General features: G+C 66.7%; 56 protein-coding genes and 2 pseudogenes (2 of these 58 running past the window's edge). 34 read left to right on the top strand and 24 right to left on the bottom strand.

All coding sequences use genetic code 11. From position 1 onward, the window contains the following. On the bottom strand, nt 1-121 hold the 5' portion of the coding sequence (locus JWS14_RS04375) for a 5'-3' exonuclease (RefSeq protein ID WP_072941702.1). It extends 836 nt beyond the left edge of the window; only the first 121 of its 957 coding nucleotides appear in the window; it begins with the start codon at nt 119-121; its stop codon lies off the left edge, out of view. A gap of 36 nt (nt 122-157) precedes the next feature. Here JWS14_RS04375 and JWS14_RS04370 point away from each other — a divergent pair, with 36 nt between their 5' ends. Together JWS14_RS04370 and JWS14_RS04365 are read left to right on the top strand one after the other, a co-directional pair. Continuing rightward, entirely contained in the window at nt 158-1297 is a 1140-nt protein-coding gene (locus tag JWS14_RS04370; protein WP_206012598.1) for a M24 family metallopeptidase, read from the top strand. 128 nt (nt 1298-1425) lie between these two features. Further along, nucleotides 1426-2184: a polyprenol monophosphomannose synthase gene (locus JWS14_RS04365; RefSeq protein ID WP_072941699.1), complete on the top strand. Its 759-nt coding sequence runs from the start codon at nt 1426-1428 to the stop codon at nt 2182-2184. Here the strand turns inward: JWS14_RS04365 and JWS14_RS04360 are convergent. Then, nucleotides 2144-2557, bottom strand: a complete 414-nt coding sequence (locus tag JWS14_RS04360; protein WP_206012597.1) for a TIGR03618 family F420-dependent PPOX class oxidoreductase — start codon at nt 2555-2557, stop codon at nt 2144-2146. The two genes, JWS14_RS04365 and JWS14_RS04360, sit on opposite strands and share 41 nt — an antisense overlap. Nucleotides 2558-2587: 30 nt before the next feature. Between JWS14_RS04360 and JWS14_RS04355 the strand changes: the two genes are divergently transcribed. From JWS14_RS04355 to JWS14_RS04340, 4 genes are read left to right on the top strand one after another with little or no spacing between them, the layout of a single operon-like run. Beyond that, the gene (locus tag JWS14_RS04355; protein WP_206012596.1) at nt 2588-3361 is read left to right on the top strand and encodes a decaprenylphospho-beta-D-erythro-pentofuranosid-2-ulose 2-reductase; all 774 of its coding nucleotides are present in this window, start codon (nt 2588-2590) and stop codon (nt 3359-3361) included. Continuing rightward, nucleotides 3358-4593 (top strand): precorrin-6y C5,15-methyltransferase (decarboxylating) subunit CbiE, encoded by a 1236-nt coding sequence (gene cbiE, locus JWS14_RS04350; RefSeq protein WP_206012595.1) that lies wholly within the window; start codon nt 3358-3360, stop codon nt 4591-4593. The genes JWS14_RS04355 and cbiE overlap by 4 nt, the downstream gene beginning before the upstream one ends. Beyond that, entirely contained in the window at nt 4590-5339 is a 750-nt protein-coding gene (cobM, locus tag JWS14_RS04345; protein ID WP_206012594.1) for a precorrin-4 C(11)-methyltransferase, read from the top strand. The genes cbiE and cobM overlap by 4 nt, the downstream gene beginning before the upstream one ends. 2 nt (nt 5340-5341) lie before the next feature. Beyond that, nucleotides 5342-6088: a cobalt-precorrin-6A reductase gene (locus tag JWS14_RS04340; RefSeq protein WP_206012593.1), complete on the top strand. Its 747-nt coding sequence runs from the start codon at nt 5342-5344 to the stop codon at nt 6086-6088. 14 nt (nt 6089-6102) lie between these two features. On the opposite strand, the gene JWS14_RS04335 is transcribed toward JWS14_RS04340, so the two are convergent. The 9 genes from JWS14_RS04335 to JWS14_RS04295 all read right to left on the bottom strand — a co-directional run bounded on the left by JWS14_RS04335 (nt 6103) and on the right by JWS14_RS04295 (nt 16379). Further along, entirely contained in the window at nt 6103-6540 is a 438-nt protein-coding gene (locus JWS14_RS04335; RefSeq protein ID WP_095863693.1) for a cupin domain-containing protein, read from the bottom strand. Between the two features lie 228 nt (nt 6541-6768). Beyond that, nucleotides 6769-8511 carry a flavin-containing monooxygenase gene (locus tag JWS14_RS04330; RefSeq protein ID WP_072941685.1) on the bottom strand — a complete coding sequence of 581 codons (1743 nt, stop codon included), beginning with the start codon at nt 8509-8511 and terminating at the stop codon, nt 6769-6771. A 30-nt stretch (nt 8512-8541) separates the two neighbouring features. Continuing rightward, the gene (locus JWS14_RS04325; RefSeq protein ID WP_072941682.1) at nt 8542-9603 is read right to left on the bottom strand and encodes an SDR family oxidoreductase; all 1062 of its coding nucleotides are present in this window, start codon (nt 9601-9603) and stop codon (nt 8542-8544) included. Next, a complete protein-coding gene (locus tag JWS14_RS04320) occupies nt 9600-11102 on the bottom strand; it encodes an NAD-dependent succinate-semialdehyde dehydrogenase (protein ID WP_083395836.1) in 1503 nt (500 codons plus the stop codon). The genes JWS14_RS04325 and JWS14_RS04320 overlap by 4 nt, the downstream gene beginning before the upstream one ends. Nucleotides 11103-11121: 19 nt before the next feature. Further along, nucleotides 11122-12141, bottom strand: coding sequence for an ABC transporter permease (locus JWS14_RS04315; protein ID WP_206012592.1), 1020 nt, complete (start codon nt 12139-12141; stop codon nt 11122-11124). Then, nucleotides 12138-13673: a sugar ABC transporter ATP-binding protein gene (locus tag JWS14_RS04310; RefSeq protein ID WP_072941678.1), complete on the bottom strand. Its 1536-nt coding sequence runs from the start codon at nt 13671-13673 to the stop codon at nt 12138-12140. The genes JWS14_RS04315 and JWS14_RS04310 overlap by 4 nt, the downstream gene beginning before the upstream one ends. A 3-nt stretch (nt 13674-13676) precedes the next feature. Further along, entirely contained in the window at nt 13677-14555 is an 879-nt protein-coding gene (locus JWS14_RS04305) for a substrate-binding domain-containing protein (protein ID WP_241031268.1), read from the bottom strand. Nucleotides 14556-14676: 121 nt separating this feature from the next. Continuing rightward, nucleotides 14677-15465 carry an SDR family NAD(P)-dependent oxidoreductase gene (locus JWS14_RS04300; RefSeq protein WP_206012590.1) on the bottom strand — a complete coding sequence of 263 codons (789 nt, stop codon included), beginning with the start codon at nt 15463-15465 and terminating at the stop codon, nt 14677-14679. A gap of 122 nt (nt 15466-15587) precedes the next feature. After that, entirely contained in the window at nt 15588-16379 is a 792-nt protein-coding gene (locus JWS14_RS04295; protein ID WP_072941672.1) for an IclR family transcriptional regulator, read from the bottom strand. A gap of 91 nt (nt 16380-16470) precedes the next feature. On the opposite strand from JWS14_RS04295, the gene JWS14_RS04290 reads away from it, so the two are divergent. From JWS14_RS04290 to JWS14_RS04265, 6 genes are all read left to right on the top strand, one after another. Continuing rightward, a complete protein-coding gene (locus tag JWS14_RS04290) occupies nt 16471-17334 on the top strand; it encodes a transketolase (RefSeq protein WP_072941669.1) in 864 nt (287 codons plus the stop codon). Further along, the gene (locus JWS14_RS04285) at nt 17331-18320 is read left to right on the top strand and encodes a transketolase family protein (protein WP_072941666.1); all 990 of its coding nucleotides are present in this window, start codon (nt 17331-17333) and stop codon (nt 18318-18320) included. Before JWS14_RS04290 ends, JWS14_RS04285 begins: the two co-directional genes overlap by 4 nt. 207 nt (nt 18321-18527) lie before the next feature. Further along, nucleotides 18528-19268, top strand: a complete 741-nt coding sequence (locus tag JWS14_RS04280) for a lipoate--protein ligase family protein (protein ID WP_206012588.1) — start codon at nt 18528-18530, stop codon at nt 19266-19268. A gap of 246 nt (nt 19269-19514) precedes the next feature. Further along, entirely contained in the window at nt 19515-20504 is a 990-nt protein-coding gene (locus JWS14_RS04275; protein WP_206012587.1) for an NAD(P)H-dependent flavin oxidoreductase, read from the top strand. A 59-nt stretch (nt 20505-20563) separates the two neighbouring features. Then, on the top strand, nt 20564-21937 hold the full coding sequence (locus tag JWS14_RS04270) for an MFS transporter (RefSeq protein WP_206012586.1): 1374 nt from the start codon (nt 20564-20566) through the stop codon (nt 21935-21937). Next, nucleotides 21934-22620, top strand: coding sequence for a pyridoxamine 5'-phosphate oxidase family protein (locus JWS14_RS04265; RefSeq protein WP_095864004.1), 687 nt, complete (start codon nt 21934-21936; stop codon nt 22618-22620). The genes JWS14_RS04270 and JWS14_RS04265 overlap by 4 nt, the downstream gene beginning before the upstream one ends. Here JWS14_RS04265 and JWS14_RS04260 read toward each other — a convergent pair. After that, nucleotides 22608-23474: a LysR family transcriptional regulator gene (locus tag JWS14_RS04260; protein ID WP_095863749.1), complete on the bottom strand. Its 867-nt coding sequence runs from the start codon at nt 23472-23474 to the stop codon at nt 22608-22610. The two genes, JWS14_RS04265 and JWS14_RS04260, sit on opposite strands and share 13 nt — an antisense overlap. Before the next feature lie 129 nt (nt 23475-23603). Between JWS14_RS04260 and JWS14_RS04255 the strand changes: the two are divergent. From JWS14_RS04255 to JWS14_RS04245, 3 genes and pseudogenes are all read left to right on the top strand, one after another. Continuing rightward, a pseudogene (locus JWS14_RS04255) lies at nt 23604-24636 on the top strand (NAD(P)H-dependent flavin oxidoreductase). Further along, complete coding sequence (locus tag JWS14_RS04250) at nt 24636-25535, top strand: LysR substrate-binding domain-containing protein (protein ID WP_206012585.1); 900 nt, start codon at nt 24636-24638, stop codon at nt 25533-25535. The pseudogene JWS14_RS04255 and the gene JWS14_RS04250 overlap by 1 nt, the downstream one beginning before the upstream one ends. Before the next feature lie 28 nt (nt 25536-25563). Continuing rightward, a complete protein-coding gene (locus JWS14_RS04245) occupies nt 25564-26799 on the top strand; it encodes a YbfB/YjiJ family MFS transporter (protein ID WP_206012584.1) in 1236 nt (411 codons plus the stop codon). Here the strand turns inward: JWS14_RS04245 and JWS14_RS04240 are convergent. Beyond that, a complete protein-coding gene (locus JWS14_RS04240) occupies nt 26727-28376 on the bottom strand; it encodes a PucR family transcriptional regulator (RefSeq protein ID WP_206012583.1) in 1650 nt (549 codons plus the stop codon). The two genes, JWS14_RS04245 and JWS14_RS04240, sit on opposite strands and share 73 nt — an antisense overlap. Nucleotides 28377-28499: 123 nt before the next feature. On the opposite strand from JWS14_RS04240, the gene JWS14_RS04235 reads away from it, so the two are divergent. The 6 genes from JWS14_RS04235 to JWS14_RS04210 all read left to right on the top strand — a co-directional run bounded on the left by JWS14_RS04235 (nt 28500) and on the right by JWS14_RS04210 (nt 34385). Next, nucleotides 28500-29798, top strand: coding sequence for an alpha-hydroxy acid oxidase (locus JWS14_RS04235; protein ID WP_241031267.1), 1299 nt, complete (start codon nt 28500-28502; stop codon nt 29796-29798). Next, nucleotides 29795-30718, top strand: coding sequence for a transporter substrate-binding domain-containing protein (locus tag JWS14_RS04230; protein ID WP_206012582.1), 924 nt, complete (start codon nt 29795-29797; stop codon nt 30716-30718). The genes JWS14_RS04235 and JWS14_RS04230 overlap by 4 nt, the downstream gene beginning before the upstream one ends. Before the next feature lie 11 nt (nt 30719-30729). Further along, nucleotides 30730-31665, top strand: coding sequence for an amino acid ABC transporter permease (locus tag JWS14_RS04225; RefSeq protein ID WP_206012581.1), 936 nt, complete (start codon nt 30730-30732; stop codon nt 31663-31665). Then, on the top strand, nt 31662-32426 hold the full coding sequence (locus tag JWS14_RS04220) for an amino acid ABC transporter ATP-binding protein (protein ID WP_275957893.1): 765 nt from the start codon (nt 31662-31664) through the stop codon (nt 32424-32426). Before JWS14_RS04225 ends, JWS14_RS04220 begins: the two co-directional genes overlap by 4 nt. A gap of 57 nt (nt 32427-32483) precedes the next feature. Continuing rightward, entirely contained in the window at nt 32484-32867 is a 384-nt protein-coding gene (locus JWS14_RS04215) for a RidA family protein (RefSeq protein WP_072941942.1), read from the top strand. Nucleotides 32868-33140: 273 nt separating this feature from the next. Beyond that, nucleotides 33141-34385, top strand: coding sequence for a reverse transcriptase family protein (locus JWS14_RS04210; RefSeq protein ID WP_206012579.1), 1245 nt, complete (start codon nt 33141-33143; stop codon nt 34383-34385). A 28-nt stretch (nt 34386-34413) separates the two neighbouring features. Here JWS14_RS04210 and JWS14_RS04205 read toward each other — a convergent pair whose 3' ends face one another. Further along, nucleotides 34414-35160 carry an SDR family oxidoreductase gene (locus JWS14_RS04205; protein WP_206012578.1) on the bottom strand — a complete coding sequence of 249 codons (747 nt, stop codon included), beginning with the start codon at nt 35158-35160 and terminating at the stop codon, nt 34414-34416. Nucleotides 35161-35332: 172 nt separating this feature from the next. On the opposite strand from JWS14_RS04205, the gene JWS14_RS04200 reads away from it, so the two are divergent. Next, the gene (locus JWS14_RS04200; RefSeq protein WP_095864007.1) at nt 35333-36160 is read left to right on the top strand and encodes an NADPH-dependent oxidoreductase; all 828 of its coding nucleotides are present in this window, start codon (nt 35333-35335) and stop codon (nt 36158-36160) included. Nucleotides 36161-36172: 12 nt separating this feature from the next. Here the strand turns inward: JWS14_RS04200 and JWS14_RS04195 are convergent, their stop codons facing one another. Further along, nucleotides 36173-37681: an FAD-dependent monooxygenase gene (locus JWS14_RS04195; RefSeq protein ID WP_206012577.1), complete on the bottom strand. Its 1509-nt coding sequence runs from the start codon at nt 37679-37681 to the stop codon at nt 36173-36175. 148 nt (nt 37682-37829) lie between these two features. On the opposite strand from JWS14_RS04195, the gene JWS14_RS04190 reads away from it, so the two are divergent. Further along, a complete protein-coding gene (locus JWS14_RS04190; protein WP_206012576.1) occupies nt 37830-38447 on the top strand; it encodes a TetR/AcrR family transcriptional regulator in 618 nt (205 codons plus the stop codon). A gap of 58 nt (nt 38448-38505) precedes the next feature. On the opposite strand, the gene JWS14_RS04185 is transcribed toward JWS14_RS04190, so the two are convergent. The 5 genes from JWS14_RS04185 to JWS14_RS04165 all read right to left on the bottom strand — a co-directional run bounded on the left by JWS14_RS04185 (nt 38506) and on the right by JWS14_RS04165 (nt 43437). Next, nucleotides 38506-38859 carry a hypothetical protein gene (locus tag JWS14_RS04185; protein ID WP_306454253.1) on the bottom strand — a complete coding sequence of 118 codons (354 nt, stop codon included), beginning with the start codon at nt 38857-38859 and terminating at the stop codon, nt 38506-38508. A 139-nt stretch (nt 38860-38998) separates the two neighbouring features. Further along, a complete protein-coding gene (locus JWS14_RS04180; RefSeq protein ID WP_206012575.1) occupies nt 38999-40021 on the bottom strand; it encodes a glutamate ABC transporter substrate-binding protein in 1023 nt (340 codons plus the stop codon). Beyond that, entirely contained in the window at nt 40021-41358 is a 1338-nt protein-coding gene (locus JWS14_RS04175) for a hypothetical protein (RefSeq protein ID WP_072941632.1), read from the bottom strand. The genes JWS14_RS04180 and JWS14_RS04175 overlap by 1 nt, the downstream gene beginning before the upstream one ends. Before the next feature lie 142 nt (nt 41359-41500). After that, a complete protein-coding gene (locus tag JWS14_RS04170; protein ID WP_241031266.1) occupies nt 41501-42541 on the bottom strand; it encodes an aldehyde dehydrogenase family protein in 1041 nt (346 codons plus the stop codon). Beyond that, on the bottom strand, nt 42538-43437 hold the full coding sequence (locus JWS14_RS04165) for an NAD(P)-dependent oxidoreductase (RefSeq protein WP_072941629.1): 900 nt from the start codon (nt 43435-43437) through the stop codon (nt 42538-42540). The genes JWS14_RS04170 and JWS14_RS04165 overlap by 4 nt, the downstream gene beginning before the upstream one ends. A 180-nt stretch (nt 43438-43617) precedes the next feature. Here JWS14_RS04165 and JWS14_RS51700 point away from each other — a divergent pair, with 180 nt between their 5' ends. Next, the gene (locus JWS14_RS51700; RefSeq protein ID WP_072941627.1) at nt 43618-43803 is read left to right on the top strand and encodes a YbaK/EbsC family protein; all 186 of its coding nucleotides are present in this window, start codon (nt 43618-43620) and stop codon (nt 43801-43803) included. A gap of 83 nt (nt 43804-43886) precedes the next feature. Further along, nucleotides 43887-44435: a hypothetical protein gene (locus JWS14_RS04155; protein ID WP_206012574.1), complete on the top strand. Its 549-nt coding sequence runs from the start codon at nt 43887-43889 to the stop codon at nt 44433-44435. A 317-nt stretch (nt 44436-44752) separates the two neighbouring features. On the opposite strand, the gene JWS14_RS04150 is transcribed toward JWS14_RS04155, so the two are convergent. Next, entirely contained in the window at nt 44753-45448 is a 696-nt protein-coding gene (locus tag JWS14_RS04150) for a chymotrypsin family serine protease (protein ID WP_072941622.1), read from the bottom strand. A 330-nt stretch (nt 45449-45778) separates the two neighbouring features. Between JWS14_RS04150 and JWS14_RS04145 the strand changes: the two genes are divergently transcribed. From JWS14_RS04145 to JWS14_RS04125, 5 genes are all read left to right on the top strand, one after another. After that, entirely contained in the window at nt 45779-45994 is a 216-nt protein-coding gene (locus JWS14_RS04145; protein WP_206012573.1) for a hypothetical protein, read from the top strand. 1044 nt (nt 45995-47038) lie between these two features. Next, entirely contained in the window at nt 47039-47179 is a 141-nt protein-coding gene (locus JWS14_RS04140; RefSeq protein WP_179377668.1) for a hypothetical protein, read from the top strand. 99 nt (nt 47180-47278) lie between these two features. After that, entirely contained in the window at nt 47279-47551 is a 273-nt protein-coding gene (locus JWS14_RS04135) for a hypothetical protein (protein WP_206012572.1), read from the top strand. 1526 nt (nt 47552-49077) lie between these two features. After that, on the top strand, nt 49078-49419 hold the full coding sequence (locus JWS14_RS04130; RefSeq protein ID WP_206012571.1) for a hypothetical protein: 342 nt from the start codon (nt 49078-49080) through the stop codon (nt 49417-49419). Then, complete coding sequence (locus JWS14_RS04125; protein ID WP_206015920.1) at nt 49412-51442, top strand: ArnT family glycosyltransferase; 2031 nt, start codon at nt 49412-49414, stop codon at nt 51440-51442. The genes JWS14_RS04130 and JWS14_RS04125 overlap by 8 nt, the downstream gene beginning before the upstream one ends. A gap of 154 nt (nt 51443-51596) precedes the next feature. Here the strand turns inward: JWS14_RS04125 and JWS14_RS04120 are convergent, their stop codons facing one another. Together JWS14_RS04120 and JWS14_RS49975 are read right to left on the bottom strand one after the other, a co-directional pair. Then, entirely contained in the window at nt 51597-51836 is a 240-nt protein-coding gene (locus tag JWS14_RS04120) for an MbtH family protein (RefSeq protein WP_206015918.1), read from the bottom strand. Between the two features lie 57 nt (nt 51837-51893). Continuing rightward, nucleotides 51894-52433, bottom strand: a pseudogene (locus JWS14_RS49975) (SidA/IucD/PvdA family monooxygenase); the annotation flags it as partial. Here JWS14_RS49975 and JWS14_RS49970 point away from each other — a divergent pair. Continuing rightward, nucleotides 52374-52766, top strand: coding sequence for a TetR/AcrR family transcriptional regulator C-terminal domain-containing protein (locus tag JWS14_RS49970; protein ID WP_241031648.1), 393 nt, complete (start codon nt 52374-52376; stop codon nt 52764-52766). The pseudogene JWS14_RS49975 and the gene JWS14_RS49970 sit on opposite strands and share 60 nt — an antisense overlap. Nucleotides 52767-52812: 46 nt before the next feature. On the opposite strand, the gene JWS14_RS04110 is transcribed toward JWS14_RS49970, so the two are convergent. Then, nucleotides 52813-53034 (bottom strand): hypothetical protein, encoded by a 222-nt coding sequence (locus tag JWS14_RS04110; protein WP_241031265.1) that lies wholly within the window; start codon nt 53032-53034, stop codon nt 52813-52815. A 319-nt stretch (nt 53035-53353) separates the two neighbouring features. Here JWS14_RS04110 and JWS14_RS04105 point away from each other — a divergent pair, with 319 nt between their 5' ends. The 3 genes in view from JWS14_RS04105 to JWS14_RS04095 are tightly spaced (at most 45 nt apart) and all read left to right on the top strand, a layout consistent with a single transcriptional unit that may run on beyond the window. After that, a complete protein-coding gene (locus JWS14_RS04105; protein ID WP_095863766.1) occupies nt 53354-54748 on the top strand; it encodes a protoporphyrinogen/coproporphyrinogen oxidase in 1395 nt (464 codons plus the stop codon). A gap of 45 nt (nt 54749-54793) precedes the next feature. Beyond that, nucleotides 54794-55687, top strand: coding sequence for a 4-hydroxy-tetrahydrodipicolinate synthase (gene dapA / locus JWS14_RS04100; RefSeq protein WP_095863767.1), 894 nt, complete (start codon nt 54794-54796; stop codon nt 55685-55687). A gap of 3 nt (nt 55688-55690) precedes the next feature. Further along, nucleotides 55691-55910: the start of an alanine/glycine:cation symporter family protein gene (locus JWS14_RS04095; protein ID WP_095863768.1), read on the top strand. It continues 1274 nt past the right edge of the window; 220 of the gene's 1494 nt are visible here — the first part of the coding sequence; it begins with the start codon at nt 55691-55693; its stop codon lies off the right edge, out of view.

Raw genomic sequence — 55910 nt, 5'->3', positions numbered from 1 at the left:
CGGTGAATCCGCGCACTGCGTTGACGGATCGACCGTCAGGTGAGGTGATCGAGTCGGGTAGCGCGTAGTACGCGCGAAACCACAGGCTGGCACCGTCGAGGAGAAGCAGAGGCCCTGTCATGACCCTCATCCTGCCAAACCGGTTTAGCCTGAAGCCATGAGTTCCCTCGGCGCATCGACTTCACGCTTCCCGACGACCATCTATGCCGACCGGATCGCGCGCGCAGGCGCCCTGGCCCGCGATGCCGGACTCGACGGCCTCCTCATCACGCCCGGACCCGATCTGCGGTATCTGCTGGGTTCGCGCGCGGAGTCGTTCGAACGGCTCACCTGCCTGGTGATTCCGGCGACCGGCGACACCGCGTCCGTGGTCGTGCCGCGGCTCGAACTGGCCGCGCTGACCGAATCCGCCACGTCCGAACTGGGTCTGACGGTCCGCGACTGGGTGGACGGGGTCGACCCGTACGCGCTGGTGTCGGGTCTGCTGCCGTCTCCTGCGCGGACCGCCGTCACGGATGCGATGCCGGCGCTGCACCTGATTCCGCTGTCCGAGGCGCTCGGGGCGCTGCCGGTCCTGGCCACCGAGGTGCTGCGGGAGCTGCGGATGGTCAAGGACGACGCGGAGATCGACGCGTTGCGCCGGGCCGGTCAGGCCATCGACCGGGTCCACGCCCGGATGGGAGAGTTCCTGAAGGTCGGCCGCACCGAGGCCGCGGTGGCGGCGGACATCACGGCGGCGATCCTCGACGAGGGGCACACCGAGGCGGCGTTCGTCATCGTCGGCTCGGGACCGCACGGCGCCGACCCGCACCACGAGGTGTCCGAGCGGGTCGTCGAGTCGGGTGACGTCGTGGTCATCGACATCGGCGGACCCGTCGAACCCGGTTACAACTCCGACTCCACCCGCACCTACAGCATGGGTGAACCCGATCCGGGTGTGGCCGAGAAGTTCGCGGTGCTCGAGCAGGCGCAGGCGGCGGCGGTCGCCCTGGTGCGGCCCGGCGTCACCGCCGAGGCGGTCGACGCGGCCGCCAGGGACCTGCTGGCCGCGCAGGGGCTCGCCGAGGTGTTCGTGCACCGGACCGGGCACGGAATCGGTCTGTCGGTGCACGAGGAGCCGTACATCGTCTCGGGTAACGCGATCGAACTGACCGAGGGGATGGCCTTCAGTGTGGAACCGGGAATCTACTTCCGCGGGGAGTGGGGTGCCCGCATCGAGGACATCGTCATCGTGACCGCCGACGGCTGTGAGCCGGTTAACACCCGGCCGCACGGGTTGACGGTTCTCCCGGGCTGAGTACGCCGCGGGAACCGGGAGTGTGCGGGGCGGTGCGGCGCGGGTAGTAACATCTCCCATTTGTTCACGACCGCACTCGCCGCTGCACGTCCGCGGAGAGTCGGGATCACAGATCAACCGAAGGTGTCATGGAAAGCGTCGCCCCGAAGGTAACCGTCGTCGTCCCGACCTACAACGAACGCGACAACCTGCCCAAGATCGTCGAGCTTCTCGCGGCGTTGGCCATCCCGAACCTGCACGTGCTGGTCGTCGACGACAACTCGCCGGACGGCACCGGTGAGGTCGCCGACACGCTCGCGCAGAGCGGTCCGATCCCGGTCGGTGTGCTGCACCGGACCGTGAAGGACGGCCTCGGGCGGGCCTACGTTGCCGGCATGACGCGGGCGCTGTCCGAGGGCGCGGACATCGTGATCCAGATGGACGCCGACCTGTCGCACCCCACCGAGGCCATCCCGCGGATGGTGGAGACGCTGACGACGACGGATGCGGCCGTCGTGCTCGGCTCCCGCTACGTGGCGGGCGGCGCGGTCGCCAGCGACTGGCCCTGGCACCGCAAGGCGCTGTCGGCGTGGGCGAACTTCTACGTCAACGCGATCCTGCGGTTGCGGGTCAAGGACGCCACCGCCGGGTTCAAGGCGTGGCACGCGGACACGCTGCGGGCCATCGACGTCGAGGGTGTGCAGAGCAACGGGTACGCGTTCCAGGTGGAGATGAACTACCGGGTGGTGCAACGCGGCATGACGATCGCCGAGGTCCCGATCCGGTTCGAGGAACGCACCGACGGCGTGTCCAAGATGAGTCTCGCGGTGCAGCTCGAGTCGGCGCGGGTCCCGTGGAAGCTGCGGTTCAGTCGTGACGCAGCGCAGCCGAGCCGAGTACGCGGCTGACGGCGATCTCCACGACCACCCGTGTCGGGTTCACCCGGGGCTGGCGGTACCTCGCGGCGTAGCGGGCCACGGCGTCGGCGACGGATTCGGGGTCGGTGAGGACCCGGGCGGGACCTTCGAGCGTCATCCAGCGCGGTCCGTCCACCTGGCTGACCGCGCCGTACCCTCCGCGTTCGGCGTTGAGGGCCTTCTGCGAGGAGCCGTTGGTGATGACCCGTGCCAGCCCGTGCTCCTGATCCCAGGTGAAGCCGACGGCGACGACGTGCGGGGTGCCGTTCTTGCGGAGCGTGGTGAGCGTACCGAGGTGGTATTCGCCGAGGAAGGCGAGCGCCGCGTCGGGCAGGCGGATCGGGGTGTAGGGGGTGCGGTCCATCCCCCGACGGTAATCCAGGACACTGGACGGGTGAGCCTGGGATCGAAGAAGAACAGCGGAAAGCCCGACGACGGGGTGGTACTCCTGCTCGGTGGTCGCAGCGAGATCGGCCTCGAGATCGCCTCCCGGCTCGCGCCCGGCCGCACGATCGTCCTCGCCGCCCGCCGCAGCACCGAACTCGCCGCCGAGCGGCAGGCGCTGCTCGATGCGGGAGCGTCCGCGGTGGACTGCGTGGAATTCGACGCCGACGACCTCGACAGCCACGAGAAGCTGCTGAGATCCGTCGTCGACGCCCACGGCCCGCTGTCGGTGGCGGTGCTGGCGTTCGGCATTCTGGGCGACCAGGCGCGCGCCGAGCGGGACGCACGGCACGCCGTCGCCGTGGTCCACACCGACTACGTGGCGCAGGTCTCTGTGCTCACCCATCTCGCCACCCTGCTCCGGGAGCAGCGGTCGGGACGGATCGTGGTGTTCTCGTCCGTCGCGGGTGTGCGGGTGCGCCGCGCCAACTACGTCTACGGGTCGGCGAAGGCCGGACTGGACGGGTTCGCCTCCGGTCTGGGCGACGCCCTCCACGGCAGCGGTGTGTCCCTGCTGCTCGTGCGGCCCGGCTTCGTGATCGGCCGGATGACCGAGGGAATGTCGCCCGCGCCGATGTCGAGCACGCCGGCGCAGGTCGCGGACGCGACCGTGCGGGGCCTGCGCCGCGGCGCGAGCCGAGTGTGGGTGCCGGGACGGTTGCGACCGGTGTTCTTCGTCATGCGACTGCTGCCGCAGGCGATCTGGCGCCGGATGCCGCGATGACCGACCCGATCGTCGTCGTCGGTATCGGTGCCGACGGGTGGGACGGTCTGTCGCCGTCTGCACGGCGCGAGATCGAGGCCGCCGACGTCGTGATGGGTTCGGGGCGCCAACTCGCCCTGATTCCCGAGTCGCCTGCGCTGCGGGTGACCTGGCCGTCGCCGCTGGTCCCGGCGCTGCCCGGCCTGTTCGAGCAGCACCACAGCCGGCGGATTTGTGTGCTGGCCAGCGGAGACCCGATGTTCCACGGCATCGGCGTCACCCTCGTCGGACTCCTCGGCGCGGACCGCGTGCGGGTGATCCCGCACCCGTCCTCCGCCACCCTGGCCTGCGCCCGGCTGGGCTGGGCGGCGCACGAGACACCGGTGGTCAGTCTCGTGAACCGGCCCGTGGACACGCTCCTGCCGGCACTCGGCGATCGGACGCGACTGCTGGTGCTGAGCCGCGACGAGCACACCCCCGCGGCCGTCGCCGAACTCCTGACGGGACGGGGGTTCGGACCGTCCCGGCTCACCGTGCTCGGCGAACTGGGCGGACCCGGCGAGTCGAGACTCGACGGAACGGCGTCGGCGTGGTCATCCGTGCCGGGACCCCGGCTGAACGTGATCGCGATCGACTGCCGCGCCGAGGTAGGCGCCGTCCGGCTGACCCGGCTGCCGGGACTGCCCGACGCCGCGTTCACCGGTGACGGGCAGATGACCAAACACGAGATCCGCGCCCTGACACTGTGCGCCCTCGCACCCGCGGCGGGGGAGTCGCTGTGGGACGTAGGAGGCGGATCGGGCACCGTCGCGATCGAATGGATGCGTACTCACCCCCTCTGCCGGGCAGTGACTTTCGAGCGCAGTGCGGCACGCGTCGACCAGATCGCGTCGAACGCCGAAGCGCTCGGAGTGCCGTCCCTCGCCGTGTTCGGCGACGCACCCGCGGCATTCGACGACGTGCCCGCCGAACTGTCCGCGCCGGACGCGATCTTCATCGGCGGTGGCGTCACCCAGGACGGTCTGCTGGACGAGTGCTGGTCCCGGCTCCGGGTCGGCGGCCGGATGGTGGCCAATGCGGTGACGGCGGAATCGGAAGCGCTCCTGCTGCAGTGGTTCTCACACTGCGGTGGGCAGCTCCGCAAATTTCAGGTGTACCGAGGGGAGCCGCTCGGTGGGTTCACCGCGTGGCGGCCGCAACTGCCGGTGGCGCAGTGGTCGGTGACGAAGCAGTCGAAAGGTGTTGTGGCATGACGGTGTACTTCATCGGAGCCGGTCCCGGTGCGGCCGACCTGATCACGGTTCGCGCGCAGCGGATCATCGCCGCCAGCCCCGTCTGTCTGTACGCGGGCAGCCTCGTCCCGCAGGAACTCCTGGCGGAATGCCCCGAGGGGGCGCGGGTGATCGACACGGCGCGTCTGAGTCTCGACGAGATCGTCGCCCTGCTGATCGACGCCGACGCGGCCGGTCAGGACGTCGCGCGACTGCATTCGGGTGACCCGTCGATCTTCAGTGCCGTCGCCGAACAGGTCCGCCGGCTCGAATCCGCCGGGGTCGCATACCAGGTGGTGCCTGGGGTGCCCGCGTTCACCGCGGCGGCGGCGTCGCTGGGTCGGGAACTGACCGTTCCCGGTGTCTCGCAGTCGATTGTGCTGACCCGCGTGTCCACCCTGTCGACCGCGATGCCGGAGGGTGAGGACCTGCGTTCCCTCGGCCGTAGCGGCGCCACGATGGTGGTGCACCTGGGTGCGCACCGGATCGATCAGATCGCCGAAGAACTCACCGAGAACTACGGCCGCGACTGTCCGGCCGCTGTCGTCGCGTTCGCGTCGCGTCCCGACGAGATCGTTCTGCGCGGCACCCTGGCCACCATCGCCGAACAGGTGAAGGCGGCGGGCGTCACGAAGACCGCGGTGGTGATCGTCGGTAGAGTACTTGCTGCCGAAGGGTTTCCGGACAGCTACCTGTATTCCGCCACCCGCGAGCGCACCACCCACTGAGCGTGACGCGGATCCTGATCCTCGGCGGCACCGGGGAGGCCCGCGCGCTGGCCGCGGCACTCGCGGACGTTCCGGGTGTCGAGGCCGTGTCGTCCCTCGCCGGCCGGGTCCGTGACCCGCGCCTGCCCGTCGGTGACGTGCGGATCGGCGGGTTCGGGGGAGCCGACGGCCTCGCGGAGTGGTTGCACGCGCATCCCGTCGACGCGATCGTCGATGCGACGCACCCGTTCGCGGCGCAGATCACGAGCAACGCCGCCGACGCCGCGCACCGTCGCGGCATCCCGCTGATGGTTCTCCGTCGCCCCGAGTGGTCGCCGCGTCCGGGTGAACATTGGCACGGCGCCTCGGACCTTGCCGACGCCGCCGAACTGCTGCCCGATCTGGGAACGAGAGTCTTCCTCACCATCGGCAGGCAGGGCGTCGACGCGTTCGCGGACCTGCAGGCACTGTGGTTCCTGATCCGCGCGATCGATCCGCCCGACGTGGCGATGCCGCCGCACTCGACGCTGCTCCTGGCCCGCGGGCCGTTCGCTGTCGCCGACGAGACCGCACTGATGCGGGAGCACCGCATCGACGTCCTCGTCACCAAGAACAGCGGCGGCGGTCAGACCGACGCGAAACTGGACGCCGCACGCGCGCTGGGCGTCCCGGTACTGATGATTCGCCGTCCGCCGTTGCCGCCGGCGACGGCAACGGTGGACGACGTCGCGGGAGCCATCGCCTGGATCGGCGCTCTCACGCGACGATGACCCGGCCGGTCCGGTCAGCAGGCCGGTGCCGGCGCATCCTCGGACAGGGGCTTGCCCTCCGGTTCGGTGTAGAACGCGAGCAGGACCAGCGGTTCCGTACCCAGATTGGAACCCTCGTGGACGTGATCGCTGCCGTGGTCCTCGGTGATCGCCTGACCGGCGGTCGTCACCGCGGTCGTGCAGTCCTGCAGCGTGCGCGTCAGCACACCCGATTCGACGAAGGCGTACACCGGGCCGTCGTGGTAATGCCACCCCGTCGTGCCGCCGGGGGCGATCTCGATGCGCCGCAGCGTCAGATCCGTGCCCGCCGAACTTCCGGCGACCGCCGGAACCGTCGTCTCGAACAGAATCTGTGCGGTCACCCCCGAAGACGGCGTGGCCTGGGCGGGGGAAGCGGACAGCACCGCCGCGACGGCACAGGACAAGACGACCACACTCGATCTGAGGAGCATCGTGACGACCTCTCGGCGCGCTGGCCCTGCGCACTGCGCGCAGGCGTCCAGGGGGAGTGCATTACGGCGTGTCCAGGGTAGGGCCACGAACCGTGCGGCCGAGGGGATATCCGCGAACCGGACATCTCGAAGGCACCGGTGCTGTCGGGGAGAGTCCGCTGAGCCCGAGCAGGCGCATCGGACCCTCCCCGTCGTCGGCGCACCGATGACGTGCCCGGCCGGTCGGATTCAGCCGTTGTCGAGTTCGGTGCGGATCTGCATGGCCAGGACCTTGGAGTAGATCCGGCAGAGCTGGAAGTTGCCGGAGGAGAACCACAGTCCGGGTTGTGCCGTCCGCCTCCACGTGTTGCGGACCTCGCCCTCGTCGTCGTATCCCCAGATGGGGCCGACCGCGTCGGCGATCTCGTCGCCGAGCAGGGCGCGTACACCCTCCTGCTGGGTCTGGTATCCGGTCGCCAGGATGACGGCGTCGGCCTCGACGACGTCACCATTGGTCAAACTCAAACCGGCGGCGACGAACCCGGCCGTGTCGGCGTACTGGACCAGCCCGACCTGCCCGGAGATCAGCAGATCCGAACAGCCGACGTTGAGGTAGTAGCCGCCGCCACGGCGCATGAACTTCATCTGCTGGCCGGTGTCCTCTTCGCCGTAGTCGGTTCGGAAACCGATGCGATTGAGGGCGGCGATGAGGTCCTTGTCGAGTTCCTTCATCGTTGCCGTGATCATCTGGCTGCCGGTGTAGAGGTCGGGATAGACCGTCGCCATCGACAGGAGGTCGCAGTCCTCGAGGGTCGGTGCGGTCAGGTACGACGCATCTGCCGCCGCGGCCGAGGGGTCGACGCTCACGATGGTGGTCGAGCTGCGCTGCACCATCGTCACGTCGATACCGTGAGCATGCAGGTCCTGGGCGACATCGTGGGCGCTGTTCCCAGTTCCGATGATGACGACTCGCTGACCGGCGAAGTCGTTCGCGTCGTCGTATTCGCTCGAGTGCAGTGTGCGACCGGTGAACTGAGCAAGTCCGGGTAGCTCCGGAACGTACGGGATGCCGCTGACACCGGTCGCGATCACGACGTGCTTGGGGCGCAGGGTGCGAACGGTGCCGTCGCCGCGACGAACCCGCGCAACCCAGGACTGCGACTGTTCGTCGTAGTCTCCGCCGATGAAGGCGGTGGTACCCCAGAAGTTGATTTCCATGGCCTCGACGTACGCCTCGAACCATCCGGCGAGCTTGTCCTTGGGAACGAACTGCGGCCAGGTTGCGGGGAAAGGCATGTACGGAAGGTCGTTGAGCCACACCGCGTTGTGCAAGGTGAGGGCGTGGTATCGGGTGCGCCAGTTGTCGCCGGGACGCGCATGTGTGTCCACGACGAGCGCGTCGATGTCGAGCTGGCCGAGCCGGGCTGCGAGGGTCAGTCCCGACTGGCCACCGCCGACGATCAGTACGTCGGGGTCGCGGTTCTCGAAGGCTTGCGCGGCGACACGGCGGTCCAGCCAGTTGGGGCCACCGAACTTGGACGAGTCCGCCTGCCCGACGGGCCGGTGCTCGCCGGTGCGTTCGGGGTGGTCGGCGAGCTGGTCGAGGGTTGTGAACAGGGAGCGCACGAGCAGACCGTGTTCCGGCACGTCGACCAGCCGCGCGACCCCGACGGCGGACCCGGCGAGGGTGTCGAACTCGAAGATGACCTCCAGGCAGGGGATACCCGCCCGCTCCACGAGACGGGGAGGCGTCCGCTCTTCGGCGATGCGGATGTTCGTCGCCTTCGTGAGCTCCTGGCGGCGGAGCAACTCCGCGGGAATCTCGTCGCTGAACGTGCGCAGATCCCCGGTGAACGCGAGTACGTCGCGCCAGTAGGCCTGCGGGGCGAACACAGCGGTGGGTGCAAGTTCGGAGGCGAGGAACCGGGAGAATCCGTCGAGCCACGCCTGGGCGTCGGTTCGAAGATCGGTGTCACTGAAAGTGGTGGTCATGTTGTAGTCCTGTCGAAAAGTGTAAAGGGATTACGGAATCAGGCGAAGCGACCGGAGCTGCTCGAGGTTGGCAACGAAGCTCTCGTGGGTGTCGATGCACGCGGTGAAGCCGGCCCGGCGGATCTTGATCGTGCTCTGCACCATGTCGGACTCCATCGCGAACCATCCGTCGACGAACGGCCAGGCGGCCACCGCGGACAGCGGAAGGGGACGTAGCCGGTGCCGGGCGACTACGTCGTCCCACAGTGCGGATTTGTCCGCCATCTGCTCGGCCAGCGTCATCGGCTGCATCGGTGCGACGTCCATGCCGAAGAAGCCGGCGATGTCCGACCACAGATGCTCCCAGCGGAAGTTGTCACCGTTGGTGACGTTGAAGATCTCTCCACGTGCCGTCTCGGCCTCGAGCGCCCAGTGCACCGAAGCGCCCACGACGGCGCTGTCCGTCGCCTGGTGCAGCGCCGTCCAAGCCTTCGGGGTGCCGGGGAAGCGGAGTGGCAGACCTTGGTCTCGGCACAGGGTCGCGTAGACGCCGACACCGGTCAGCATGTTCATCGGTGATCCGATGCTCACACCCAGCACTGCATCCGGTCGGAGGACGGTCCAGGTGTACCCGTGCTGCTGGGCGTCGGCGAAGAGCAGGTCCTCCTGGTCGTTGTAGAAGATAGGTCCGAGGTGGCGGGGGTCGGTCTCCTTGGCGGGAGTCTTGTAGAAGCCGAGGTGCTCGCCATACGACTTTCCACCGCCGATCAGAACGACGTGCCGAAGTGTGGAGGATGACCCTCCGACCGCCTCGAGCACATGCCGAAGCATTGCGAGGTTCGGAGCCACGGTGGCCGCCATCGACTCACGTTCGGTGTACGCGGTGTAGACGATCGTGTCGATGTCGGAACACCCGGCGAACGCCGCCGAGGTGGCCGCGCCGTCGAGGAGATCGACCTGGATGTGGTCGGTGACTGCCGCCCCGCCCGGCAACTCGACCGGGCCGCGGCGTGCCACCGTGACCACGTCCCTGCCCTCGTCGGTCAGCGTGCGTACCACCGCGCTGCCGATCACCCCGTGGGCGCCGACGACCAGAGTCTTTCCGCCGCTCATGCGATGCCTCCGGCGCTCGTGGGTGCGGTGCCCGCGCCCAATGCGATGTACTTCGTCTCGAGGTATTCGGCGAGGCCTTCCGGGCCGCCTTCCCGCCCGTAGCCGGAATGTTTGACACCACCGAAGGGCGCCGCGGGGTTGGAGACCGTTCCCTGGTTGATGGCGACCATTCCGCTGTCGAGTTGTTCGGCGACGCGGATCGCGCGGTCCAGGTCGCGGGTGAACACGTAGGAGGCGAGCCCGTACCGGCTCGAGTTCGCGGATTCGAGGACCGCGGTTTCGTCGTCGAAGGAGATGATGGGCGCGACCGGACCGAAGATCTCGTCCTGGATGAGGAGCGCGTCGCCGGGCACATCGGTGAGGACGGTGGGCGCGAAGAAGCAGCCAGGACGGTCGAGGGCGTGCCCGCCCGTCACAACGCGTGCGCCCTTGGCGACGGCGTCGTCGACCAGCCTCTGCACCTGGCGTCGCTGCTTGTCGTCGATGAGCGGGCCGATGTCGGTGCCGGGGTCCATGCCCGGACCGATGGTCAGCGCGGAGAAGCGCTCGGCGAGTTCGGCAGCGAACTCGCCGGCGATCGAGGAATGGACGTACAGGCGGTTGGCGCTGGTGCAGGCTTCTCCGTTGTTACGCAGTTTCGCCTGTACCGCGGCGTCCACTGCCGAGCCGACGTCCGCGTCGTCGAAGACGATGAACGGGGCGTTGCCACCGAGTTCGAGCGACACGCGCAGCAACTGGTCGGCCGATTGCCGCACGAGTGACTGTCCCACCTCGGTCGAGCCGGTGAACGAGATCTTCCGCAGCCGTGGATCATTCATTGCCGCGGCCACGATTCGGTTCGAATCGGTGCTGGGCACGACGTTGACCACGCCGGCGGGAACACCGGCCTCCTCGAGGATCGACGCTGTCGCCAGCATGCTCAGCGGAGTCTGTTTCGCGGGTTTGACGATGCAGGTGCAGCCCGCCGCCAGCGCAGGGCCGATCTTGCGGGTGCCCATCGCCAGAGGAAAGTTCCACGGTGTGACGAACAGGCACGGACCGACGGGCTGGGCCATTGTGACGATCCGGCCGACTCCCGATTCGGTGACGGTATAGCGGCCGCCGATGCGCACGGCCTCCTCGGAGTACCAGCGGAGGTATTCGGCTGCGTACGTCACCTCGGCCTGCGCCTGGGCGTAGGGTTTGCCCATCTCGAGGGTGGTCAGGATGGCGAGGTAGTCGGATCGCTCGAGCATGAGCGTGTAGGCGCGGCGCAGGATGTCCGAGCGCACCCGGGGTGCGGTGCGCGCCCAGTCGCGTTGGGCGGCCGCGGCGGCGTCGACAGCGGCAGCCATGTCCGCGAGCCCGCCGTCGGCGATCTCGGCGATCACGTCGCCGGTCGCGGGATTCTCCACCGCGATGGTCTGCCCCGTGCCGGGTGATACCCACCGGCCTCCGATGAACAGTTCGGTGGGCACCTTTGCCAGTGCGGCATCGGGGTTCATGGGTTCGTAGGTCATGGTTTCCTTTGATCGTGTGTCAAGCATGCTGCGTCCCCGAGGACTTGATGCGCAGCCGGTCCAGCGCCACCGCGAGCACGATGACCGCGCCCTGAATGATCTGCTGGTAGAACGTCGAGACGTCGAGCAGCGTCATACCGTTGACGAGAACCCCGATGATCGCCGCACCCACCAAGGTGCCGATCAACGATCCTCGCCCACCCATCAGTGACGTCCCGCCGAGGACCACGGCAGCGATCGCGGACAGTTCGTATCCGGCGCCGAGGTCCGGTACGGCGCTCTGCAGACGGGCCGACGCGATGATTCCGCCCACGGCCGCGCAGATGCCGGAGATCACGTACACGGTGGTGAGCACTCGCCGGACCGGGATGCCGGCCAGCCGGGCGGCTTCGGCGTTGCCGCCGACTGCGCGAACCCAGTGTCCGAAGACGGTGCGATTGAGCAGATACCACCCGCCCGCGAAGACCGCGGCCATGACGAGCACCGGAATCGGCACTCCGAGAAGGGCGCCGTGGCCGAGGACGGCGTAGCCGAGGTCCGTCGAGAACAGGGTCTTGCCGTCGGTACCGACGTAGGTCACTCCGCGGAGATACGTCAGCGCGGCGAGGGTGACGATGAAGGACGCCAACCCGAGCCCGGCCACCAGCACACCGTTGATCAATCCGATGACCAGGCCGGCGGCCAGTGCACCGAGCAGGGCGACCGGGGCCGGAGCGCCGTTGACGGAGAGGGCGACGGCCACGAACGCGGTCACGCCCACCGCCGACCCGACGGACAGGTCGATGCCTCCGGTCATGATGACGAAGGTCAGTCCCGCACCGAGTATGGCGGTCACGGAGATCTGCCGGGCGACGTCGAAAAGGTTGTCCACCGACAGGAAATACGGTGCGACCGCCGAGAACACGGCGATCAGCACGATGAGTGCGAGCGCCACGCCGAGCCGGTCGGCGAGTGCGGTGACGTGGTGCCGGATGCCGTTCGTTCGCGGGGGCCGGTGCGGCGCCGCCGGCAGGGTGGGGGAGGGAAGTGGGGTGGTCATGAGATTACCTCGGTGAGCGATGGAGGGGCAGTAACGCTTCCGGTTGCGTGCCGGATGATGTCTTCCTCGGTCATGGAGTCGCCGGAGACCTCGGCGACGATCGCGCCTTCGCGCATGACGAGGATCCGATCGGAGAGTCCGATGACCTCCGGAAGCTCGGAGGAGATCAACAGTATTGCAACTCCTTTCGACGCGACCTCGTTGATGAGTGCGTAGATGTCGGCCTTGGCTCCGATGTCGACGCCGCGGGTGGGTTCGTCGAGGATGAGTACCGACGGTTGCTTGGCCAGACAGCGCGCGAGCAAGACCTTCTGCTGATTGCCGCCGGAGAGATCCCCGACGCGCTGGTCGACGCCGGTGGTCTTGACGCGCATCTGCTCGGTGTATCGGGTGGCCGCACGTGTCAATGCTGCCGGCGAGGTCCGCCCGAAGCGATGGCGTCCGAATGCTGTACCGAGGCAGACGTTGTCGGCGATCGACATGTCGAGAAACAGGCCTTGTTCCTTGCGGCTCTCCGGGAGCATCACGATCCCGGCCGCCGCGGTCGAGCGGAGGTTGCCGAGGTCGACGTGTCGGGCGTCGACCTCGACGCGGCCGGCCGCGGCTTTGTCGAAGCCGGCAACCAGACGGCACAGTTCGCTTCGGCCGGCGCCGACGATGCCGGCCAATCCGACGACTTCGCCCGCGCGGACCTCGATGGAGCAGGGTTGCACTTTGTCGGAGGAGAGGTCGCTGACCTGGAGTCGGATGTCGGTGCGTGCTGCGGCTCGCCGGTGCTGGTACATCGCCTCGACCGGTCTGCCCACCATCGACGTGACGATCCGGTCCGGGGTCATGTCTGCTCGGGCCATCGAGTCGGCGACGACGCCGTCGCGGAGGACGGTGACGTGATCGGCGATTCGGTCGATCTCCGCCATCCGGTGACTGATGTACAGCATGGCGAGACCGCGCGACTTGAGTTCGGCAACGAGGCGGAGCAGGTTGTCGGCCTCGTCCTGCGAGAGTGCGGCAGTCGGCTCGTCCAGGACGAGGATCCGAGGCTCTTCGGACAGGGCGCGGGCGATCTCCACCAACTGTTGCTGACCTGTACTAAGTTCGGCCACATAGGTTTCGGGACGGATAGTCGACCCCACCCGGGCCAGGGCCGCGACCGCGAGTCGGCGGGCGGCACCGCGGTCCAATCGGCCCAGGCGCCGCCGTGGCTCCCGGCCGAGCACCATGTTCTCTGCGACGGTGAGTTCGGGAACCACGCTGAGCTCCTGATGGATGACTGTGAGTCCGTGTGCGCGTGCGTCGCCAGGGCCGGTGAAGTGCGCTGGGGCGCCGGCGAGGTGGATCGTTCCCGAGTCCGGCTGGTAGATACCGGTCAGCACCTTGATCAGGGTCGATTTGCCTGCGCCGTTCTCACCGGCGAGGACGGAGACCGATCCGGAATGCAACGATAATGACACCCCCCGCAGAACAGAATTGCCGTGGAAGGACTTCGTGATGCCTTCGAGACGCGCTGCGGGGACCTTCGTGAGCGTACCCATGGTTCATCCCCAGGTCTTGTAGGCAGTGATGGTGTCGGCGGTGACGAGGACGGTGGGAATCAATGTCGGTGCGCTGTCGACCTTCTCGCCGCCGGCGAGACGAACGGCGATGTCGAGTCCCGAGCGGCCGAGCTGGGCGGGGTCCTGCCCCGAGGTGGCGATGATGGAACTCTTGCCGAGTAGGTCGGTCAGTTGTTTCGCGCCGTCCACTCCGACGACCTTCACGTCGGTGCCCTTCTGTTGTGCAGCGAGGGAGATTCCGATCGCGGTGGGATCATTGACGCCGAAGAAGCCGTCCACATCGGGGTTCGCGGTGAGGATGGTGCTCGCGACGTTCATGGCTTTGTCGCGGGTGAGATCCGCGCGCTGAGTGGCGGCGACCTCGATGCCCGGGTGTGCGTCGAACGCTTCCCGGCATCCCTGCATGCGGTCCGCGATCGCAGATACCGCGGCCCCGTCGACGATGGCCACCTTGCCGGATCCGCCGAGTTGCTCGACGAGATACTTGCACGCTTCGCGGCCGGCCTGGACGTTGTCGCTCGTCACGGTCGCGTCGGCACCGATCGCCGTGACATCGACGGCGACGACGGGGATGTTCGCCTGCGTCGCTCGGAGCAATGCGGGACCGACGCCGTCGGAATCGACGGCGTCGACGATGATCGAGTCCACCTTCTGCCGGATGAACGTATCGATCTGGTCGCTTTGCACGGCGACGTCGGCATTGGCGTACTGGACGGACACTTCCACGCGCTTCTCGGCGGCGGCCTCTTCGATCGCCTGGCCTTCCGCGAGGAAGAAGGGGTTCGACGCCGCATTGAGGGTGACGCCGATCGTGGTCTTGCCGTCGTCTCCGGCACCTGCGCCGGACGTGCACGCTGTCATGGTGCCGGCCGCTATCACCGCGGTACCCAGTGCAACAGCGATTTTCGACGCCGTTTTCGCAGGTGGACAGGTTCTATCGAGAACTGACATCAGGCTGTTCCTTCTTGCTGGTCTGGATCGGTCAGACGACGGGCGTGACGCCGCCGTCGATGCAGAAATTCGCCCCCGACACGAAACTTGCGCGGGTGGACGCGAGATAGACGACGATTCCCGCCACCTCGTCCACGGTCCCCAATCGACCCACCGGGATGTTTTTCAGTTCAACGTATTTGGCGAGCGCAGTCTCTTTGTCGACGCCGAATTCGGCGGCCAGTGAATCGGCGATACCGCCGGGCCGGTCGTAGATCGGAGATCGGATGAACGCCGGCGACACGACGTTCGATCGGATGCCTTCGGGGGTGAACTCCGCGGCGAGGACTTTCGAGAGCATCAGAATCGCAGCTTTGGACACGCTGTAGTCGGGCAGCCGGGGATTGGGCATCCGGGCCGCTTCCGATGCGATGTGGACGAGGGAGCCGTTGCCGTGCCGGCGCATCGCCGTGATTGCGGCACGGGACGCCCGGACATAGCCCATCAGATTGAGGTCCAGCGTGAGGGCCCAGTCCTCGTCGGACGTCGTCAGGAAGCTGTCGCGCACCGGCGCTACGCCGGCGTTGTTGACCAGGACGTCGACGCGCCCGAACTGGTCGAGCGCGAAGTCGATCATCGCCTGGGCGCCGGACGGATCGAGGAGGTCGACCTTCGTCAGGCGTAGGTGCTCGGAATCGTGGGGCAGGTCCGAGGTGGTGACGTCGAGATCGGCGCCGACCACCTCGGCCCCCGCTGCGAGCATGTGTCGAACACAGGCCCCGCCGATGCCGCCACCTGCACCGGTGATCACGACCACGCGGTCGTGAAGCTCGCCGCTCATGTCTTTGCCTCCCTGCTGGTGAGTCGTACCACGGACTGTGGTGCTCACCACTGTCTCACCTTACGGACGGAATGTCTAGCAAGCGAGACAAAGTATGCGAGGAGGAGGTGCGGCGACGGGCGTTACCCGAAGTTCGCGACCTTCTGGCCGGCGAGGTCTGCGCCGAGGGCTCGCGAGATCTCCTGTCCGCCGCTGATCACCTCCGCCTTCCACCGGTCGCCGTCGGCTCCGAGGATGGATTCGCGGACGCCGCTGATCGAGAGTGCAGCCCGGACCCGGCCCTGGTAGTCGATGATCGGGACGCCGATCGCCGCCACGCCGACCGTCACGTCCTGGTCGCTGATCGCGATCCCCTCGTCGCGGGTGCGCCGCAGGAGTGCCCGTAATTCGGACGGCTCGGCGGGGGTGGAGGGGGTCAGCCGGGTCAGCGGGGTGTTGCGGGCGATGTAGGCCTCCCACTCGCTTTCGTCCCGGAAGGCCAGGATGGCGCGGGAGGCGGCGCCGGTATGCATCGGCAGGGACCCGCCCAGTCGCAGGGCCAGCGACTGCACGCGTTTGCCGTCGAGGCGTTCGATGCACACTGCCTGGTCACCGCGGGGAACGCAGAGAAACACCGTCTCGCCGGTGAGCGCATGCAGTCTTTCCATGACCGGCTGCGCGAACTGGCGCTCGTCGAACCGTTCGACCACCGCCGAACCGAGTGACACAAGCTTGAACCCGAGACGGAACTTGCCCCGCCGCGACCCCGCCTCCACGAGGTCTTCCTCTTGCAGGCTCGCCAGCAGTCGATACATCGAGCTGCGCGGCTCGTTCATAGCTTCCGCGATTTCGGTGGCGGTTGCCTCCCCCTTGGCCAGGAAGTCGAGCAACTCCGCGACCTTGCGTACCAACATCAAACTTCCGTCATTTGCCATGCGTCCAGATTATCGCTCAGCGGACAAACAGTCCATCAAATAGTCTTACTGCTCTATGGACAATGTGCCCGACAGTTGGTACTTTTCGTCCATGCTGACACCAACCCCACCGGCCACCGACCACGACGACGAACTCGTCGACCTGATCTCCGAACGCGCGCTGTTCGCCCGCCTCGAAACCGTCCGCCTCATCTCCATCGCCAAGACCGGCCACTACGCCTCCGGCTTCTCCTGCGCCGAGATCCTCGCCACCTTGTACTACGGCGTCATGCGGCTTCGGAAAGGCGAGCCCGATTGGCCCGACCGAGACCGTTTCCTGTTCGGCAAGGGCCACGCCGCGGCCACGCTCTATCCGCTCCTGGCGGATTGGGGATTCTTCGACCCCGCCGAACTCGACGAGTACACCCGCCTCGGCAACGCGTTCGGCGACCACCCCGACATGACCCGCATCCCCGGCATCGATTTCAGCAGCGGATCGCTCGGGCACGCTCTGTCGACCGGCACCGGAATCGCTCTCGGCACCCGCATGCAGGGCCGCCCCTCCAACGTCTTCGTCCTCCTCGGAGACGGCGAACTGCACGAAGGGCAGATCTGGGAAGCCGCGCTCGGTGCGGCCCACCACGACGTCTCGAACCTGATCGCGATCGTCGACCGCAACGACCACTCCCTTGACGGCCGCATCGACACCGTGACGAACATCGAGCCGCTCGGCAACAAATGGCGCGCCTTCGGATGGGACGCGCACGAGGTCGACGGACACGACGTCCGCGCACTGCTCTCGACCTTCCGCGCGATCGTCGAGGACCCCGAACGAACACGTCCGGCGGTGATCATCGCGAACACCGTCAAAGGCAAGGGCATTTCCTACATGGAATCCGAATTCGGCTGGCATCTCGGCTGGCTGGCAGAACAAGACGAAGTCAACGCGATCGAAGAACTGAGGAACAACCGATGAGCGTCGCACCCGGCCTGCAGGCCGAGTCCTGGCACCTGCTTACCCTGATCGAGCGGGCCCCCGGCTTCCACATACTCGCCGACACCTTGGCCGACCTGGTGGACGAGGGCCATCCCATCGTCGCCGGAACCGCCGATCTCAAGTATTCGAACGGACTGGTCGCGTTCCAGAAGCGGCACCCCGACCGATACGTCCAATTCGGCATCTCCGAACAGCACATGGTCTCCACCGCAGCAGGACTCGCGACCACGGGGCTCCAGCCGTATGTCGCCACCTTCGCGTCGTTCATGGCCTACCTGGCCTGCGAGCAGATCCGCACCGACATCGCGTACACCAAGCAGCCCGTCCGGCTCATCGGCCATCACGCCGGCATCACGCTCGGGTTCTACGGCACCTCGCACCACGCCACCGAGGACCTCGCCATCACCCGCAGCATCCCAGGGCTCACGGTCATCGCCCCCGCTGACACCGCTCAGCTCGGAGCCGCGCTCCGCGCCGCCGTCGACCATCCCGCACCGATCTACTTCCGTATCGGCCGTGGTCAGGACCCGGACGTCTACGCTGACGGCACTCACCCCTTCACCATCGGCACCGCCATCGAACACGGCGCCGGCACCGACCTCACGATCATCGCCACAGGATCGATGGTGCATCCCGCTCTCGAGGCGGCGCAGGCTCTGAACGCAGGCGGGATCTCCACGGGAGTCGTCGACATGCACACCGTCAAGCCCCTCGACGCCGACGCCGTCGCCCGCGCCGCACAGCGGTCCCCCATCGTCCTGACCGTGGAGGAACACAATGTCATCGGCGGTCTCGGGGGAGCGGTCGCGGAGGTCGTCGCCGAACACGGGTACGGCACTCGTGTCATTCGGCACGGCGTGAAGGACGAATACGCGCTCATCGGACCGCCGACCCACCTGTACCGGCACTACAAGCTCGACGCCGCCGGTATCGAGGAGGTTGCGCGAGCCGCCGTAGGGTCGTAAGCCCGCGCACGGCAGTAACATTCCCGCGGTCCGAACTTCTTGGTGGACGCAGCGGGGCGCGTCACGACAACGCGACACCCGCCCGGCCCGGCCATCCCACCGGTCCGGGCGGGTGTCGCGGCTTCGCGACGAAGAGGGTGCTCTTTTCGTCAACCTCGGCGACACTGTAGTGAGGTGCCGGCCGCGGAGAGGACCGACGGGAAGAGTATGACGATCGAGCAGTTGCTGACCACGCATTTTCCGGATGATCCCGTAATGGATGCGGCGTTTGCCTCGGCGCTGCTGCGGCGCACGGGGCGAGATCCGAATGCGTCTGGGCTGGTGCGGATCTACAGTCCCGCGCGGACGTTGTCGTTCGGGCGGTTGGACGCTGTTCGGCCGCAGTTTCCGGCCGCGGCAGCCGCGGCGCGGCACCACGGGTTCACGCCCGTCGTCCGGGGCGCGGGCGGTCGGGCGGCGGCATACCACGAGCGGACCCTCGTCGTGGAGATCGTCTCCCCGGACACGGAGGGCATCGTCGGGGCCCGGCCCCGCTTCCAGCGCCTCACCCCGAGGATCGTCGCCGTACTGAGGACGCTCGGCGTCGATGCTCGCATCGGACCGGTTCCCGGTGAGTACTGCCCCGGTGATTGGACGGTGAACGGCGGGGGACGCGTCAAGTTGGCGGGGACCGCGCAGCGAATAGTCGCCGGCGCGTGGCTCTTCGGCTTCGAGCTCGTGGTCGCCGATTCGGATCCCGTGCGGGCGGTGCTCGCCGATGTCAATGCTGCCCTCGAGTTGGAGTTCGACCCCGCCACGGCGGCGTCCCTCACGGACCTGAACCCGGCTCTCGGTCTCGAACAGGTCCGGGCCGCGATCCTCGCCGAGATCGGCGCAGTCCACGAACTGACCGCAGACCCCGACCTCCTCGAGGAGGCCGCGAACCTGCGCGACGCGCACGTGGCGTGATCGGCCCCAGAAATCGGGGCTTCCTGTACGAGCCACACGCTAACTGTTGCAGAGCAGTGGGTTTCGCGACCCCGCTGTGCGCTGCCATCGAATTCTCGAGCGTTCTGTCCTGGAGAACGCAGGGTTCGGTACAAACCGTTGGACCCCCCTTCTGCCGGCTTCTAGCGTTGTCGCAAAGCCGTCCGGTGTGACGTGCAGCACGTGGAGAACACGGCGACACGTCGGAAATGTGTGGAGGAGCCCCGCATGAGTCTGCAGAACCGTCTGACCGAGAAATTCGGAATCGAACACCCGGTAGTCCTTGCACCGATGGATTACGTCTCCGATTGGCGATTGGCCACCGCCGTGGCCGAGGCAGGTGGGCTGGGACTCATCGGCGGCGGATACGGCGACGAGGCCTGGTTGCGCGATCAGTTCGACCACGTGCCGACCGGCGCGGTCGGTTGTGGCTTCATCACGTGGTCCATGGCGCAGCAACCGCGGCTCCTCGAGAAGACGATCGGCTACCGGCCTGCGGCGATCTTCCTCTCCTTCGCCGACCCGGCGCCGCATGCGCCTGCGATTCGTGCCGCGGGAATCCCGCTGATCTGCCAGGTGCACGATGTCGACCAGGCGCGCCGGGCGGTCGAGGTGGGGGCGAGCGTCGTCGCTGCTCAGGGCGGTGAGGCGGGCGGCCACGGGACGGGGGCCCGATCGACGTTCACCCTGGTGCCCGAGATCGCCGATGTCCTTCGGCGGGAGGCGCCGGAGGTGATGCTGCTGGCGGCCGGTGGAATCGGCGACGGCCGGGGCCTGGCAGCAGCGCTCGCACTCGGTGCCGACGGTGCCCTCGTCGGAACCAGGTTCTGGGCGGCCGAGGAGGCGGCGATTCCGCGTGCGGCCCAGCACCGCGCGCTGTCGGCGGGTGGGGACGACACGATCAGGCAGAGCGCCTTCGACATCGTGCGTGAGAAGCCCTGGCCGACTCGGTACACCGGGCGAGTCCTGCACAACGACTTCATCCGCCGGTGGCACGGCGACGAGCCGGGCCTGCGGGGTGCGCTCCGGGAGAGGCAGGCGCAGTTCCTGGCAGCGGTGAAGGCCGAGGACTACGACGTCGCGAATCTGATCGTCGGTGAGGTCGTCGGACAGATCGATCGTGTCGGCACCGTCGCGTCGATCATCGATGAGATGGTCGGCACGGCCTGCTCGATCCTCGGCCGCACTTCCCACGACCTGGCGGCGATCGGCTCCTAGCGCCCGATCGGTGCGACCTCGCAAACCGTCACCCCGCGCGTCCCCCAGAAGGATTCCCCATGACCAGCCAGTCCGTTTCACCACCTGCTCTCGCGAGCGGTGTCGCGAAGAACAGTCTTCGCAAGATCATTACCGCGTCCAGCGTCGGAACGTTGATCGAATGGTACGACTTCTACATCTACGGCAGTCTCGCAGTCGTGTTCTCGGGGATGTTCTTTCCCGAAGGAAACGGAACCGCAGCACTACTCGTCACGATTGCCGCCTTCGGAACGGGCTTCGTCGTGCGCCCCATCGGCGCCGTCGTGTTCGGCAGAATGGGGGACCGGGTCGGACGTAAGAAGACGTTCTTGACGACGTTGCTCATCATGGGCGGCGCCACCACGATGCTCGGACTGATGCCCACCTATGACCACATAGGAATCCTGGCGCCGATACTGCTGGTGACGTTGCGGCTGCTGCAGGGGCTCGCGATCGGCGGTGAGTACGGGGGCGCCGTCGTCTACATCGCGGAGAACTCGCCTTCGAAGAAACGCGGAGCCCTCACGAGTGTTCTCCAAACCACCGCGACCGGCGGTCTGCTGCTGTCGATCGGCGTCATCGTGCTCTGCCGGGTCAGTTTGGGCGAGGATGCATTCGACTCGTGGGGCTGGCGGATCCCGTTCCTCCTGTCCGCGGTCCTGGTGCTCTTCTCGCTGAAGATCCGCATGAAGATGCACGAGTCGCCGGTGTTCGAGGAGATGCGACGGACCGGAAACCTCTCGCGTTCACCGATCAAGGATGCCGTCGCGCACAAGCCGTCCTTTGCGTTGCTACTCGTCGTGGTCTTCGGGGTGACCGCCGGTCTGGGGGTCGCCTGGTACACGAGCCAGTTCTACACGCTGTACTTCCTGCAGACGATCTTGAAGATCGACTTCCTCACAGCCAATGTCTCCGTCGGGATCGCACTGGTCATCGCGACACCGTTCTTCGTCCTCTTCGGAAAGCTGTCCGACAAGCATGGACGGACCCGGATCATCCTGTGCGGACTGGTCTTTTCGGCAGCCGGCTACCTTCCGCTGTTCGCGTGGATTCGACACGCCGCCGTCCACGGCGACCAGTTCCAGATGGTCCTGGCACTGACGATCCAGGTCGTCTTCGTCACCATGATCTACGGGCCCACGGCGGCCTTCCTGTCCGAATTGTTCCCACCGCAGATCCGCTACACCGGACTGTCCCTGGCCTACCATATCGGGACCGGCGTGTTCGGTGGCTTCACCCCTCTGGTGGCGCTCTCGCTCAACACCGCGACCGGGAACGTCCTTGCCGGGCTGATCTATCCCGTCGCGATCACCGCGGTCACGGCAGTGGTGTTCGTGCTGACGTTGCGGCGGGGAGTGGACAGCCCGATAGTCCGGCGGGCGTGGAAGCAGATTGATTCCGAGTGCTCGTCATGAGACACCCGACCCGGTACGGTGCGATCGCGTTCACCGCCCCGGTGGCCGAGCGGCAGAAGGCGACGGGAAGCATCCACTGGTACGGGCGGAGGCGAGCTCAGGGCGAAAACACCGGCAGGCCCGACGAACTCGACACAACTGTGACCGCACTGATCCGTGCCACCGATTCGTTCTTCGTCGCGACGGTGACGCCCTCCGGGTGGCCCTACATCCAACACCGGGGCGGTCCGACCGGCTTCGTGCACGTGCTCGATCCCTCGACGATCGCGCTCGCGGACTATTCGGGAAATCAGCAGTTCGTCACGGTCGGCAACCTCGACGAGAACGACGCAGTGGCCCTCTTCTTCATCGACTACCCCACCCGCACCAGAGTCAAGGTTTACGGACGAGCCGAGGTCGTCGAGCGTGCCGACGATCCGGATCTCGTCGCCAGGCTCCTCGCCACGGCTGACGGGGTCGTGAAGGCCGGCTGTGACCGCGCGCTCGTCGTCCACGTCGAGGCGCTGGACCGGAACTGCACGAAGAACATTCCCCCGAAGTACGGCGAGGCGCGGATGCGGGAATCGCTCACGTTGGCCCGCAAGGGATTGCAGGACGAAATCGATATCCTGAAATCCCGCAATGCCGAACTGGAGCGGGAGATCGCGCAACTGTGTGGCGGCGGTGACGGTCAGCGGGGTTGACGGACGGTGGTGCCGGGTGGGGGAGAGTTGCGGATCGCGGCGTCCCGCAGAACTCGCAGGAGCGGCGTCACCCGGTTGCGGCGGTACACGAACCTCACGACCGCGGGCGGCGCACCGACCAGCGGGATGAACCGGACATTGCGGTGGTTTACCCGCCGCCGGGCGACTTCCGGAACCGTGCCCACACCGCGATCCGCAGCGATCAGTTCGAGCCACTCGTCGAAGTTCGAGCACGTCACCACCGGGCCGTCGTGGTTCGGCCACAGATCCTCGGACGTGGTGCCGCTGAGGGTGTTGATGACCAGAGGAAGAGTTCCGAACTCCGCCCAGTCGATGGACTCGCGGCTCGCGAGAGGCGAGGCAGCGGATACCGCCGCGATCCGCTGCTCCTCGAACAGCGGATGCTGCACGAACTCGTCGCCCGGGACGTCCCGGCGGACGACCGCGGCGTCCACGGTGGCGTTGTTCAGCGCGGCAATGGGGTCGTCGCAGCGACGCGGAACCACGGTGGCGCGGGAGTTCCTCTCGACGTCGTCGATCACCTGCTGCGCCCACGGATCGGGGAGGAGCCAACTGAAGCCCAGGGCGAGGGTTCGGGTGGTGTACAGCGCCACCGCGGAATCGAGATCACCGAGAATGACGCGCACCTTCTCGACGAACCCGGCGCCGTCCTCGGTGAGGGCGAGCGCACGCGAGGTCCGGTCGAACAACCGCACGCCGAGCGAGGCCTCGAGTTGCTGCACCGTTCGGGTCAGCGCCGGTTGCGTGATGTGGAGCGCGGTCGCCGCGGCGGTGAACGAGCCCGCCTCGGCGACCGCCACGACCGCTCGCAGATGCCGCAGTTCGATAGTCATAACTGCCAAGCATAGATCCAGCCGAAACGGCATTTCCGCTCCCCGATGCGGCGGTGCACGATGGTGGACGGAAGCGTGAGAACGGCGTGAACCTCGTTCCTCACGCACCCATCCACCGAAAGGATCCTGGTGTTCGATCTCGAGGAAGACCTCCGAATTCCCATTCGGGGCGCCCATGGCGGGAGGGCCGAGCACCCCCGAACTCGTTGCTGCGGTCTCGTCCACCGGCGGCCTCGGTTTCCTTGCGGCCGGGTACAAGAGCGTCGACGCGGTTCGCCATGAGATCGACGCGGTTCGCGCTCTGACGGACGCACCATTCGGACTCAATCTCTTCGTCCCAGGCCGTCCCCTGGCCGACCGCGCGGCCGTGGAGACCTATCGGGAGCGGTTGCAGCCGCTCGCCGAACGCCGGAACGTGGTGCTGCCCGAGGTCGTCGACCACGACGACGACGCGTTCGACGCCAAGGTCGACCTCGCGGTCGAGCGTGCAGTTCCCGTGGTGTCCTTCACGTTCGGCCTTCCGCCGCGAGGCGTCGTCGATCGGTTGCACGCTGCCGGCACTGCCGTCGTGGCCACGGTGTCGGATGTCGACGAGGCACGGTCGGCCGCCGAGCGGGGCGTCGATGCGATCTGTCTGCAAGGAGTCGACGCAGGCGGGCATCGGGCGACGCTCGACCCGGACGCGGAGCCGGACCCACGTTCGACCCGAGAACTGGTCGAGGCGGCCCGCGCCGCGGTCGACCTTCCCCTCGTCGCGGCGGGAGGGATCGCGACGGGCGAAGACGTCGCTGCGGCTCTCGCGGCGGGCGCCACCGCCGTGCAGATCGGTACCGCTCTCCTGCGCGCCGACGAGGCGGGCACCAAAGCCGCGCACCGCGCCGCGTTGCACGACGCCCGGTTCGGAGACACCGTCGTCACCCGCGCGTTCTCGGGTCGTCCCGCGCGTGGCCTGGTCAACGATTTCATCACCGACTTCGATGCCTACGCGGTGACGGCCTATCCGCAGGTTCACCTGCTGACCAGTGGGCTGCGGGCCGCGGCGGGCGCCGCGGACGATCCGCAGGGCCTCGCCCTGTGGGCCGGCCTCGGGTATCGCAGTGCCCGGTCGGCCCCCGCCGAAGAGATCGTCCGGGACCTGTGGAGAGAAGCGCGGGACGCCTGATGGACATCGGCGACCTGAGCTTCTTCCTGGCCGTGGCCCGCGCCGGGGGAATCTCCCGGGCTTCGAAAGAACTTCTGACGGTGCAGTCGAACATCAGCTCACGGATCCGGGCGCTCGAGGACGAACTCGGAGTGGAACTGTTTCGCCGCCATGCGCGCGGAGTGACTCTGACGAACCCCGGCGAACGTCTGCTGCCGTACGCCGAACACATCACTCGGCTCGTACGCGAAGTGACGCAGGTCGTCGGCGACGACCTGGACCCCTCCGGACGACTCGCGATCGGGTCGATGGAGACCACCGCGGGATTGCGGCTCCCCGGGGTGCTGGCCGCCTTCAGCGAGGAATGCCCCCGAGTCGACTTCACCCTGACGACCGACACCACCGACGCCCTCACCACCCAGGTGCTCGAGCATCGACTCGACGGGGCGTTCGTCTGCGGACCGGTGCGGCATCCGGACCTGGTCTCCGAGCAGGTGTTCGTCGAGCAATTGGTGCTGGTGAGCGGCGTTCGCGTGGCGGACTTGGACTCCGTGTCGGCCGACGGACGGCGGCACAGGGTTCTCGTCCTCCGGGCCGGTTGCGCCTACCGGGCCCGACTCGAGCGGCTCTTCGAGCAGCACGGTCTGCCGAATCCGGACGTCCTCGAGTTCGGAAGTCTCGAGGGCATCCTCGGGTGCGCGGCCGCCGGAATCGGTGTGACGCTGCTGCCGCTGGGCGTCGTGACCGCGTCGCCGTCGGCGTCGGCCTTGAAGGTGCATCACCTCGCGCCGGCCGACTCGCGCGCGGAAACCCTGTTCATCCGCCGCAAGGACGCCACCACCACCCCTGCCCTGTCGCGTTTCCTGTTCCACACCCGCGCGTCCAGCCGCCCGGCCTCCCTGAAATCTGTGGCTCGCTAGCGCTGCGAATGTCTTTGAAAGAGAACGTATGAACGCAAGTGGCAGCGCCGAAGACCTGGTCACGTTCCGCACGCCGACATCGCCGTGGGTCACGGTCGGCCAGGTCGGGGCTGCATTGGCGGCGAGTATGGGCATCGGACGGTTCGTCTACACACCCGTACTTCCGCTGATGGAGGCCCAGGCAGGATTGACACCGTCGGCGGGCGCCGGTCTGGCGACGGCAAACTATCTCGGATATCTCATCGGGGCGCTCGCCGGAATCGCCCTACCCGGGATGATGCGCTCGGCGGCAACCCTGCGTGTCTCGCTGCTCGTCCTGACCCTCACGCTGGCGTTGATGCCGGTGGCATCGAACGAAACCTTCTGGGGCGTGTTGCGGTTCATCGCAGGTGTCACCAGTGCGACGGTGTTCGTCGTCGCTGTCAGCGCCATGCACTCCACTCTGAGTGGGCAGGCAGCGCACCTGTCGGGCTGGGCGTTCGGCGGAATCGGGGCAGGTATTGCCCTGTCCGGACTCGTCGTCCTCGTCCTGCGGTCGATGGGTACCTGGGGCTCTGTGTGGTGGGCGGCTGCACTGCTGACCCTGATCTGCACCCTCGTCGCGTGGACGCTCACACCGGAACGCGCTCCCATGGCGCCGACGGTGGAGCGCCGAAAATCGCCCAAGAGGAAGCGCCGCTGGTTCAGTATGCTGTTCATCAGTTATTCCCTCGAGGGCGTCGGATACATCATCGCCGGCACTTTTCTCGTCGCAGCGATCGACCACACCGCAGGCAGCGTCGCCGGCAGTGGCGCCTGGGTGATCGTCGGGCTGGCGGCGCTACCGTCCGCTCCACTCTGGGCGTTGCTCGGCCGGCGATGGTCTCGCCCGATCCTGCTGGTGACCGCCCTCGTCGTTCAGGCCGCCGGCATCGCGCTGCCTGCGGTGGCAGACGGCATCTGGCCCGCCCTGATCTCTGCCTTCCTGTTCGGGGGAACATTCCTCGGCATCAGTCAGATGTCGCTGACGATCGGCGCTCACCTCCAGTTCCCACGCGCGGTCGCGATCCTGACGACCGGATACAGTCTCGGTCAGATCGGGGGCCCGCTCATCGTCACACCACTGCTTTCCGATGGCTACCACCTGGCATTGCTCGTCGCGTCTGGCATCGTTCTGGCGGCAGCACTCACCGCCACGCTACTTGCGTCCACTCACATGAGGTCTGTCGAAACGAGTCGGAGCCACAGCCACAGCCGCGTGGTCGGATTGTCGAAGTCGATCTGAAACTCTTCGGCGAGACGGGTGATCCGGTACCGAATGGTATTGCCGTGGACATGCATTCGGTCAGCCGCCTTGGACACGTTCGCGTTCGAATCGAAGTACGCACGTAGAGTGATCAGAAAGTCGGTGTGATGGGTGGCGTCGTACGCCCGGATCGCATCGATAACGTCGAACTTGTCCAGTTGCTTCTCGGTGATGTACTTACCGATCTCCAGTAGGTTGAGCTCGGTCCAATAGTCTTCGAACACAGCCGCTGCCGGGGCTCGAGGGGTCGGATTCTCTCGCGTGACCGACTGTTGGTGCATCAGGTACCGCAGTGTGCGCAGCGCCTCGGTCCGGGATCGAGGTAGCTCGCTGATCTGCTCGGCGATCCCGCCCACAGCGGAGACGACGGGATGCGCGCTGATCGTCGTCGCGTAGGAGCCGATGTCACGAATGACGCGACGGTGGGCTGCACGGGGAGAGTCGCCTGCGCAGGGCAACAGCGCATACACGACCGAGTCGATCAGGGCGCTGTACGCACTGCGGAACTGGACGTTGCAGGTGACGGTCACGAGCTGCAGTAGCCGATGTTGTTCGCGCATGGCGTCGAGGCTGCCGGCGTTCGGATGGGTGAGGGCGAACGCCGCGATGGCGAATCCGTCGGTGAACTCGAGACCGAGTTGCGCGGCGGCGAACGAGGCCCGGGCCGGATCGTCCATCAACGTCCGCATGAGATCGGCGTTGCGGCGTTCGGTGAAATCGGAAGCGGACCGGGCGTGAAGCATGTGCAGTCCGGCCAGCGGCGCCAGCCTGTCGAGCGCATCGAGGGCCGGTTGGCGGCGTTCACCTCCGGGATCGATGATCCAGATCGATCCGAGCAGTTCCCCGCCCGCCCGGACCGCGAGCGCCAGCCGGTCCGCGATCCCGCTGGGCGACTGCACGAACAGTGCGGCGGTGGAGGAGTAGACGACCTTGAAATCGGCGTCGAGGGCTGGAGGTGTCCGCTCCTGCAGGGTCAGAGTCGTCTCGCGCCGTAGGTCGTCGATCGGCTGGCCCGGCACCGTGGAGTATCCGAGGATGCGGCCCGAAGGATCGACGATGCTGGCGGCGCCATTGGTTATCGAGGCAACGGCGTTGGCGAAGGCGAACAGATCGCCCAGGCGCACGCCCGATACCGAATCGACCGCAGCACCCGCGACCGCTGTTCGTGCCATCGCGATCAGTCGTGTCCAATCCGCGTCGTCGCCGACGACGAGCACGGGAACGTCGTGACGACTGGACGCGGCCCGCAGGTCCTCGATCGGTGTTCCTCGTGCTTTGACGATCACTGCGGCGGCCTCGCCGTCGGCGGCGTGGACGAGTACCCGCTCGAATCCGGCGGACCCGCAGGACACCCCCATCGCGAGGACGACGGTGTTCCTGACGTTCGCCTGGTCGTCGAGTGCGTCGTAGAGCTGTACGTCGGCGACGGGACGGCGGAGATTCTCGGCGGTCGGGTTGACGTGCAGTAGATCTTCCTGCACCAGCCTGTTCCAGGCTGACAGCGCGATCGGCGCAGGTGTCGTGTCGCGATGACGCAACGACTCCGTTAGATCCATTTGGAACATCTTACAAGCATTGATCTTGAGCTTGGAAACTCCTCCATATGAACCAGGTGAGGTCTGGATCACTATTGGTTCCACCCCGCGCACCGGGTGTCAGCACCACTTCGAGGAGTCCCGATGAAACTCAGAGATATCAGGTCGTTAGTGAATGTCGAGGGCCCCGCTCGGTCCGCGTCACAACGCCTTGCACGGCGATGCCACAGCATCGAAGACGTACGAAAGCTGGCTGCCGCCCGTCTGCCGCTGAGCATCTTCGACTACATCGAGGGCGGCGGCGAGGACGAAGCGTCGGTCCGCCGCAATCGTTGCTCGTTCGACGACTGGTCCTTCGTGCCACGCTGGGGCGCGGTGGAGAACCTCGACCTGGCGTCGACTCTCCTGGGCAAGCCGGTCGCCATGCCGTTGATGCTCTCACCCACCGGTGGAACACGACTCTTTCACCCGGAGGGCGAACTCGGTGCGGCGCGTGCTGCTCTCGCCGCGAATGTGCCGTACGGTCTGGCACACCTGAGTACGACGCCGATGGAACTGGTCAGCGCGCAGACCCCGGGCCTTCGTCGCTGGTTCAACATCGAACCGATGGCGGACAAGGGCATGCTCCAGGCGATGCTCGACCGGACAGCGAACGCGGGATACGAGGCCCTGCTGGTCAACGTCGATTGCCGAGCGATCGGTCATCGCGAACGCGACTACCGCAACGGCTTCACTGCACCCCCGTCCCTGAAACCGCGGACGGTCGTCGAAGGGGCACTCCATCCCGTTTGGGCGTGGAGGTTTCTGCGCAACGACGCGATCGCCTTCCCCAATCTCGACGGAACCATCGCGGAGGGGCCGCTGGCGAGCACGCCGGACATGTGGCGAACCCTGCTGTCGGGTACCTACGAACCCACCGACTGGGACACCCTCTGCGACCTGCGCTCCCGATGGAGCGGTCCGATCGTCCTCAAGGGGTGCGTCAGCGCCGACGATGCGGCGATCGCCGCCGACATCGGGATCGACGCCATCCAGGTCAGCAACCACGGCGGTCGGCAACTCGATCACATGGCCTCCCCGCTGGACGTTCTGCCGGAGATCGTCGAACGCGTGAACGGTCGGGTCGAGATCATCGTCGACGGCGGCATCCGCCGTGGCTCGGACGCGATCAAGGCGCTGGCGCTGGGGGCGACTGCGTGCGCGATCGGCCGTCCCTACCTCTACGGCCTCGCGGCGGCGGGCCAGGAGGGTGTTGCGCACGTGCTGCGGATCTTCGCGGAGGAGATGACCCGAACGATGATGCTGCTGGGGGCGTCGAGCATCAAGGAACTGCAGGACAGCGGGCCGTCCCTCGTGAGGAACCGCCACGCCGCCTTCGCCCGCTCGACGAACGCGTCCACCGGACCGCGCACGGTCACCGCGAAGCGGAAGTCCTCGTCATGACGAGTCGTCCCGGAGGCTACTCTCACCGATTCCTGTGTGCCGGCGCACTCGCCGCCCTTCTCCTCTCCACGGTTGGTTGCGGTCGGCTCGAGGAATTTGCGGACCCGCCGGCCTCGGCTCCCGTCGAGGGTGACAGCACGCCGTCGCTTGCGGTGAACGAATCGGCCGTCGCACTGCTGCCCGGTTCGGTGTCCGCACGGCACACGCTGCGGGTGGCGATCCCGACGAACGAACCTCCCACCCAGTTCTATTCGGAGGGCACCCGGTACCTGACGGGCACGAACCCCGACATTGCGAGACTCATCGGGAAGGCCCTGAACCTGGATGTCGACATCAAGGTTGTCAATTTCGACTCCATCATTCCCGGCATCGCTGCCGGACGCTACGACATGACGGTGTCCTCGATGACGCCCACCACCAAGCGAATGGCGGCAATGGATTTCGTCGACTACATGCAAATGGGGAATGCCATCGTCGTCGCGAAGGGAGCGGAGCCCGTCACGAGGGACACTCTCTGCGGCAGGAGAGTCGGCGTCCTGACGGGCTCGTATCAGCTCACCGTCAACGTTCCGGCCTACGAGCAGGACTGCGCGGCCGCCGGCAAGCCGCCGATCCGGATCGGCCAGTTCCAGGACACGCGGCAGGCGATCTCTGCGCTGACCAGCGGCCGGCAAGATGCTGTGCTGGCAGACTCACCGATCCTCGAGTACGCCACGGCCAACAATCCGGCAATCGAGGTGTCGGACACGTTCGACTACACCCCCGTCGCCGTCGGCGTGACCAAGGAACCAGCACTCGCCGACGCCGTGTCCGCGGCACTCGACTCCGTCATCGCCGGCGACGCGTACCGGGAAGTCCTCGAGAAATATGGTGCGGAGTCCGCGATGATCACCCGAGCTCGCGTCAACGCGGCCCAATAAGGAGACCTACCATGCACCAATTGGCCTCGCGAGACGCCTTCCCTCCACCGTCCGCGGTATCGGCGTTCCCGGACACGTCCATCCCGGTTGTGCCACTCAAACATCCTGTCCGGCAAACATTCGGACTGGCACTGCTCATCGTCGCCGTGGCGGTGACGTGGAACGTCGCAACCAACGACCGGTTCCATTGGAACGTCGTGTCGTCCTATCTCTTTGCGCCGGAGATACTTCGAGGGGTTGTTCTGACGATCATCCTGACGATCGTCTCGATGACCGCCGGTATTTCGCTCGGAACGCTCCTTGCCGTCATGCGACTGTCGGAGAACCCGATCGTCAGTTCGATCAGCCGCGGCTACATCTGGTTCTTCCGGGGAACTCCGCTCCTCGTCCAACTGATCTTTTGGTACAACATCGCAGCCCTGTATCCCACCATCTCGATCGGAATCCCCTTCGGGGGACCCGAATTCATGATCGGTTCCGTCAACACGCTGATCACGCCACTCGGGGCCGCCCTCCTCGGGCTGTCCCTGAACGAAGCGGCCTACATGGCAGAGATCATCCGCGGTGGCATCGGATCGGTGGACAACGGCCAGTACGACGCGGCTCAGGCGCTGGGAATGAACAAGACTCAGCTGATGCGCCGGGTCATTCTTCCTCAGGCGATGCGTGTGGTGTTACCGCCGACGGGGAACCAGGTGATCTCGATGCTGAAAGGGACCACCCTCGTCAGCGTTCTGGCGATCTCCGATCTGCTGTACTCCGCGCAGATCATCTATTCGCTGAATTACCAGACGATCCCGCTGCTCATCGTCGCGAGCCTGTGGTATCTCCTGATGACCACCATCCTGAGCTTCTTCCAGGACAAGCTCGAGAAGCACTACGCGCGCGGTTTCACCGCGGCGGTCACCCCCGCACGCCGTCGATTTGCACTGGGAAGGGCGAAATGAACACCGTCATGGTGAAAGCAGAGGGAGTCCGGAAGCGATTCGGTGCCACCGAGATCCTCAAGGGCATCGACCTCAGTGTCGAGCGCGGCTCGGTGACCTGCCTCATCGGACCGTCCGGATCTGGGAAGACAACCTTCCTGCGCTGCATCAATCACCTCGAGAAGGTTGATGCGGGCCGCCTGTACGTGGATCAACAGTTGATCGGCTACTCGGAACGCAATGGCCGGCTTCACGAGATGAAGCCCCGCCAGACGGCACGGTCTCGACTGAATGCCGGCATGGTGTTCCAGCGCTTCAACTTGTTTCCGCACATGACCGTGCTCGAGAACATCATCGAAGCCCCGATCCACGTTCTCGGCAGACCCCGCGACGAGGTGACGGCGGAGGCACACGTGCTGCTCGATCGTGTCGGACTGGGGAACCGAGGTCAGGCATACCCACGGGAGCTGTCCGGGGGACAGCAACAGCGGATCGCGATTGCCCGCGCCCTGGCGATGAAGCCCAAGTTGCTGCTCTTCGACGAGCCGACCTCCGCGCTCGACCCGGAACTCGTCGGTGAGGTACTGGACGTGATGAAGTCCCTTGCCGAAGCCGGTATGACCATGGTCGTGGTTACTCACGAGCTGGGGTTTGCCCGCGAGGTCAGCGATCAGATCGTCTTCATGGATCAGGGTGTCGTCGTCGAGGCGGGCCCGCCGGCCGAGGTTCTGGGGAACCCGCACCAGGAGAGGACCCGCGCGTTTCTCTCGAAGGTGCTGTAAACACCTCACCCGCCCGCCCGCGACCGATAGCAACGAACAATCAGGATTGAGATGCACATGAACAGGCAACAGATCAGCACAGAACATGCACCCAGCCCCGCAGGGCCCTACTCTCAGGCGATCATTGCCGACGGGGTCCTGTACACAGCAGGTCAGACGCCCCACCACCCCGATACGGGGGAGCTCGTCGGCTCCACCATCGAAGAACAAACGGACCAGGCGATGCGCAATCTCGCAGCCGTACTCGAATCGTGCGGCTCGGACTTCTCGCGCGTGGTCAAAGCGACCGTCCACCTGCAGAATCCGGCGCGAGACTTCACCGGTTTCAACGAGACCTATCAGAAGTTCGTCTCGCACCCGTATCCGGCGCGGACCACCGTCGGATCGCACCTCGGTGACTTCCTGGTCGAAATCGACGTCGTCGCCCTGTGCCCCCGCTGACCGGGTCGATGGCGCACTCCGACCGGCGGAGTCGCTCGATTCGAAAGCAAGACCGATAGGGCCCCGCACGGCAGAAGTCATGTGGCATTCTCACGAGGTGCGACGGTGCGGAGGTGAGAGTGGTGTGGCCGGTTCGCCGACCGCGACCACGTCAGGGGTAACCCCTGGCTCGACAGTGTTCACCGGAGACACCGTCCGACGCGCGACCGCATGCTCCGCGTGCTCCGGCGCGCCGCAGACGACAGGTATCGGTCACCTCGCACCGTCGCACACATGACGGAACGTCCGGCCCTGCCGCCCGAGTTCGCCCGTCGCCTCGCAGCGGCGGCGATCGATGGAACCTGGACGAGGGCCGGCCTCGTCCTCCGCTTCGAGGAATCCGGAGTGCCGGATGCCGCCCGGATCGCGGCACGGCTCCACGACCTCATGCCCACGCCGCCGATCGACGGCATCGACAGCGTCTTTCGGCTGCTGTCGGACCTCCCGCTGATCGAGCGAGCAGAGCCGATTGTCGACGAAGTCTCCGGCAACGACTGGAGGTTCGACGTCCCGCAGTGGTCGCGCACCGCCGCGGTCGCCGAGGCGGTCGGCCTCACATCCGCCGAACTCGACTGGTTCGCCGATCCCGGCGGGTGGCTGCGCACGAAGGCGCCGCCGCTGCAGCACTACCGCTATCGGATCCGGCCGGACAACCGCCTGCTCGAAGCGCCGAAGGAACGCCTCCGGGAGGTACAGCGCCGGATTCTGCGGACCGTCCTCGATCGCGTTCCGCCTCATGCGGCGGCGCACGGATTCGTCCGAGGCCGTAGTGTCCACACCTTCGCCGGCCCGCATGCGGGGCACGAGGTCGTGCTGCGCATCGACCTTCGGGCGTTCTTTCCCTCGGTTTCGCGGACGCGGGTGCGGGCGGTCTTCGACGCACTCGGCTATCCGACCCGGGTGTCGCGGGTGCTCGCCGGGCTCTGCACGACGTCGACCCCACCCGGTGTCCTCGCGGAGCTTCCCTTCGACGCGGCGAGCCGGCTCCGGGGTGCGCACCTACCGCAGGGGGCGCCGACGTCGCCGGCTCTCGCCAATCTGGTTGCACACCGGCTCGATCGCAGGCTGGCCGGACTTGCGCGCGCCCACCGCGTCGCGTACACCCGGTATGCCGACGACCTCGCGTTCTCCGGCTCGGATCTGGCGGTGGATCGACTGATCCACGCCGTCGGCCGGATCGTGACGGACGAAGGCTTCGCCGTCCACCCCGGCAAGACCCGGGTGATGCGAGCACACCGATGCCAGCACCTGGCCGGGCTGGTGGTCAACACTCGTCCGCAGGCGTCCCGTGCCGAGTACGACGACGTCAAGGCGCTGCTGTTCAATTGCGTTCGGCACGGACCGGATTCGCAGAATCGCGACGGCAGACCGCACTTTCGCGAGTACGTCTACGGGCGTATCGCCTGGGTCGGCGAATCGAACGAGAGCAGGAAACGTTCGTTGCACGCACTGGCCGCCCGAGTCGACTGGACGGGGTAGCGGCCGCGGGGGCGCCGCCGGACTGTGGTCAGCCGCGGCCGACGAACGGCATGCGGGAGGCCATGATCGTCATCGTCGGCACGGTGACGTCGAGCGGGAGTTCGACCAGCCGGGTGACCGCGTCCGCGACGTACCGCGGATCGAAGGTGGGTTCGGCTCGCACGGACCCGTCGGCCTGGCGGGCGGCGTGGCCGATGCCGGCGGTCATGGCGGTGTCGGCGTTCCCGATGTCGATCTGGGTGCAGCAGATGTCGTGGTCGCGGCCGTCGAGTGCAATCGACTTGGTCAATCCCGAGACAGCGTGTTTGGTTGCGGTGTAGGCGACGCTGGCGGGTCGGGGTGTGTGCGCGGACAGGGAGCCGTTGTTGATGATTCGTCCGCCGCGGGGTGTCTGTGTCTTCATCATTCGGACGGCTTCGCGCGAGCAGAGGAAGACCCCGGTCAGGTTTGTGGCAACGGTCCGGTCCCAGTCCTGCGGTTCGATCTCGTCCACCGCGCCGGAGGGGCCGAAGGTGCCGGCGTTGTTGACGAGTACGTCGAGGCGGCCGAACCGTTCGGCGACGGCGGCGAAGACGCTGTGCACGGACTTGGGTGAGGAGACGTCGGCCGGTACCACGAGCGCGTGGTCGTGCCCGTACGCCGTCTGATCGAGGGCGTCGCGTGTCCGTCCGGTCAGCACCACGTGGTGTCCGGCGTCGAGTAGTGCGGTCGTGATGGATCGTCCGATGCCCGAGCCGGCACCCGTCACGACGATGACCCGTTCCGTCACGTTCACTCCTCAATTCGGTCGACAACACATGCTCACGACCAACTGATGGTAACCATCGAACTGTCGCCGATCGCCGGTGTTCGACAGCCGCCGTTCGGTCGGCCGGTTCGTGGTGCCCGCAGGAATCACGGTGCGCCGAACCCTGGAGTGGGGACGCGGAGTCGGGTTTCCTGTCCCGGTGACCATCGCAGACATCGCACCTCGTACCGCACTGCAGCAGCGCTACTGGGACCCCGCCCTCACCGAACCCGCGCAGTGGAATCCGGTTCTCGAAGCCCTGCATTCGCACCGGTCGGTTCGCCGCTACCTGCCCGATCCGCTGACCGACGAGACCCTCGACGTCCTCGTCTCGGCGGCGCAGTCGGCCGCCACGTCGTCGAACCTCCAGGCGTGGAGTGTCGTCGCGGTCCGCGACCCCGACAGGAAGGCCCGCCTGGCCGCGCTCGCCGGCGATCAGGCCCACATCGTCGAGGCCCCCGTCCTGCTGGTGTGGCTCGCCGACTTCGCCCGCGTCCGACAACTCGCCGGCGACCGCGGCGCGCCGATCGAGGGAGCCGATTACCTCGAGAGCAGCTACCTCGGGTTCATCGACGCCGCCCTGGCGGCGCAGAACGCCGTGACCGCGGCGGAGTCCCTCGGCTTGGGAACGGTGTTCATCGGAGCGCTGCGCAACAAGCCCGAGGAGGTCGTCGCGGAACTCGGTCTGCCGCCCCACGTGTTCGCGGTGTTCGGGCTCGTCGTCGGACATCCGCATCCGGACGCCGACGCCCAGATCAAACCGCGCCTGCCCCGGCAGGCGGTGTTGCACCACGAGAAATACGACCTGCCCGCCCAGCGTGACCACGTCGACGCCTACGAGGGGCGGATCGCAGCCTTCTACGGCGCCCAGCAGCTCGAACATTCGTGGACTGCACGGGTTCTGGACCGACTCGCCTCGGCAGCACGGTTGAACGGGCGGGACCGGCTGAAGGAATCGCTGATCCGTCTCGGGTTCCCCTTGCGCTAGCGGCTGTCGACGCTACGAACTAGCGCCTTCGGAAATTCGATCCGCTGAATCCGACTGGGCCCGCAGGGCGTGGATTGCGTGGCGGAGTGCAGTGCCTGGTTCGGTGCCTGCCGGCCACCATCCGGCCGTCGACCCGTCCGGCCGGGCCAGGAGCGCCCCGCCGTGGGGGATGCCCATTCCGCGGGCGGTGATGGCGTCGAGGTCGTGGACGACGAGCGGTGGCCCGGGAAGAGTGGTCGCGGCGCGCTGCCAGGACGCGCTCGGGTGCGTCGTGAACAGCGTCAGCCCGGGTTCGAGCAGGTCCAGGGTGGACACCGTGTGGGCGTGGGAGGGCAGCCAGACGTGCGGGATTCGGCCGCCGAGGTCTGCAGGCAATTCCTGCGCGGCGAGCCGGGTTCCGCCGAGCGGATCGGCCGAGCGGGCCACGTTGTGCGCGGCCACCGGTCGGCGTTCGGTTTCGTAGGTGTCCAGCAGCTGCGGGCCGGTCCAACCGTGCAGCACCCAAGCGAGTTTCCACCCTAGGTCGTGGGCGCTCTGGATGGCGGTGTTCATTCCCGTGCCCCCACGTGGCGTGATCTGGTGCGCCGCGTCGCCGGTCAGGAACACGGCGCCGTCCCGCCAGCGGTCCGCGAGCTGTGCGGCGAACGTGAACGTCCCGATGCGTTCGATGCGCGGCTCCAGGTCGGCCAGTCCGCTGCCGAGCCGGATGAGGCGGGCGGCCTGCTCCTTCGTCAGACTCGACACGGACTGCCGGGCGAGGTCGTGCTCCACGCCGTACACCCATCGGTCACCGCGGCCGGCCGGTACGAAGACCCCCGCGGCTTCGGGGTGGGTGACGGCGTAGATGCAGAAGCGGCGGTCGCCGAGCAGTTCCCACAGCGGGGCGCGGAACTCGGTTCCGATGGCCTGGGACAGACGGCCCGGCCCACGCATGGCGATCCCGAGGGCAGCACGCACCGTGCTACGCGCGCCGTCCGCCGCGACGAGGAAGCGGGCGTGGACGGATCGGGTTTCGCGGCTTTCGACGTCGCGCAGTGTCACGTCGACACCGTCGGATCGGTTGTCGAGGCCGGCCACCTCGGTACCCATTTCCACTCGAGCGGAGCCGAACGACCGTAGGTGGTCCAGCAACACGGGCTCGAGGTGATCCTGCGGAACCGAGGCAGGGGCGGTCGGGCTGAGGACCGCGCTCTGTTCACGGGTCGGGAAGCTCGTCAGGTGTGCGTCACCGGTCGCGGCGAGCGTGGGACCGACCCATTGCTTCCATTCGACCTCCACCCCGCCAGCCCGGATCTCCTGTTCCAGGCCCCAGGAACGCAGCAATTCCATCGTGCGGGTACTGACCGAGGCCGCCCGCGGTAGGCCGGAGGGGGCCGGTCGCCGCTCCACCGCCAGGACCTCGATCCCGTGGCGAGCCAGGGTGATGGCCGCGGTCAGTCCCGCCGGTCCCGCACCGACCACCAGGACAGGAGTGGACGCCGGGGGACTCTGCGGGTGGGTGGGTGTGGTCGGGCTGTTCACGACGTCAGCTCCTTCGTCGGAAGGCGGGTTGTCCCGGTGCCAGGGGAGTGCACAGACACTTCCCAATTTCGCCGGACAGTATGTCTTTCGATTACAAGCGTGAACTTCACGAGACGACATGTCAAGTGAAAATGTTAGAGTGACGCCTGTGGCGACCAGGAAGTATCAGCAGCGCCTGCGTGCGGAGGCGGCCGAGGAAACACGGCGCAACATCCTCGACGCGGTCTACGAGCGGCTGCGGGAAGCGCCGGCCACACCGGTGAGTGTCGACAAAGTGGCCCGGACGGCGGGTGTCTCCCGCTCCACCGTCTACCTGGTGTTCGGTTCACGAGCCGGGCTTTTCGACGCACTCACCACCGACTTGTGGTGGAACCGGGCAGGTTTCCAGGGGGTGGTGGACGCGGTGGAGCACCCGGACGCGCGCGAGCACCTGCGCGGCGGGATCGATGCGGGAGTCCGGGTGTTCGCAGCCCACCGCGACGTCTTCCGGGCACTGTTCTCGATGGCTCAACTCGACGCGGATGCCGTCGGCGGGGCCATCGAGCGGATCGAGGAGAACAGGGCCGGGGGGATGGTCCACCTCGCCCGGCGGCTGGCCGAGCAGGACGTCCTGCGGCCGGACGTCACCGTCGACGAGGCCGCAGACCTGCTCTGGTTGCTGGCGAGCTTCGACAGCTTCGACCAGCTCTTCTCGGGGCGAAGCCTCCCCGTCGACGAGGTCGCTCGCATCCTGATCGCCACCGCCGAACGGAGCCTGTGCCGGTGAGAGGTCGGCCCGGTGCTCGACCGCATCGGCCGCTGCCGCGCCGGCGAAGCGCGGTGCGTCACGCCGGGTCGGTGGCCCTGCGGGGTTGGCGGCGCTGATGGAACCGGGCGCGCTGGAGATCCAGGAGCGTCGCGCTGTCGGCATCTACTTGCTGTTGTCGACGGGCAATCCCGGCTCGAACGGCAGTCGTATGTCGGTGAAGTTCCGCCGCTCGGCCGTCGGCGTTCTCGTCGTCGAGAAAATAGGCGGCCGCGCGATCGCACCGAATCAGCAATTGCTCGTACGCGAGGCGCGCCGGCGCTCGTTCGTCGAGTTGCGTGATTGCGACGTACTCCACGAATTGCAAAGGGATGCGCAGCAATTGATAATTCATTCGCAGAAGTGTCATCGGCACGCCGCGCAATGTTGTCACGATCGGGGATGCTAGCCCTCGTGGCCGATGTGTGTGCAGCGTTTCGCATTCACCGGGCGGTCAGCTGGGAGATTCGTCGCCGCCGAAGGGGAGCCCGGAATACGGGAAGGCCCGACCGCATCAACGTTGCCTGCCGTTGTCAATCACGGTAGGTCGGGGTGGGCGGGCCGGCCACCGGACCGAGCGGGGCGGCAAGCCAGCGGTCGTACAAACGCATCCAGGTCCCGTCGGAGCGTACGCGTTCGAGGGTGCCGTTGACTGCCCGCACGAGGTCGTCGTGGTCCATGTTCACGCCGATGCCGTACTGATCCAACTGCAGCTCGGGGCCGGTGACCTCGAGGTGCGGATCCTGCACTGCCATCCCCGCCAGGATGACGTCATCGGTGCTCGCGGCGTCGGCCTGGCGCTGTTGGAGAACGATGAGGCAATCGTCGAGGTCCCGGACGGCGACGATCGTCGCGGTGGGCACCAGCCGCTGCACGGTATCGAGCGAGGGAGTGTCGACGAGCGAGCACACTCTCCGGTTCGCCAGACTCTCCAGGTTCACCGGAGTCTCTGGTGCGTCGTCGGTGCGCACCAGCAGGCGTTGGCTCGCCCGGAAATACACGGTCGAGAACGCGATTCGTTCCGCACGTGCGCAGGTGATCGTGAAGGTGCGGGCGACGATGTCGACGTCGTTGTTCTCCAGTGCGTCGAGTCGGGCGGCCGATGTCAGGAGGCGAAATTCGATCCGGGACGGATCCCCGAGCAGATCCCGTGCGATTTCCCGTGCGATGTCGACGTCGAAACCGGACAGGGTGCCGGTCACCGGGTCGCGGAAGCTCATCAGGTTGGTGCTCTGGTCGACACCGACGATCAACCGGCCGCGCGCGCGAATCGCGGCGACCGCCCCGCCTGCGGATGCCGCGCCCGGCGGTGCGGGGCGAAGGCTGGCAAGGGCGCCGCACTCTGCTGGTGATTGCGGTTCGGGCGGGGCAGTGCCGCCGGTGGCGGCGATGGGCGTGATGATCGTCGCGCCGTTCGGGAGGGGGAGGTCACCGTAGGATTCGTTGGCCGGCGGCGAGAGCTTTTGCGGCGCGGAGCATCCCGAGAGGAGGACCGCGGCCGTGATCAACACGCCGAAGAGGTTCCGGCACGCGGTCATGAGGGGGTGGGGCCGCATCAGTGGTACTCGTTCACTCGGGGCCACACCCCGGCGCCGACGGCGAGCGCGGCGAGCACACTCAACGCGACCGCACCGTCCGCTAGGGCCGACAGGGCCCGATACGACTCGGTGGTGGCGTTCACTGCCTCTTCCCGCAACGCAGTGATCGCCTCCTGAATGTGTGTGGTGAGGTCGTCGAAGGCGGCCGCGGAGTCGTCGGCACCGGTACCCACCGCAATGCGTGCGGCGCCGTGATAATCGCCGCGGTCGAGTGCCTGCTGCTGGCGAGTGTGAGCCTGGCGCCACCGTTCGAGGTCCGCGTTCGCCGTGGCCACGGGGGTGGCGGCCGCAGATCCCGGCGGGGTCTGTGCGATCAGGTGTGCGAGCGCGGCGGTGTGCGCGGTGTAGTCGACCTCGGGCCGGCTGTCGGAACCGCGCTGCAACAGCGACAGCGTTTCGTCGGCGCGGGCCTGCTGCGCGAGGATTCCGGCGCTCGCGATCGCACTGAGCGGCTCGGTGCCCTCCACCCGTGCACGCGCGCCGGCTGTCGAGGACACCAGACCGGCCGTGCCCACCCACAGCGCGATGACTGCCACCAGCGCGGTGGCGGCGAGCAGGGCAGGGTTCAGTCGCCGGTGCGTCTTGCGCACCAGATACAGCTGTGCGAGGACGAGCAACGCCAGGACCGCGATCGTGGTCGCGAGCGCAGCCGTGGGAAGCTGTTCGGTTCGGGTCTGGGTATCGGCGACGGCACGGATCTGGTCCGAGTAGAGGGTGTGCGCCATCGGCAGCACGGTGTCCTGCATCAGCGCGGACGCGTCACCGAGGTAGGCCACCCCGATCGGGTTTCCGGCGTTGTCGTTGGCGCGGGCGGTCGAGATCAGTCCGGCGTAGACGCCGAGGTGTCGGGATATGTCCGTCAACTGCTGCACGGCGTCCCGGTTCTGCGGGTCGACTCCGGTGCCGGCGACGACCAGCGCTGCCGAGGCGTCCGCAAGCGCTTGATTGTAGGTGTGCAGCAGCGTCGTCGGATCGGCGTCGGTGGAGATGAACGAGGTGGTGGCGGCTGCATCGGCGATCGACAGTGAGCTGTACAGCGACTGCGCTGCTACCGCCAGCGGTTCGGTATGGCCGCGCAGCGTCTGGATTTGTTGTTGGCGGGCCCCAACCGAGACGGACGGCACCACCCCTGCGACCAGGGTGGCTGAAATCAACAGAGCGCCGAGGAGGGTGAGCCGGCCCGGGGTGGACATCAGCAGTTCGCGCCACGGTCGGCGAGGTGGGGCGTCCTCGGCGACCTGCGATTCGTCGAGGACGTGCCCGGCTCCGGTGGTGTCGGTCGCGCGTTGGAACACGGTGCTCCTCCAGGCCCGTCGGTCCGGGCACCACGCGCTCGCGGGCGCGGGCCGACCAGCGCTTTCAGTCTGCCTGATCGGGGTTCGCGTGGAGGCAAGTCGCCGATCGCCGGACCGGGTACGCCCGCCTGGTTCGGAAGGTTCAGATTCGCGGGCGTCGGGTCCAGCGGCGGGCTTTGAGCGCGAGGTGCAACTCGAGGCGGGTGGCGCCGTTGAGGGGGTCACCGATCGTGAAGGCGGCGAGCTTGGTCTTCAGCTTCTCGAGGAACGAGTCGAAGATGTCCTCGTGCAGGTACAGGCGCGACCTTGCGGTGCAGGACTGACCCTGCCGGGTGAACCGCATACCGGAGATGACGCCGTCGACGGTGGCGTCGTCGTCGGAGTCGGGGAACACGATCGCCGGGGACTTGCCGCCGAGTTCGAGGGTGACCGGCACGATCCGGTCCGCGGCCGCGGCGAGGATTTCCTTGCCGACCCCGGTGGAACCGGTGAAGGTCAGCTTCGCGACGTCGGGGTGCTTCGACAGCGGCACCCCGACCTTCTGGCCCGAACCGGTCAGCACGTTGAGCACGCCGGCCGGCAGGATTTCGTGCGCCCACTCGGCGAGCTGGAGCACCGCGAGCGGGGCCAGCTCGGCGGTCTTGAGGACCAGGGTGTTACCCATCGCGAGGGCCATCGCGATCTTCAACGACGACAATGTGACCGGCGCGTTCCACGGGACGATACCGCCGACCACACCGAGCGGCCCACGGACGGTGTAGCTGACCAGGTTCTCTCCGAACGGCAGGGTCTCGCCCTTCTGCTCGGAGGCGATCTGACCGTAGAAGCGGAAGATGTCCGCACCGCTGGCCGCCTCGCCGCGGGCCTGGGTGCGCAGCGCGTTACCGGTTTCCGAGGCGATGATCCGGGCCAGCTTTTCGGAGTTCTCGGCGATCGTGTCGCCGATCTTGATCAGCAGGGCGCCGCGGTCGCGGGCCGGCAACGCCTTCCACGGTCCGAACGCGGCCTTCGCCGCGGCGACAGCCCGGTCGACGTCGGCCGCACCGGAGTCCGGAATGAGGGCCAGAACCTCTCGGCGGGCGGGGTTTTCGACCTCGATCAAGTTGCCGGAGTCGGCCGGGACCCACTGGCCGCCGATGAGCTGGCTGACCTTGGTGGCGGTGGTCAGGGTGGGGGTGCTCACTTGTCATTTCCCTTCGTCTGCAGGCGGATGCCGGTGAAGTCTTCGTAGAATTCGACGACGCTGGTGAAGTCCTTGCCGCCGCGGCCGTCGCGTTGGCCGATGCTGAACAGATCACGCACCAGGCCGGTGACCGGGGTGGGGAGCTTGGCCTTGCCCGCCGCGGCGAGGAACAGGCCGAGGTCCTTGTGCATGAAGTCGAGCGCGAACCCGGTGGGGCGCTCCTCGGTGAACAGCGTCTTGGGGAAGTAGTTGCTCAGCACGTTGCTGTTTGCCGAGCTCTTCGTCAGCACCGCGACCGCGGTGTCCAGGTCGACACCGGCCGCGACGGCACTGCTCAGACCTTCACCGAGAGCGACGATGTTCGCGGCCGTGATCTGGTTGTTGGCGAGCTTGATCGCCTGACCGCTGCCCGACGGGCCGATGTGGAAGATGTTGCCCGCGTAGCTCTCGATGAGCGGGATCACCTTCTTCACCGTGGCCTCGTCGCCGCCGAGCATCACCGCGAGGGTGCCGGCCTCGGCGCCCTGCACGCCGCCGCTGACAGGAGCGTCGAGGAAGCTCGCGCCAGCGGCCTGTGCATTCTCGGCGAGGCGACGGGAGGTGTCGGGATCGATGGTGCTGTGATCGACGATGATCAGTCCCTGGTTGCCCAGTGACAGCACCTCGGTGACGACGCCCTCGACGATCGCCGGCGTGGGCAGGCTCAGGAACAGCGCCTCCGCCTTCGTCGCGGACTCCACCGGCGAGGACACCGAGCGGGCACCGAGCGCGACCGCCGCCTCCACCGCCGCAGTGTTCAGGTCGTACACCGCGACGTCGTGACCTGCCTTGACCAGGTGTGCGACCACCCGGCTACCGATGTTGCCGAGGCCGACAAAGCCAACGGTGGATGTCATCAGATGCTCCTATCGAGGGGGACTTCTCGCGATCTGCGAGGCCGTTTGTTACCGACCTCAACGCTACGAATTCGTGAGCTGGGTCACGACCGGCAAATGACGAGAGCTTTCCGCGATCTGCCCTACATTTGTAGAAACGGACCTCGAAGATGCTGTTGAACAGGCAATACGTGCATCGGGGTGCGTCGGGGCGGGGTCTCGCCGATCGGGCATCCACGGCCCCTACGGACCATCCTCGATGCCGACCTGGCCCAGCAGGATCTAGCGTGGGCCGGCGGTGCAGATCCACACACCAGGTGCTGCGCGGCCTACGCCGAACTGCTGGAACTCACGTCCGCCGCAACGGTACCCGTCAAGATCTACTGATCTCGATCGCTTGATGGCACGTGGGGAGCAAGGCCCGCGATGCGGGTCACGCGGTCTGCACACGGGCCTGACAGAATCACCACATGTCGTGGAATCAACCAACAATCACCGGATGGACCGCCCGAATCAGCAACGACCTGTCCTCGGTCACGCTGATCGATCCGTCGCATATCGCCCGCGCCACACTGCGCCCGGGACCCGGTGACGAGTTCACCGCCCACTTCTCCCGCCTCACGCGAGAATCCCTGGCCGAGCGCATTGACCGTTACGGTGCCGCGTTACGCAAGGGCGTACCAGCATCTCTGGAACTGGCCGACGGAATCACCGGGGCCGTCACCGACCAAATGGCCGGAAGGATGCGCCGCAAGTACAAAAGAGCCGAAGTCACCCTTCCCGGCCGCGCATACACACTTCGGCACACGTCCGGCCGTAAGGCGACCGCTGAGCGTGACGGAGCACTGCTCGCAGAACTCGTGCGCGGACGCGGACTCCGTTCGGTCAGCGTCACGCGCACCACCCACGCGCACACCGACCACCTTGACGAGCTGATGCTGACCCTCTTCGAGAAAGTGGTCGTCCCAGGCCGCAGCGGCGCCGTCGACGAATTCGTATCAAGTCTCAGCGGAGTCTGAGTGCCCGCGGCATGGTCGGGGCCACGCCAGTTCGATTGCGGGGCATGTGCTTTGTTTCGCGCGTCAGCGTAGATTGGGACAACAGGTCCGCGTCTGCCGCTGCGTGACAAGAACTACGGGGTCGGACAGGGTCGGGTCGCGCCGGGGCGCCCACGGGGAAGGACGGACAATGGACAATTGGTGGTTGTACTACAGCCCGTTTCCTCAACCTGTCCGAGAATGGTTGTGGCTGATTGTGCAGCAGCTCTGGTAGTCCGCTGTTCTACCCGACCTGAGTCCGCGACGTTTTCTCAGCTTCGGGGTTTCTGGGATGCGGGTTAGTTATTGGTGACGACGAAGCCCTTGCCGACAGGGTTGGGTTGGGCGTAGATGCCGTCGAGGACGGCAGCGAATTTGATGTACTCGAATGCGAAGAGCGCAGTGTCGAATCCGCGGACCATGCCCACGATCTCGGTGTTGTTCTGAAGTACGGGACCACCGGAGTCGCCACCGCCTGATTGGGCGTTGCTGTAGAACCGTGTCATGTTCTGCGAAGTGATCGACCCGCAATGAACGCCGGTACCGGCCCCGTCCTTGCAATGAGGACCGACCGGGTCGGAGGCGCCGATCCCGTCGACCCGGGCACTGGGACCATTTGATGTGAGTACCGCGTCAGCGTTGAGGCGGATGACCACCCAGTCGACGCCGGTGCCGCCGCCGGGGCTGCGGTACGCGATGTTCCCGAGGTGTTCCCGCGGTCCGGTCGGCGTGTAGCGGTAGACGGGCGCGCCGTCGGGTGCGTCGTCGACACAGTGGGCGGCGGAGATGCCGATCTTGTTGCCGATCGAGTCGGTACCGACGACGCCCATCGTGCAGAAATCGATGACGCCGGGGGGCTGTGGTATCGGGTTCAGGTCGTCGGTCCAGGGAATACCGTTGGAGACGACACCGGTGGCCGATGCCGTCGGCGTGTTGACCAGAAATGCGCCGAGGGTGACTGCGAGACACGCTAGAAACCCGTATTGCCTTCTCAATTGAGTTCTCTCTTCTTCGCGGCCTCGAGGAACTATCTCGAGGCCGCTCTTCGTGGCGGCGAGCTGGGCTCGATGTGACGATTTCTCCACGGCTGACTGCCGGGAGCCTGAAGCAGCGGGACTCTGTCTGCCGGTTGCCGTCGGCTTCAGGCTCAGCCTTCGGCAGGGCAGTCAGGGCACGGACATCGTCCTGAAGAGCGGCGAGGTCGGCTGGCCCGCATTCATCCGGTCATCGCGGACGCGGAGTTTGCCCCGGGCACCCTGGGTGAGGGAGTCGTCGACTCAGGTGTATGCCTGACGGTCCGATCGTCGAGCGCGACGATCGCGACGGTGACAGGTGGTGAAGTCGGTGCCCGTCCGACCTGGCGACAACTCGACGACGATCTACGACACGACCCTGCCCTTTCCGACGAGGGAGCATTGCTCGGTTCGGTGCTGTGGCACGACGAGCACGTGGATGGGTCGGCGGCGAGCATGGTGTGGCACTTATCGCACTGGCGGATGGTGCAGACGTCGCGTGCGACGAGGGGGGAGCAGTGGAGCTGATCGTGCATCGGGGCCTCGACTTGCAGGGTTCGGGGGTTGTTCGACTCACACACTCCTCGCGAGATGTCCATCCGACGACGGTAGAACGACCGGTAGACATACCTATTTCGTGCCCGGGGGCTGTCCGTAGGGTGGGATCCGCACGCGGTGAAGGTCGTGGATGTGACCGGCGCACACGCTTCGACATCGTGTGGAGATGTCGGCCGTGGGGCCGGTTGTCGGTGTCGGCTCTGCGCTGTGACGGCGACTGTGACTGGCGGACAGAGGGTTTCATGTACGAGTCGGAAGCGGTCTGCCGAGTTCGGGTACGCCGATGGCCGGCGTATTGTCCGGGCGGCCCCGGTTGACTGTTGTGGCGTAGCCAAGCGCAGCCCCCGCCAACGATGTATATCAGCTGGCAGGGGCGCTACACGGACAACCTGCACGTAGTAACGAGCAGCGCATCAATGATGTTGGTGAGCCGGCGCATGGAAGTCCAGGGAATGTGATCCATGCCATTGCACTATTTTCGCACCTTCCGAATTACCGACCAGTAAGTGTTATTTCACGTCCTCGTACGCCATGCATGATCCGGTTGGAGTTGCTCAGTCGCGATCGGCGCGAGCTGCGACAGGGGTGTGCGACCGGACCTGATGTGTTGTACTTCGCCACCGCAGTGGCGGCGCACTTTGGTTATCGAGCAGTTGCGTGAGAACCCCGATCGGTCGAGACGGCCGATTACTCTGTGCTACAGCATGTTTGGATGCGATCGGAGCCGATCGGCAACCCCCGCGCGATCTGCGTCGGCGACGCGAAATACTTGGGCGACAGAGTGCAGACGCCGAATGTGTGACGTAAAACACAGCTGAATCTATGGTGGAAGCCTGGTGCTCGGGGATGTTCGGTTGCAACTCTTAGCCGAGACCCAAGCCTCCATACCCAAATACGGGTATGGGTGCAGGTATTTCGGCCAATGTGCAGGTGTCGAAGTCGGTCCAAGGTAGCTGGTACGCCACGTCATCGACGTGGCAACCGAGAATATCTGCACCTGAGAGAAGAGTTGTCATGGCACCGATCGTCGAGAATCCGGGTACCAATCTGCTGAATACATTGCGGGTCAGTGTGGTTGGCACTGTTCTGTACGCCGGGCTCATCATGGGCGTGGTCGTGGTGGCGGTGTGGAAGTTCCCGATGCCCGGCGTGTAGGCCCGCCGCGGCTCATGGCCCTGGGCCGGTGGCGGCGTTACGGCCGGTGATCAACGCGCGGTGCCTGTAACGGGCCCTGGTGGTGTGGAAGGAACGACAATGTTCGGGACGAACATCGGCGCGATGGTCGGTCTACTGATGGCTGCACTGGTGGTGGTTCCCGTCTCGTTCGGTGTGGCGGCACGAGCGGACGCGAAGGTCCGCCGTCTCTCGCAGTCCCGAGCCCCCGATCCGAACCCGAGGGGACCGGTCGCGGGCGTGGACGAGCGGTGCGATCAGTGCCGGCAGCTGGCAACGCGGGCGTGGCTGATCTGCGGCGGCGCCTCGCTGGTCGCAGTAGCGGTGGTGGGTGTCCTGATCTGTGTCGGCTGAGGTCGACGACGGGTGCAGGGAGTGTGCCGGTGTGCTTTTCGCGGGTGTCAGTCGGACCGGGCTGAGCTCGGAGCGTCGAGCCCACGGCTGGAGTATCGGCGGAAGCTGAAACCATCTCGGCCGCTGTGGCATACGCGTGACGTCGCCCCGAGATTCGGTGTGCAACCCAGGTGAGTCAAAGCGGTCCGGCCGGGGCCTCGCCGGGACGTGCGGTTCGGCGATGGTGTACCTGGGCAGTTGGCCTCGCTGATATCTCCTCGGACGTTTGCCGCGTGTGAAACTGTCGACCGGATTCACGGTTTCGGCAGGACTGGCGCTCACCAATCCCTGCTGGCCAGTAGAGGTTTGGCTGGCGCAGCAGTGGCTTGTCTACCTACTCCTTCGTGTTCCGGTGCGAGGAAATGGTAGATCCGCCGCCAGCCCCCATCGCCAAAGTGTGACCCACGACACATGACTTTCTCGGGCGGGCCGTACTTACGTGCCGACGGGGTTTGGCGCCGACAACCCGCACCTTGGATTCAGTCGATGCGCGTCAATCATGTTCTGTGCGTGGGCATCAGATCGTCGAGTTTGGCGCGGTCGATGGCCGGGCGGGTAGCGGCAACGGCGATGAAGCCGGCGGCGTGGAGAGCGACGGTGAAGCTGTCCGGTCGGGGCCGGCGGTCGGTGTCGGGCGCAGGGAGGCCCGCCCGTACGACGGTGCCGTCGTACGGGCGGGTGATCCCCCTACCGCACCAGGGGGTGGTGCGGTAGGGGAGTGCAGCACCGATCCCTCAAAAGGGGGCGCATGTTGCCTGTCTGCGGCTGCGCGGGGTGTGCTGCCTGCGTGTCTGCGAGTGAAGTTGTGGTGCGGACGTTGTGTCCGGCGGCCTCCTTCTGACGGTTCGACTGTGATCCGAGTGGTCTCAATTGTGGTGTGATCTGCGAGGTTGCGCATGGGTCGTTTGGCGTATGGCGGTACCTGTTTCTGCGGTTTGAGTGCTCCGGGCGAGACTTCGTCTCCTTCTAGGTATGCGATGGTGTCGAGTTCGCGACGGAGGCGTTGATGCGGTTCGGGGAGTTTCTGGAGGAGTGTTCGGTGTTGGTGGAGAGTTTCGTGATGACGACGGGAGTGGCGGTGTAGTCGGCGCCGGTAGCGGGGCTCGGTCGACTGACGCCCGTCGAATACGAGACAGTCCATCAGACCGCACATGCGGCCTGAAACTGCACACCCCGAGGGTCAACGGCGCTGGGGACACCCCCTGGCGTCAGGTCCAGCCAGGAAAGGGCTGTGCGAAAGGAACTCCACCGGCACGCGGTCATGTGCACCGACGGGGACCCGCGCCGGGCAGGGGTGCTTCCGATGTCGCCCGCGCTGAGCGCGCGGTGTTGATCTTGCGTCAGATCTCGAGAAGCTGCGGAAGATGATGACCGGCAGCTGTGCCGTCCCGGGCCGGTAGCCCGCAACGACTCTACGGCGGCGACGAGGCACAGTGGTCCCGATTCGACCCAATGACCGTGCTCGCCGGCCATGGGCCCTACACGGGGTGTCGGGCTGGTTCGAGGACACCACCACGGCCGGACGGGGCGGCGGCCGCGGTGGTGGCGCCGAGTCTCGGCCTCCGCAGGCCGATGCGGCCGCGGACGGGTACGGCGGGCGGGACCGTGCCTCGAACCCCGACAATCAGGGCGCCGCGGAGAATCTCTGCGCCGCCGCGAGCGCGCAGGCGATCACCTGCTCGGTGCACACCGTCAGTAGCGGGCACACCTGGCAGTTCGCCGCCGGCGCGTTCTCGGAGGCGCTGCCATGGATGGCCGAACGAATCGAGCCCGAGTTGCCAGCTACTTCACAGGGTGCTGACAGTTCCCGAGCAGCTGGGCATGGGTGAATGCGGTGTGACCACGACGACGGAAGCGCCCGAACAGTCGACTGACCCCGCAGAACCCGGCCGGATCGCAGGGTGGGAACGCGCCGGTCTGATTGTGCTGCTTGTCGGGACCGCGGTGATGTACCTGTGGAACATCACCGTCAACGGGATGGGTAACCAGTTCTACGCCGCGGCTGCGCAGGCCGGTTCGAGGAACTGGGAGGCGCTGCTGTTCGGTTCGCTCGACTCGGAGAATTTCATCACCGTCGACAAGCCCCCGCTGTCGCAGTGGGTGATGGGGCTTTCCGGCCGAATGTTCGGCTTCGGTAGTGCCAGCATGATGATCCCGCAGGCGCTGATGGCGGTCGGCGCGGTGGCGTTGCTGTATGCGGCGGTCGCCCGCATCGGTGGCCGCGCAGCCGGTCTACTCGCCGGTGTCGTCCTTGCGGTGACCCCAGTGGCGGCGTTGATGTTTCGGTTCAACAATCCCGACGCGGTGATGGTGCTGCTGATGACCGCGGCGGCCTACTGCACGGTGCGTGCTCTCGACCGCGCGAGCGCGAAGTGGATCGCCCTGGCGGGTGTCGCCCTGGGGTTTGCGTTCCTGTCGAAGATGCTCGAGGGCCTGATGGTGTTGCCGGCATTGGGGCTCGCGTACCTGATCGCAGCGCCGACGCCGCTGCGTACCCGGTTGGTGCACCTGATCGGGGCGGCGACCGCCCTCATCGTCTCCTCCGGGTGGTACGTCCTGCTCACCGTGCTCTGGCCGGCGTCCGGCCGCCCCTACCTGGCTGGGTCGACGGACAATAGCTTCATGAACCTGGTGCTGGGCTACAACGGGTTCGCCCGGGTCCTCGGCCGCAACCACCCCGGTGGGCAGGGGCCCGGACCCGGCCCGGGCGCGTCCGCGTTCGCGACGGGTCAGCTGCCCGACGCCGGCACTCCCGCGGCAGGACAATCTGCCCACGGCGGATTCGGCGGGCAGACGCAGGGGCTGCCCCGGCTGTTCACCGGTGAATTCGGGTTCGAGATCGCCTGGCTGCTGCCCGCAGCACTGCTCGCCGCCGTCCTGGTGATCGTGTCCCGGTGGCGGGCACCACGCACCGATCTCGTCCGGGCGGGCGGGATCGTGTTCGGCGGCTGGTTGATCGTCGACGGGCTGGTGCTCAGCTACATGCAGGGCACCATCCACCCCTACTACAGTCTCTCGGTTGCGCCGGCGATCGCCGGCATGGTGGCCATCGGTGGACACGAGATGTGGGTCCGGCGCGGGTCGTGGCTGGGCCGGGTGGGCCTGGCCTCGCTGGTGCTCACCGCCGTGGTCTGGGGCTGGTGGATCCTGGGCCGCAACAGCAGCTGGTTTCCGCAATTGCGGTGGGCGCTACTACTGCTAGCCGTGCTCGCTGCCCTCGCGATCGTGCTGTCCCGGGCTGCGCGCCCGGTCCGGTGGCTCTCGACAGCAGCGCTCATTGCCGGTGTGGTCGCCGCGCTCGGCGGCCCCACCGCGTATGCGATCGAGACGATCGGGCAGCCGCACCTCGGGGGCGGCCCCACCGTCGGGCCCGCGGCCACGTCTCAGCCCGGCGGTCGCGGCGGCGGGATGTTCGGTGAGAACGCGGACAATCCGGAACTCGATCGCCTGCTCGCGGCTACCGGCACCACATGGTCGGCGGCGATCGACCGCTCCTCGGCCGCCGCTGCCCTCGAACTTTCTACCGGCACAGCGGTCATTGCGGTCGGCGGGTTCACCGGAAGTGACCCGGCGCCGACGCTCGGACAGTTCATCGACGACATCACCGGCCACCGGGTGACCTACTACATCGTCGAGAACCGAGGCGACGACCACCAGCCCAACACCGCACCCAATACGGCACCCGGCGCCGGCACCACCCGGCCGAGCGCCGCGGGTGCCGGCGGGATCCCGGCGAACGCCGCGGGACGGGAAAACCGGCACTCCGAGATCGCGGACTGGGTGACGGCCCACTTCCAGCCGACCACCGTGGGGTCGGCCACCGTGTACGACCTCTCGGACTACACCGGATGAGCGGTGACGAAAGTCCCGCCCCGACCGGAAGGGACCGCTGAGGCCACCGTCCACCGGCAACCGGTGGAGAGGGGCGCCGGCAGCCGCTGCATGTCGACAGCGGCCTGAGCACCATCGACCTGTACGAGGGTGAATCCGCTCTGACTGCGACAGCTCAGCGCTGGGGCACAGGCACTGCAGCGACAGTGCCCATCATCTCGCGAAGACTGCGTGGACGCATATCGGTCCAGTTCTTCTCGACGTACGCTAGGCAAGCGGGGCGACTCGCCTCGCCGAACATGACATCCCAGCCCGCCGGGATCTGCGTGACGATCGGCCACAACGAGTGCTGATCCTCGGCGTTCGCCAGAACGTAGAAGCGGCCGTCTTCATCGTCGAACGGGTTCGTGCTCATCGTGTTGCGCTCCCTGCGAACGTTGTTGCCGGAGTCACCCGGCGGGATGTTTCGGTACTGGGGGTCGACCCGTACGCTGCAGCCCTCGCCACCTCGCCCGGTGACGACTGAGTCGAGGATTTCCCCTGCGCGCACCGCGACATTGGACAACAGTGACGAGGTGATTCCGTGTGTCTTTTCGGTACCGCCTTGCAGGTAGATTCCCGCGGTCACGGTTGCGGGTGTCGCGAGTCGGTAGTTGCGGGACACGATTTGCTCGGCGGTCTGCGTCGGTGCGAGCTCACCGAGCATGGGACGTAGTGGAGCCGGCTCAAACCCGGTCGCGAGCACAAGTGCGTCGCGCTCGAGTGTGTCGGTGGCCCCGCTGATGTGGTCGCGGACCACGACGTTGATACCGGTCGTGGTGTCGACGACCGAGTCGACACTCGATGCGCGGCGCATGAACAGCCGACGGCCGCCGCTGACTCGTTCGGCGTACTCGGCGCGATAGAGCTCGTCGATGAGCTCGATGTCGACGACGGAGTAGTTGGTACTGCGATGCCGTGCAAGAAGATCGGCCCGCACCTCGGCGGGTGCGCGGTGGAGTTCGTCGACAGCGCCCGACTGATCACGTCGACGGGCGCGCGAAGTCCGAGTCTCGATAACGCGATCGAGCAGATAGCGCTTCTGGAGGATGCGGGCTTTCGCGATACGGACGCCGCGCTGGCTCTGATCGCCATCTCGCGGTACACCATCGGTTCGGCGATCGAACAGCAGACGGCGCGTGACGGGGGTGAGATCGTCGTCGCCACCGATCGAACCGACGCGGCAGCGTCTCACTTCGTCGACATCGCACGGCGAGTCGTCGCCCTCGGCCAAGACCACGAGTTCGACACCGGCCTCGCGGCCCTCCTCCGTGGATTCGACCCCACATCGGGCTCGACGCACTGAGCATCACCAGATCAGCCTGCATCGCCGCACTCCGGCTTATCGAGTGCTATCCCGGTGGGGTGTCGAGCTGTTTCCATTCGTACGCCCATTGCCGCAGTCGCTTTCGGCGCAGCAGCGTGCGTGTGGGTGTGGTGGGGACAAGGAGGGTGCCGGCGGACAGTGCCCAGACTCCGCAGGCCGAGGTCGCCGCGAGGGCTTGATGTTCGAGCCGGATGTGGGTGGCCGTTCCGAATGCGGCGGCGAACGGGATCGTCAGCAGTATCAGCACGGCGGTGACCAGGATGATGACCGTCCGCCCCCTGCATGAGCCTCCGGCGGAGCCTTCCTGACCGGACGGTCAGCTCGCCACAGTCTTCGGAATCGCCGAAATTTCCGCGATTCGGGATTGCGTGATCTGTGATCACACTTTAGTCTTAGGTGGTCCGGGTATGACGGGCATCACCATCACACCCGATATGTGCGACTCGACCCGGCCTGGCTTTCAACGGCGCTACCGCAAGCCAGGACGGGCGTCCCGAAACAAGGATTCGCCAGCAACTCGCCGATGCCTCCGGTGGGGGACGCGGCGCTAGTCAAGGAGATACGAAGTGCGAGATGTAGTTGTTGTCGGCGCGGGCCTGGCCGGACTCTCGGCCGGTTGGCGGTTGCGTCATTGGGACACCCTTGTTCTGGAGTCCGACGAGCGCGTCGGTGGCCGTATTCGCTCCGAGCGTCGCGGGTCGTACTGGCTGAACTGGGGTGGCCACGTGTTCGCCGGCCCCGGATCGTCGACCGAAGCCCTGCTCAACGAGGCCGGCGTCATGTCGGTCGACATTCCCGGGTCGCTTCAGGCGCTCTCCATGAACGGGAAGTTCCTTAAAAAGGGACACATCGCCACCTACCCCTTCCGGATCCCGATGTCCCTGTCGGCGCGGATGGCGACCATGCGTGCCGGAATGAAGATCGTTGCGGGCGTCGGAAAATACACCGGAGTGGTGCGGACGCGTGCCGGTGAGTCCGGCGCAATGCGACAGCAGCGAATCTACAACTTCGCGAACGACGAGTCGTTCCTCGATTTCGTCGGAGACCTGCCGGAGGATGCGGCCGCCCTGTTCAAGACCACCGTCACCCGGTCGGCCGGAAACATGGACCAGATCTCAGCCGGTGCAGGCATCGGATACTTCAGCTTGGTGCTCGGATTCGGACAGGGTCTGAGCCGAGGCATCGTCGGCGGACCCTCCACCCTCACCGAAGCCCTCGCCGCGTCGTTGGGCGAGCGCGTTCAGTTGGGTGCAGAGGTGCAGGAGGTCGTCCACAAGAAGGAATCGGTCGTCGTCCGCTACCGCCAGGACGGCCGTGACCACGAGGTAGAGGCGCGAACCGTCGTTCTCGCCACGACCGCGGACGTGTCCCATCGTGTCGGTGTCGATCTACCGCAGGAGCTGCGTGAAGCGCTCGCGCAGGTCAAGTACGGACCCCACGTCAGCTCGGCGTTCCTCACCGACGAGAAGACGAAGCAGCCGTGGGACGACATCTACGCCATCGCTGCCCCTAAGCGTTCCTTCGCGATTGCCCTGAACCAGGCAAGCATCGTGCGCGGCAGCGAGTCCGTACGGCAGCCGGGCGGCAGCTTCATGACGTTCTCGCCGGCAGCCCTGGGTCAGGCACTGCTCGACAAGAGCGACGAAGAGGTCGTACAGACCCACCTTGCCGATCTCGAGCAGATCCTCGGGCCCGGATTCTCCGACACGGTCGTCGAGGCCAAGGCCGCGCGATGGAAGAATGCGTCGCCCTACAGCTTCCCGGGTCGCGCGAAGCTGCAGCCCACGCTGACTCGTGGAGCGGGTCGCGTCTTCCTGGCCGGCGACTATCTCGGAACGCTCTACACGGAAACATCGATCACCTCCGGGTTCTCCGCCGCACAAGAGGTGACCAGTGTGCTCGCCACACACCGTCAGACACTTCACAGCAGCCCCGTAGCTGCACAGGCCGCCAGCGCCTGATATTCCGCACACCCAACACCCGCCAACGATCCAGGAGTCACTTTTATGTCCAAGCAACTCAGCGGTGTCCTCACTGCATTGACCACCCCGTTCGACGCCGACGAGCAGATCGACGTGAACAAGCTCGAGGTCGTGGTGGACCGCTCGATCAAGGCGGGCGTCGACGGAGTCGTCGCCGCGGGATCGACCGGTGAGGTCGGGGCGCTGTCGTCGGACGAGCGCCTGCGGCTCGTCGACACGGTCATCGAACATGCCGATGGCCGGGTGCCCGTCATCGCTCAGACCGGTGCCACGACAACTGCCGAAGCCATCCGCCTTTCCCGCGCCGCCGAGAAGTCGGGCGCAGACGTGCTCATGCTGATCACCCCGTTCTACGAGCCGCTCTCGACCGAAGAGACGGTGGCGTACATCAAGGATGTCGCTTCGTCGGTGGAACTGCCGATCATGCTGTACAACATCCCCGCGGTCACCGGTGTGAACCTGGACCCCGCCACCGTTCGCTCGCTGGCCGAAGAGGTCGACAACATCCGCTACATCAAGGACTCGAGCGCGAACTGGGAACAGGCACTGCAGCTGATCCACCACCACAGTGACGTGATCGGTACGTTCATCGGCTGGGACTCCTACATCTACAGTGCTCTGGTCGAGGGTGCTGCCGGAGTCATGGCAGGTGCCGCAAACGTGGTTCCGGACGAGATCGTCGCAGTCAACCGGCTCATCGCCGACGGCGACCTGCACGGCGCGCTCGCCAAGTGGCGTGACCTGTACCCGGTGATCGATTCGATGATCTCCGTTCCGTTCATCTCCGCCGTCAAGGCGGGACTTGCCCTGCAGGGCGAGCCGGTCGGCGCTCCCCGGCGACCCACGGCCGAGCTCCCCGCCGAGCAGGTCGAGCGAATCGGACGAGCACTGAAGAAGCTCGCTGACCGGAACGGGTAAATCGTGCCGGAAATCGACTGGGCCGAGTTACTCACGACTCTGGCAGACGGAATCTGGGGACCGATGGCCTATGTCGTCCTGGGCCTGGGGTTGGCATACACCATCGCCATGAAAGGCATTCAGTTCCGACGCATTCCCGACATGATTCGCCAGCTGAGGGAGCACAGCGAGGGGGAGGGAGGCCTGTCCTCCTTCCAAGCGCTCGTGCTCGCTCTCGGGAGCC

The sequence above is a fragment of the Rhodococcus koreensis genome (assembly GCF_017068375.1).
GTDB lineage: Bacteria > Actinomycetota > Actinomycetes > Mycobacteriales > Mycobacteriaceae > Rhodococcus_F > Rhodococcus_F koreensis.
The sequence above is the reverse complement of the archived record's forward strand: the minus strand, read 5'-3'. Positions and strand labels throughout refer to the sequence as shown.

Bases quoted from the DNA above. Each gene is read 5' to 3' on its own strand.
- JWS14_RS04370 (WP_206012598.1), top strand. From the start codon at position 158: ATGAGTTCCCTCGGCGCATCGACTTCACGCTTCCCGACGACCATCTAT.
- JWS14_RS04365 (WP_072941699.1), top strand. From the start codon at position 1,426: ATGGAAAGCGTCGCCCCGAAGGTAACCGTCGTCGTCCCGACCTACAAC.
- JWS14_RS04360 (WP_206012597.1), bottom strand. From the start codon at position 2,557: ATGGACCGCACCCCCTACACCCCGATCCGCCTGCCCGACGCGGCGCTC.
- cbiE (WP_206012595.1), top strand. From the start codon at position 3,358: ATGACCGACCCGATCGTCGTCGTCGGTATCGGTGCCGACGGGTGGGAC.
- cobM (WP_206012594.1), top strand. From the start codon at position 4,590: ATGACGGTGTACTTCATCGGAGCCGGTCCCGGTGCGGCCGACCTGATC.
- JWS14_RS04335 (WP_095863693.1), bottom strand. From the start codon at position 6,540: ATGCTCCTCAGATCGAGTGTGGTCGTCTTGTCCTGTGCCGTCGCGGCG.
- JWS14_RS04330 (WP_072941685.1), bottom strand. From the start codon at position 8,511: ATGACCACCACTTTCAGTGACACCGATCTTCGAACCGACGCCCAGGCG.
- JWS14_RS04325 (WP_072941682.1), bottom strand. From the start codon at position 9,603: ATGAGCGGCGGAAAGACTCTGGTCGTCGGCGCCCACGGGGTGATCGGC.
- JWS14_RS04320 (WP_083395836.1), bottom strand. From the start codon at position 11,102: ATGACCTACGAACCCATGAACCCCGATGCCGCACTGGCAAAGGTGCCC.
- JWS14_RS04315 (WP_206012592.1), bottom strand. From the start codon at position 12,141: ATGACCACCCCACTTCCCTCCCCCACCCTGCCGGCGGCGCCGCACCGG.
- JWS14_RS04310 (WP_072941678.1), bottom strand. From the start codon at position 13,673: ATGGGTACGCTCACGAAGGTCCCCGCAGCGCGTCTCGAAGGCATCACG.
- JWS14_RS04305 (WP_241031268.1), bottom strand. From the start codon at position 14,555: ATGACAGCGTGCACGTCCGGCGCAGGTGCCGGAGACGACGGCAAGACC.
- JWS14_RS04300 (WP_206012590.1), bottom strand. From the start codon at position 15,465: ATGAGCGGCGAGCTTCACGACCGCGTGGTCGTGATCACCGGTGCAGGT.
- JWS14_RS04295 (WP_072941672.1), bottom strand. From the start codon at position 16,379: ATGGCAAATGACGGAAGTTTGATGTTGGTACGCAAGGTCGCGGAGTTG.
- JWS14_RS04290 (WP_072941669.1), top strand. From the start codon at position 16,471: ATGCTGACACCAACCCCACCGGCCACCGACCACGACGACGAACTCGTC.
- JWS14_RS04285 (WP_072941666.1), top strand. From the start codon at position 17,331: ATGAGCGTCGCACCCGGCCTGCAGGCCGAGTCCTGGCACCTGCTTACC.
- JWS14_RS04280 (WP_206012588.1), top strand. From the start codon at position 18,528: ATGACGATCGAGCAGTTGCTGACCACGCATTTTCCGGATGATCCCGTA.
- JWS14_RS04275 (WP_206012587.1), top strand. From the start codon at position 19,515: ATGAGTCTGCAGAACCGTCTGACCGAGAAATTCGGAATCGAACACCCG.
- JWS14_RS04270 (WP_206012586.1), top strand. From the start codon at position 20,564: ATGACCAGCCAGTCCGTTTCACCACCTGCTCTCGCGAGCGGTGTCGCG.
- JWS14_RS04265 (WP_095864004.1), top strand. From the start codon at position 21,934: ATGAGACACCCGACCCGGTACGGTGCGATCGCGTTCACCGCCCCGGTG.
- JWS14_RS04260 (WP_095863749.1), bottom strand. From the start codon at position 23,474: ATGACTATCGAACTGCGGCATCTGCGAGCGGTCGTGGCGGTCGCCGAG.
- JWS14_RS04250 (WP_206012585.1), top strand. From the start codon at position 24,636: ATGGACATCGGCGACCTGAGCTTCTTCCTGGCCGTGGCCCGCGCCGGG.
- JWS14_RS04245 (WP_206012584.1), top strand. From the start codon at position 25,564: ATGAACGCAAGTGGCAGCGCCGAAGACCTGGTCACGTTCCGCACGCCG.
- JWS14_RS04240 (WP_206012583.1), bottom strand. From the start codon at position 28,376: ATGGATCTAACGGAGTCGTTGCGTCATCGCGACACGACACCTGCGCCG.
- JWS14_RS04235 (WP_241031267.1), top strand. From the start codon at position 28,500: ATGAAACTCAGAGATATCAGGTCGTTAGTGAATGTCGAGGGCCCCGCT.
- JWS14_RS04230 (WP_206012582.1), top strand. From the start codon at position 29,795: ATGACGAGTCGTCCCGGAGGCTACTCTCACCGATTCCTGTGTGCCGGC.
- JWS14_RS04225 (WP_206012581.1), top strand. From the start codon at position 30,730: ATGCACCAATTGGCCTCGCGAGACGCCTTCCCTCCACCGTCCGCGGTA.
- JWS14_RS04220 (WP_275957893.1), top strand. From the start codon at position 31,662: ATGAACACCGTCATGGTGAAAGCAGAGGGAGTCCGGAAGCGATTCGGT.
- JWS14_RS04215 (WP_072941942.1), top strand. From the start codon at position 32,484: ATGAACAGGCAACAGATCAGCACAGAACATGCACCCAGCCCCGCAGGG.
- JWS14_RS04210 (WP_206012579.1), top strand. From the start codon at position 33,141: ATGACGGAACGTCCGGCCCTGCCGCCCGAGTTCGCCCGTCGCCTCGCA.
- JWS14_RS04180 (WP_206012575.1), bottom strand. From the start codon at position 40,021: ATGCGGCCCCACCCCCTCATGACCGCGTGCCGGAACCTCTTCGGCGTG.
- JWS14_RS04165 (WP_072941629.1), bottom strand. From the start codon at position 43,437: ATGACATCCACCGTTGGCTTTGTCGGCCTCGGCAACATCGGTAGCCGG.
- JWS14_RS04155 (WP_206012574.1), top strand. From the start codon at position 43,887: ATGTCGTGGAATCAACCAACAATCACCGGATGGACCGCCCGAATCAGC.
- JWS14_RS04140 (WP_179377668.1), top strand. From the start codon at position 47,039: ATGGCACCGATCGTCGAGAATCCGGGTACCAATCTGCTGAATACATTG.
- JWS14_RS04135 (WP_206012572.1), top strand. From the start codon at position 47,279: ATGTTCGGGACGAACATCGGCGCGATGGTCGGTCTACTGATGGCTGCA.
- JWS14_RS04125 (WP_206015920.1), top strand. From the start codon at position 49,412: ATGGGTGAATGCGGTGTGACCACGACGACGGAAGCGCCCGAACAGTCG.
- JWS14_RS04120 (WP_206015918.1), bottom strand. From the start codon at position 51,836: ATGAGCACGAACCCGTTCGACGATGAAGACGGCCGCTTCTACGTTCTG.
- JWS14_RS49970 (WP_241031648.1), top strand. From the start codon at position 52,374: ATGCCGTGCAAGAAGATCGGCCCGCACCTCGGCGGGTGCGCGGTGGAG.
- dapA (WP_095863767.1), top strand. From the start codon at position 54,794: ATGTCCAAGCAACTCAGCGGTGTCCTCACTGCATTGACCACCCCGTTC.